The sequence below is a fragment of the Kitasatospora sp. NPDC098663 genome (assembly GCF_044760075.1).
Lineage (GTDB): Bacteria > Actinomycetota > Actinomycetes > Streptomycetales > Streptomycetaceae > Kitasatospora.
In genome coordinates this window covers 175,046-226,742 of the sequence record NZ_JBIWAP010000009.1, presented here as the reverse complement: position 1 = coordinate 226,742, position 51,697 = coordinate 175,046, and the positions used below count along the sequence as shown (strand labels likewise).

Genomic DNA, 51,697 nt, shown 5'->3' with positions numbered 1-51,697 from the left:
TGCTTGCCCCGCTTGGCCCCGGTGACCTTGACGCCCTTGCAGCGCACGGCGTCGCGGGAGACCTCTACCGGGTTGTGGGCCAGGGAGGGCTGGAGGTTGGTGCACCAGCCCTCGCGGGTGGCCGCGCCGACGACGGGTCGGCCGTCCTTGAGCGCGAGGTGGAGGCGGGCGGCGCGGGGGGTGGTGCCGAGTGCGGTGGTCTCCACGAGGTGGTCGGGGTCCTGTGAGGGCATGGCTTCGAGAGCGATCTCGGAGACGGTGGAGATGGGCAGGGGGCGGACGAACGCGGCGGCGACCAGTTCGGCCCGCTCGGGGGAGAAACGGCGGCTGGCGTCGGGGTGGTTGACCAGTTCGGTCTTGGCCTGCTCGAAGTCGCCTGCGGAGCGCTTGAGGGCGCCCATGAACGCTCCTGCGGCGTGACGGGGAGCTGCGGGGGCGATCTCGCGGGTGGCGGCCGAGCGGCCGTCCAGCTTGGCCTTCTCGAACGCGTAGCTCGTGAACTGCGCGGTGTTGTCGGCGTTCACGTCCCAGGCGTGGATGGCGCGCCAGAAGCTCAGCCGCATCTCCTGGGCGATGTCCTGGGCGGCCTGGTGGCCGTCGCCTTCCATCTGCGCCGCGCGCTTGCGGGAGACGGAGCGGGCGATGCCCTCCAGGTCGTTCAGGATCTCCTCCGTTGCGACGCGGCCCCGGTCGAGCTTGCCCAGGCCGGTCAGGGCGGGCAGCGGCTTGGGGGTCTGGGCCAGCGAGATCAGGGCGGGGGTGATGCAGGAGGAAGACATGGGGATTCCTTGGCATGTACAGAACAATGGGATGGGCGTGCGGTATCGCCGTGCGGCGGGCCGCGTCAGGGCATGGCGAAGCTCGGACCGGCGCAGGGCCGCGTCAGGGCATGGGAAAGGCCCCCGCCGGACTTCGGGATAACCGAAGGGCGAGGGCCTGGGGTGACCGGTCTCAGGTCACGGGGTCATCAGGCTCCGAATCCGCTCCGGGCGAATGCCGGAGCGGGAGCCAGTGAAAGGCGGCGGGCGAATAGCGCCATGCACCGCAGGAGGATCATGTGAAGGGCTCGGGCGAAGCGGGACCACGCCCGGCCGGATGGGGGACTTACGCCCCTGTGCACATGCAGGGCCGCTAAGGCCCGGGGGGCCAGCTGTGCGATCTCGCGCGGGTCCGTGAAGCAGATCATCGGCAGGTCGCGGAAGACCTCGCCGTCGGTGAGGCCGAGATAGCCCGCGAACCGGTCTGCGATACCCGGGTCGTAGTCCGCCGGATAGTGCTGGCGAGTCAGAAACAACTGGCAAATGAAGAACCGGAACCCGGCCGGACGCGCCCAGCTCCCGGTCTCCATTGATCACGCATCCTTCACGGAATCCACACATTCAGAAGTAACGAGTGCTGACCCTAGGTGGCGATCACTGGGCAGGCAACGCCGACCCGGGACCTTCGACGTACGCCGAAAGTCCCGGGCATGCCGATAACCTGCATCGTTTACGCAAAGTGAAGGTAAAGTGTGATCGAGGCCTCATTTGCCGTAGTTGCGTAGATAGCGACTGCCTTTATTCAGCCTCTCTGAAGAATCTTCGAAATGGCCGAGTGCGGAGTTCTCGCCCCGGCACAGGAGTTTCCTGACCGCTTGCCCCTTCGGCTTGTCGTGGTCGTGGTCGACTACCAGGCGATCCCCGACGGCGGCCTTGCGCCCGCAGATCGCGCACCGCCACCGCTGGCTGCGGCCCATCCGCTCGTACTCGGCCAGGGTGATGCCGTACAGCCTGCGCAGCCGGGCGTCCCGCCTTTTGCGGACCACCTGCGGGTCCTTGTTCGCCTTGTGGTTCGCGGCCTTCACACAGGCCCGGCACACGTTCGCCCGCCCGTTCGGCGCGCGCTTGCGCCGGCCGAACCGAGCAAGGGGCTGCTCGTCGTCGCAGACCGCGCAGAACTGCGTGAACTCGCTCTCCGGTTCACGCCGCATAGGCCCACTCCTCCGGGAGCTTGTAGCCGTCTGCCCAGCTCGGCCCGAAGACCTCGGCGTCGGTGTCCAGCGGCACCCCGAGCAGCGTCATCCTCATCGCCTCGGCACACGCCTGAGCGACCTCCGCGGCCTCCTTCTTCGGGGCGGTGCCAACCACCTCGTCGTGCACCCACATGGTCAGGTAGGAGGTGAGGCCCTGCTCGTCCATCCTGATCAGCGCCTGCCCCATCGTGTCGCGGGCGGTGGACTGGCAGGTGTAGGCCACGGACTTGTAGAGCTTGTCCCGGTCCAGGTGCAGCCGCCGGCCGACGACCGTGGTCATCGTGCACCGCTGCGCCAGCGCGGTGCGTTGCATCTTGCGCGCCCAGCGCTTGATCCCAGGGAATGCCCGGCCGTAGCGCTGGAGGGTGTCCCTCATGACGTCCACCTCCTGGCCGGTCTGCTTGGCCAGGGTCGCCGCACCGCCCTGGTACGCGGTGCCGAGACCGGCAATTTTGGCCAGGGTCCGCTGGGCCTTCGAGTAGTCCGCGCCGAACATCATCTCGGCCGCGTAGCCGTGCAGGTCGTGACCTTCGGCGATGGCCCGGATCATCCGGGACTCACCCGACAGCGCGGCCAGCACCCGCAGTTCGACAGCCTGCTGGTCCACCGAGAAGTAGACGTTGCCCGGCTCGGCGACCACGCACCGGCGGATCTCCCACCCGTGTGAGGGGAGCTGGGCCATCGCCGGGTCGGAGTGCGAGGCCCGGCCGGTCTGCGCCCCCAAGGGGTTGATCTTGGGGTGAATGCGGTCGAAGGCGTCGCGGTTGGCCAACATCGCCTCCGCGTACGACACCGACCACTTCCCCGCCCGCTTCGCTCGCAGCACGGCGTCCGCCAGCGCGTTGGGCTCGCGCATCCCCAGGCGCTTCCAGTCCTGGTCCAAGTCCGCCAGCGGCAGCAGGACTTCCTTCGCGACCGACAGTGCGCCGCTGTCGGTCCGCTCGGTGAGCCGTTCGCCCATCCCGGCCAGCGCGGCGGCCACCTGGTCCGGGGAGTTCACCGAGTCGACGCCGAAGCGCGCGGCCACCGCGGAGAACCGCTCCTTCTCGGCAGCGAGCCGGCCGATCAGGCCCTCGGTGTACTCGGGGTCGATCAGCATCCCGCGCCGCTGGAGCTTGGCGCACACCAGGGCGAGGCGGTGTTCGTAGGGCAGCAGAGCCGAGCGCAGGCCCTCGGCCCTGTACCGGTCCAGCAGCTTGGGCAGCAGCCGCGCCACCAGCAAGGCGTCGAGACCGGCGTACAGCTCGTAGACGGGGTGCGAGAGGCTGATGCCCGCCCACCCGGTGGCCTTGGTCAGCCCGAGCCCGTTGAATACGCGGGTCAGGTCGCCCTGGGTGTCGGGCGCGGTGGGGTCGACGTACCAGGCCGACAGCGGCTTGAGCGACAGGCCAACCCCGCCCTCGAAGTCGTGGCGGCTGTCCAGGAGATGGGCGGCGATGCGGGAGTCCCGGGCGCGCGGGTAGAGGTCTTCGAGCCGGATGCCCAGCTCGGTGTCGACCTTCAGCGCGTCGAAGGCGAGGTTGTGCGCCACCAGGTTCGGCAGCGTCGCCAGCGCCTCCCGGGCGGCTTCACGGAAGGGTCCGCCGAGTTCGACAGGGATCACCCACGCGGTGTGGGTGTCGCCGAGCTGGACGAGCCGTATTCGGTCCGTCCAGGCCAGGCCGGTGGTCTCGGTGTCGAAGCCGATCAGGGTGTCGGCCGCCGCGTGGGCGGTCCACCAGGTGCGGAACTCCCGCAGGTCGTCACCGTTCTCGGCGACCTTGATCTCGACCGGCTCTCCCGCCAGTCGGTACGGGTGTACCCGCATGGTCTCGCTTCCTAGTCGTTGGTGGTGTCGAACACGCCCGGCCCAGCCGGAACGGGCGAGGCGGCGAAGCGCACGCCCAGCAGGACACGGCCCTTGTTCATGCGGTGCTGGCGGATGCCGCGCTCGTCCAAGGCACTGACGAATCCGCGGCGGGTCCACGCCTTCTCGCCCTGCGCCTCGCACCAGTCCCGGTACGCGGTGTAGGCGTCCTGGGAGAGAACGTGGTCGCGGTCCTCGCCGGTCTTCACCAGGACGTCCGTCAGGAACTCCGCCAAGGCGTCGGAGTTCTCCTTGAACGCGCCGGTGGCGGCCTTGATGGAATCCGGCTCCTTCAGCCCCTCGCGGTACCACTCGACCGCGCCAGCCACCGCCCACGCGGCGATGCCCTCGGCCTCACCTCGCAGCTCGGCGAAGATCCCGTGGTCACGCTCCTCGGGCGCGAAGTACCTGTCGAACGTGATCAGCTTCACGCGCCTCCACAACCCGGCGTCCTGGGAACGGAATTGCGGGGAGTGGTTGGACGCCAGCCACAGCAGAAACGTCGGCTGATAGGTGAAGAAGTTCTCCCTCATGAAACGCGCCGTCAGCTTGTCGCTGCCGGTCGCCCGCTTCAGCACGGACTCCGACATCGCCTTGCCCGCCTCACCCTCCGAGGCCATCACCATCCGGGCCCCGCGCAGCGCGGCCAGGTCGGCGGGGATCGAGCTGCCCCGGTCCTCGAACGTCTCGAAGCGGGTCGTCTCGGACAGCGCGTCGAAGACGAAGCTCAAGCTGTCCAAGAACACCGACTTGCCGTTCGCACCGACACCGACCAGCACCGCGAACGCCTGCTCCGCCGTCGAGCCGGTGATGCCGTAGCCGCACAGACGGTGGATGTAGGCGGGCATCAGCGGCTCGTTGGGGAACACCTCGTCCAGGAACCGCAGCCAGCGCGGGGCCTCGGCCTTCGGGTTGTACTTCCACGGCAGCGACTTGGTCAGCATGTCCGCCGGGTCGTGCGGCTGGGCCGCGCCCGTGCGCAGGTCCACCGTGCAGTCGGCGAAGCTGAGCAGGTGCGGCTGGTTGTCGAAGTCGTCCACCGTGCAGTGGACTCCGCGCACCGACGCCAGCTCGCGCATCAGGTCGTCAATCCTGCGCGCCATCGTGAAGCCCTTCGACGCCTTCGCCAGCGGCAGCGCGGCGACCTGCTTCTCATACTCGCTTTCCAGCGCGTCACCGGCCAGCTTCAGCGCCAGCGCCTCGCGGATGATCGCCTTCTCCCTCGCCAGGGTCTCCACCAGCGCGGCCCCGAGGTCGTGGGCGGCCTGGCGCACCAGCACCTCGTTACGCACCCAGTGCGTCCCCGACCACACGTGGAACCCGACGCCGTCGGCGTACCGGATGCCGTTGCGGGTGTACCGCACCAGCGCGTGGGCGTTGACGATGTCGGACGCCCCGTACCGGGACGCCGCCTCACGGTAGGCAGCCACCGCCTCCGATGGAGGCAGCGTCAGCGACGGCCGGTCCGGCTCGTAGGGGGTGGTCAGGCTGTCGATGGCGTAAGCCGTCATCGGGTCTCTCTCCATACTGCGTAGTCCTTGAAGCCCTCGGGCAGCGTCAGCCGACGGGCGTGCACCTCCCGTTCGTGGAGGGCAGCGAGGATGGTCCGGGTGAACTCCCGCCCGGCGCGGTCGTTGTCCCCGCACACCCGCACGTCGCGGTCGGCCAGACCGGCGGCCAGCGCGTCCAGCGTCGACGGGTCGTTGTTGAGCAGCGCGGCCCCGCGCACCCCCACCGCGTTGAAGCCGTCGGCGACCACCGCCAGCGGGTCCGACAGACCCTCGGCGACGATCCACGGCGCATCCGGCTCCGGGCCGGGGAACACCCCGAAGCGCTGCCACTCGAAGCCGTCCGGGTTGGCGAGCGAGATCCACCGGCCGGGGCAGCGCCCCGACAGGTCCCGGCCCTGCGCGCCCCGGGCCACTCCCGCGAAGTCGTGCATCGGCACCACGAGGCGGGGATACCGGACGAACGAGGTCGGAACCCAGTCAGGACACGGCTGCGGACCCGGCCACCAGCGCAGGCCCAGCCGGCCCTGCTCGACTACCGACAAGCCGAAACGTTTCTGCGCGTAGCCCACGGCCGGGGCTGCCTCGGCCTCACCGGCCGGCAGGGCGTCCAGCCACACCCGCAGCCCCGCCGTCAGGAACGGGGAGACCGGCTCCGGCCGGGCCTCGGCGACCGCGACCAGGCCCTCGGCGTCGACGTTGAACAGGTGCCGGGGCAGCAGGCCCATCCCGGCCACGATGTCCTCGAAACGGCACCCGGCACGGCAGGCCAGGCCCACCATCCCGGACGTCTTCAAGTTGACCCACAACGACGGTTTCCCGTCGGCGTGGGCCGGGCAGCGCGCCACCCACTCACCGCTCTGGTAGTCCCGCCACTCTTCCAAGCGGTTCAGGATCGCCGACATGCGCAACTGCCCTCTCCTCTCTAGTAACCGGCCTCCCGCAGGGCCTTGACGATCGCCGCGTGCGTGCGGATCGACGTGACGGCGTATCCGTCCTCGGTCTTCGCCCGGGGCCGCTTCACGTACGCGACGCCGAACGGCAGCCCGGCGTTCTTCGCCTCGGCCTCGGCCTGGCGCACGTACGAGGCCAGGTCGAACGACTTCTCGGCCTTGCACTCCCCGGTGAAGGGCCGGACCGCGAGGTCGCCTATGTCGGCCGCGCCCTCCTGGACGTTGCGGCGGACGTTGTCGCGGTCGGTCGGGTCCTTCCAGCGGACGGCGCGGTCGCCGCCCTTCCACAACTCCCGGTACTGGCCGAGCTGTTCGTTCAGGTAGTCGGCGACCTCGCGCTCGAACGCGGTTCCTTTCGCCTTGTTGCGGTTGGTCACTAGGCGGTCACCACCGTCAGGCCCGCGCCACGGAACACGGCCACCGCGGCGGCCTGCCAGTAGCGGGCGAAGTCCGGCCGCTGCCGGGCGTCGTGCAGGAACAGCAAGGTGTCGCCGGGTCCGGCGAGCCGGACGTCGCCCAGCGCCGGGGCGGTCCCCAGCCCGATGCGGAAGGTCACGTCTCGCCCTCCCCCTGGCGCGGTTCGCGGAAGTCGACGGTGTGGGCGGAGTCGGAGGCCCGCAGCAGGCGGCGCGGGTTCGCACCATCGGCGGCCAGCGCCCGTGCACGGGCGTGCAGGAAAGCCCGTCGCTGCTCGGGCGGGACCTTCCACAGCGGGGTGAAGTGGTCGCTCAACGCGCCGGGACCTCCTCCGGCAGATGCGCCCAGGAGGTCCGCCGAGCGATGTGGCGACAGGCCCGCTCGGAGATGTCGAACGCCTCGGCGAGCGCGGAGAGGCTGGCGCCCAGATCGGCGGCGCGGCGGATCGCGTACACCTTGCGCTCGGTCAGCTTCGCCTGACTGTTGCGGGTGCCGGCCGACGGCGGGCGCGGCGACTCGCGGAAGGCCATGCGCATGATCTCCTGCGCGCGGTCGGTCGCGGGCAGGACGTTGACGAGGCGGGCCGGGATCGGCTCCGTTGAGGTCGTCATCGGGTCTCTCCGATCAGTGGTTCGGAAGGGCTTCGAGCAGTTCGGCGAGGGCATCCAGGGCCCGCAGGTAGGCGGCGCGAGTGCGATCCGGCTCGCGCATCTCGGCCAGTGAGTCCGCCATCTGTCCGAGGGCCTGCGCGACCGGCCCCGGGGTCCGCTCCTCGAAGCCGTCGACCGCGTCGAACATGCGGACCACGGCGGCCTCCACCTCGGGGGACGTCCGAGGCGTCACCATGGTCGGGACGCTCCGCGCGGGCGGGTGGGCCCTGCGGTAGAACTCCTTCCACGTCGCTGCGGTCGGAAGGTCCACGTCCACGCCCGGAACGAGCTGGTCCCGTGAGGGCACGTGGCCTGCCTCGGCCAGCAAGTCCCAGGTGGCGAGATAGTTGTTCACCGTGCCCCGGGCCTTGCCTGCGGCTGCGGCGAACGTGCCCGGACTCACCTTCCTCGATGTACTCGGCAGGCGGTGACCCGGTCCCGCCGAAGGGGCGACGCAGCGTGCGGCGAGCATCGCCAGGAACGCCTTGCTACTGGCCTTGCCGAACAGAACGGCATCGGCCTCCCACGCCGCGCTCACTGCTCGGCACCCAGCGCGAGGAGGAACGCACTGATCGCGGGGACCAGCTCGGCGGGGACCGTGACGGCGACATAGCGCTGTCCGGCCCCCTCACGCTGCTTCAGGTAGCGGCGCACGGCGCGCTCGGTGCGGCCGAGTAGCCGGGCGACCTCCGGGAGGCTGACTCCGTGATCGAGCAGGTCGGCGAGGTGCAGGTTGTCAGTGAGGTCCCACCGCTTGCCCGCGTTCACGCGGTCAGCGGGGTAGGTCCAGGTGACGCCGTTGTGGTTCATGGGTTTCTCTCTCCAGGGAAACGGGAGCGGGACCGGCCCCGAAGGACCGGTCCCGCTGGTTTGGTGGTGGGGAGCGCCGTTAGAACGGCGGCTCCTCCTCGACGGCCGAAGCCGGGGTGTCGGTGATGGCCTGCTCGTACGCCTTGATGACCTTGGCGGTGAGCTTCTGGTAGTCGACGTCTCGGCCGGCCTTGCTCGTGTAGTTCACGCGCTCGTTGATCAGGTGGACCAGCGCGGGGCCTCCGACCTTGGCCAGAGCGTTCTTCAGCGCGGGCAGCTCGCTGATCAGCGTCCAGCCCGAGGACTTGTAGCGGAAGACGCCCAGGTGCGGGTCGTGGGCGAGGTGGAAGTTGATGCGGATGTCCGGCTTGGGGCCCCGCTCGTCCTTCGCCCGCGCCTTCAGCTCCGCGATGGTGCGCGGGCAGCGGCACGGCACGCCCACGTCCTCCGGCGGGCTGAGGAACGCCCGGGTGTCGCAGTGGTGGGCGAGCTTGCCGTTGACCCAGTGCTTCATGTCGAACTGGATCGCGTCGGGGCCGTCGATGACGACCTCGACCCGGTCGGTGTCGGTGTCCACCGCGATGGCGTCCTCGGCCTCGGTGTCCAGCTCGTGCGGCGTGCCGCCCAGCAGCTCCGCCACCGCGTCGGCGGTGGCGGGTACCGCGCTGGTGACACGCCACGTGTGCAGGGCTCGGGGGAAGCCGCCGTTCGGGTCGGGCTCGTAGGCCCGGAAGGTGCCCGCGATGTCCGGCCGGGCGTTGGCCTCGGCGCGTTCGGCGCGCTCCGCCAGCTCCGGGTCGGAGTTGAAGATGTTGTCGAGTGCGTCGCTCAAGTGCTTCCGTTCTGTCGGGTGCGGGCCGCCGGTCGGTCGGCCCCGTGGATGTTCAGGTCGGGGCGGTTAACAGGCCGGGGTCAGGAGGAGCGGCGGGCGGTGCCGGTCTGGCGCCCGGCCTCGTTCTTCCAGGCGACGCGGCCGATGATCCCGGCGTCCGAGGCCCGGTCGTCGGCGAAGCGGCGGCGCAGGGTCAGGAAGCGGTCGAAGATCGGACGGTCGATCTTCACCGGGCGGAACTCGGCCTTGGCCGGGGTGATGTGGAGCACCGCCCCCGCGTCGATCTTCGGGAAGGGCTGGATCTTGCGGTCCACGGTGATCAGGTCGTCCGCGTGGGCGTAGGCGGCGAGCTGGGCCGCGACCGACAGGTACACGCTCTTGCTGGTCTTCAGGTCGCCCAGGATCGTCTTGCCGCCGATCTTCACCATGAAGTCGAAGCTGCCCGCGTACTCGTGCTCACGTGACCAGGCGACGTCTTCGGCGTGCAGCAGCTCAGGCTGGTAGCGGTCGAGCCACGCTTCGATGTGCGCGACGTACGGCTCGACGTCGTGGTGCGGGTAGGGCACCTCTTCGCCGCGCAGCCGCAGCTCGAAGTAGTCGTGGACCAGCGAGCCGACGTCGGCGCGGACCTTGGTGTACCTCTTCGCCGCGTACTTCAGGAAGTCCACGGCTGCCTGCCGGTCGCGGGCGGCGATGCGCTGGACCACCTCCAGGTCGGTCACCGCGGTCTCGGCCGCCATGCCGGCCGACCAGTCCTGAAGGAACGGCTTGGCCTCCATGTTCAGGATGGACGTCACCGAGGGGGCGAGGTCGCCCGTCTCGGGATGGATGTAGTAGCGCGAGCCCTTCTGGTGGATCGTGCGGACGCCTTCGGACATGCGGTCCTCTCTGTTTTGGGCATGCAAAAGCCCCGGCCGTCCAAAGGACAGCCGGGGCTGATGGTTACTTACTTACCTTACCGACCCCACAGGCTTCAACGGCGGCGCAGCAGCGCCCAGGTGACGGGACCGGTCAGGCCGACAGCTGCTGCGGTCGTCGTTGGCCAGCCGACCTGGTTGTGCAGGCTGAGTGTGGTGAACGCCCCGTGGACGTAGATGGCGGCTTCCCGCCAGGTGATCGGCCGATCAGCCGCCGAGGGCTTGGGATGCCTGGGCTGTGTCATGATGAGAAGGTTCCTCTCTGTGGCTACGAGACCGCATGACGGAACACGCGGGCCACCCCCGGCAAGGGGTGGCCCGCTCCGCGTGGTGAGATCCTACGTACCATCAGAGGACTCGCCAAATCTCATTTCTTCGCACACACATCGCTCCAGCTCAGCGCCTGCGTGGTGGTTTCGTCGCTGAATCCTCAACCCTCTGGAATGGTGTCAGCGCACAGTCCTGAATCGCCCCCGAGTAGTGCCCTCTAGCAGCTCGGCGCGCCACCACGGTATGCCAACTCAGTAGGCCAACCGCGTTGGCGTGCCGACATGGCCCGAGCTGTGTCGGCGCGGAGGTTAAAACGGGCGTTTTGGCACGCCAGGCAGCCCCGATGGCAGTTCGATACATAAATCGAACGACTCATGGACTTAGGTAGTCGAATGACCCGACCGGGCGACCCTTCTTGATGACTCAATTAAACCATTGAATGGCATTCAAAAATTGATTCGTCAGGCATGATTGAACGCTGCGTTCCGACATCCTTGGATTGAAAGCCCTGGAACCAATAGAGGCCGGGATGGGAGTATCTATCAGATTATTTCCATTAGGGTCGGGGTTGCGTTAGCGACGGAATGCTTTCCGAGAAGCCAGGAACCTCGGCCTCGACGCGGGCGTTCGCGGCCTGCTCGTCGGCCTCGCGCTCGTCCGCCGTCAGCAGCTCCGGCACGGGCGTGTAGACGAACAGCACGTTCTCGATCGCGGTCGCGGTGCGGTCGATCGCGTCGCAGCGGTCGCGCAGGGTCATACGGTGGCCTCCAGGGCATCGCGGATTCGGGTGTGAAAGGCGGCGAGAGAGCCGGTGTTGTCGATCACCAGGTCGGCATGCTCGGGACCGAGCTGTTCGCTCGGGTGGATGCCGTCGGCCCTACCCCGGTCGATGAACCAGACCGTGAAGCCGTTGGCGCGCAGCGCGGCCACCTCGTTGTCGAAGCGCACGTCGGTCACGACCACCGGGCCGTCCACGGCAGTGGCGGCCCGCAGGCACCGCATGATCCAGAAGTCCGGGTCGACGTGCCGCCGGACGCCCTCCGTGCCGAGCCGCTGCAAGAACCTGCGGGCCTCCGGGAACCGGTCCTTCACCGTCTCCCAGCCGTAGCGGTCCACCGCGTCGGTCAGGCGGATCAGGGCCGGGGCGTGGACGCCCAGCATCTCGGTGCCCACCACCGGGTCGATGTCGAAGGCCATGGCCTTCAGCGGGTCGGCCAGCGCGAGACGGACGTACCCGTACTCCCGCAGCACCGAGGCGGCCGTGTCCTTGCCGGACCGGGCGCGGCCGATCAAGGCGATGTTCTTCATGTCGTCACGCTCCTTCGCAAGCCGTTGAGCCAGACCGGTTAACAACCGGCCCGCCGCCCGCGCGCTGGCCAACCCGGTGCACGCCTCCGCAACCCTTGAGGTCACCCGGTTAACAACCCCTCCCGGGGAGGCCGGAACGCGAAAAGGCCCCGCCCTCCCCGAGACGGGGAAGACGGGGCCAGGGGGTGCGGGTGTCAGCTCAGCGAGTCCTCCAGCGCGAGCAGCGCCGCGCGGGTCTCGGCGAGTTCCCGGCGAAGCTGGGCCAGGACGGCGGGGTCGAGCCCTTCGAACGATGCCGGGGCCAGCGCCGCAACCGTGCGGTGCACGCTCTGCACCACCGCGACCGTGCGAGCCGGGGGGACCACGGCATCGTCACCGGCCTCCGGGTCCAGAACCGCGCCGATGCTCTGGAGGGCCGCCCGACGGTGGTAGTTCTCCGCCCGGATCGTGCTCTGGGCCTTGGGGATGATCTTGTAGTAGGCGAAGACTTCGGCGGCCGACGAGAAACCCGGGAAGCGCGCGGCCAGTTCCTCGGGACGCTCGTCCAGCGAAAAGACGTACGCCACTCGAACCGGCGAGAGCGCATCCCGAATGGCCTGAAGGATGCTCTGGCGGTCCTTCGCTACGGCGTCCCGGACCTCCTTGGGGGACATCGGCGGCGCCTTGATTCCCGCAGCGTCCAGAAGCGCTGACATCCACTGTCGCGCGGCGTAGCTCTCCCGACGGAGATCCGGGAGTCCCTTCGAGTTCGGAAAGATCAACGCAGTCTCGAACACCACCTCCGCGAGAGGGCCGAAGTCGCGGGTCTCCCTCGCGGGAGCTACCAGGGGCACGGCCTTGTCCATCACGGCCTGTGCGCCGGGGACGGCCTGCCAGCCGGGGGCGGCGGCCTTCTTGCGTGGGGGCATGGGTTCCTCTCAGATCAACCGGGATCGTTGTGCAACCAACGGTCCCGGTCATCCATTCCACCACGGCGGCCCGGGGACGAGAAAAGGCCCAGACCTGTCCGAGGGCAGGTCGGGGCGGGGGTTCATCGCTTCGGCTTCATCTCGTCTGTGCCGAGCACGGGGGCGGGGTGCGGGCAGGCGCAGCACTCGGTGAGGGCTTCGGCGCGGGCGGCCTCGCTGTTGGCGGCGTCGGTCTCGTGGGTGACGACGCGCTTACCCGCGGAGTGGCCGGCGGCCATTGTGGCCGCCATCAGCAGGAGGCCGATGACGGCTTCGTTGGTCTCGATCCCGGCGAGCTTGGGCGCGACGGTGCCCAGCGCGGTCAGCAGCGCGACGACGGCGGAGCGGGTCTTCACCGGGTTGGCGGTGATCCAGGTCTTCAGGTTGTCGATGGTGGTCAGCCCTTCAGGCGTGCGACGACGTCAGTGATCAGTGCGGTGCCTCCGGCGAGTCCGGAGGCGACGACGCCGTAGCGCCAGCGCTCCAGCGCGCGGACGCGGTCCTCGTGGTCGCGGAGCGTCTGGTCCACGGCGTCGCTGCTCTGGGCGAGCGAGCGGACGTCCTCCCGGACCTCGACCAGCGTGTCGTAGATTTCGCGGGGGCCGATGACCACGCCGCTCAGTCGCTCGTCCTCGGCCATCAGTACCCCCCTGAGTTCCAGGCGATCGACTCGAACGAGCCGTACGTCGCGTTCGCGTAGCGGACCCCGGCGATGATCGAGTCCACCGGGTTGAGGATGTCGCGGTGGCCGGGCAGCGAGTATGTGTCGAATGTGGGCCGGATGGTCTGGAGGAGGCCGTACGTCCCGCCGTACAGTGCCTCGTTCGAATCCCAGTGGTTCTCCGCCTTGGGGTTGCCCCCGGACTCGACCATCACGCGGTGCTCGATCGCCGCCGCGCTGGGGACGAGGTCGCCGTTGGCGCGCAGGATGTCCCGGGCCTGTTCGGTTCACCCGGCGAGGTCGTTGGAGTAGCTGGTGCTCGGGGTGGCCGGTACCACCTGCTCGACCGGCGGGGCCGGGGCGGGTTCGGCCGGTGCGGGCGCGGCAGGTTCCGGGGCCGGGGCCTTCGGGGTCGGGGCCTTCGGGGCGGCCGGGCGCGGGACGGGGGCGGAGCCGTCGGGGATCACGATCGACTGCTCGGGGAAGATCAGGTCCGGGTTCGCCACGGTCGCGGCGTTGGCGGCGACCAGGGCCTCCAGCGTGACGCGGTAGCAGGCGGCGATGCCCCACAGAGTGTCACCGGGCACGACGGTGTGGACCGGCGCGGCGGTGGCTCCGGCGGTGGCGGTTGGCAGGCTGACGACCTGGCCGACCTCGATCCGGTCCGGGTCGGCGATCTGGGGGTTGGCGTTGACCACGGCGTCCAGGCCGACGCCGTAGCGGGCGGCGATGGCGGAGAGGGTGTCGCCGGCTGTGACGGTGTGGGTGGCCGCGCCCGGGGCCGGAGACGGCAGCGGGTCCGGGCTGGGGACGGGCTGTTCGGGCTCGGCCGGAGCCGGGGCCGGAGTCGCCTCCGGGGCGGGTGCCTCGGTGGCCGGGGCTGCCGTGGGCGTCGCGGTGGCGGCGGGGACGGTGAGCTGCTGGCCCTCGGTGATCCGGTCCGGGTTGTCGATCTGCGGGTTCAGCGAGAGCAGCCCGGCAACGGTGGTGCCGAGCGCGACGGCGATCCCGCCGAGCGTCATGCCCCGGCGGACGGTGATCGTTCGGGTGGCGGGCTGCTGCGGTGCGGGAGCGTCGCCGTGCTCGGTGAGGAGTCGGGCGAGCTGGCGAGGGCCGGGGATGCCGTCGGCGCTGTCGGTGTCGCCGAGCTTGAGCTGCCAGGCCCGGAAGGACGCGGTGTCGGCGGTGCCCCACACCGGCCCGGGGCCCTCCTTGTAGCGGGAGCAGCCCGCGCGCACCAGGGCTCGGCCCACGGCGGTGATGTGCTCGCCGCGCGCACCCGGGCCGTACGGCAGACCGTTGATGGTGACGGGCTGACCGGTCGGCGTGCCTGTGCTGGTTTCAGTACCGCTGTTGGTGCCGCCGGAGGTGAAGGCGGGGCGGCCGACGCCGAGGACGACGGAGCGGGGACGGGTTTTGCGGGCGACGTAGCCGCCGGAGCCCTGGCCCGCGCCGTCGCCCTTCGCGGTGTTGCCCTCGACGGTCTTCACGCTCTGGCCGGGGTCGCAGTCCTCCAGGACGATGCCGACGTGGTCGGCGGTGGGGCCGCCGTCCCAGGTGAAGAAGATGATGTCGCCGCGCTTGAAGGCGGCGGAACTGCCGTACCACTGGCCCTTGTTACGGAATGCCTGGACGTGCGATGGGCAGTAGGCGAAACGGCCGACGGCTGCGGCTTCGCCGCCCTTGTCGGCACACCAGGAAGCGAACATGTCGCAGTACGGCTCGTGGTTGAAGCCCGGGGCGTACCACTTGCCGAAGGGGGTGTCGTAGTACTTGCCGTTCGGGGAGAGGCTGCCCCGGTAGTTCTGGTCGGCCCACCGCAGGGCCTCGGTGATCATTGCATCGCGGGAGATGGAGCAGGTCCTTTCAACAAAAAGGCCCCGCCCGGGATTTCGGGCAGGGACGATGGTATGTATATGACCGGTTTCTGTCTCTTGGCGTGGCCTATGAAGTCCTAGGCTCACTGTCAAGCGACGGGGAGCGGAGGGCTCTGCCGTCATGCTCTTAGAGCACCGGAAAGGGAGCACTCAATGCGCAATGGACGAAAGGCCCTCGTGGCAGCGCTCGTGGCGGGTATGGCCAGCATCAGCCTCGCCACTGCGACTTCAGCGTCCGCTCAGATCTACGGGCCTGGATCTTGCAGCAATGGAGCCATGGACATCGTTGGCCCCAGCGGGGCTTACCAGTGCTTCACGTGGGACGGCGTGCACGGCGGGTCGCGTAGTGGCAGCTATCTCCTCGTCAACGACTGGTACAAGCGCGTCGACTCGGGCATCTACCGCCTCACCGTGAGCTGGCATGACACCGTGTCTGGCCAGTGGTGGAGCGTACCGCTCGGATCCTTCCAAGCCTCCCAGCAGCCCTCCAGCAACAGCATCCTGTACAGCATCACATTCAACTAACCAAACTGGGCTGTCGTTTCGACCGTGGCGACCCACTTCCGGCCAACGCTGGTCAGGCGTAGCCGGGTGGGATCGGCACGGGGGTCCAGATGCCGGCCTCGGTCGCGCCGGGGGCCTGGTTGAACGGGAGGGCGATGGCCACGCCGGGGTCGACGGTGCCTCCGCCTTCGATGTCGGTGCGGGTCTGGAGGAGGAGGCGCTGCCACTCGCCGGGCTGGCCGCCTCCGGTGGGCAAGGCCCAGTCGAGCCTGACCCAGCCGTTGTTGAGTGCGTCGCCGGTGTACTGCCATTCCGCGGTGACGGGGCGGGCCTTGTCGACGTCGAAGAGACGGAGCCAGAGGCCTGCGCCCTGCTTGGTGGAGACGCGGCAGTCCAGGCGCAGGACGGGGTGGACGATGCCTGCGGTGGGGATGGTGGCGGCGGCGCGCCAGGTGGTGTCGACGTCCAGGCCGGGGCGGTAGGGGGTCATGGGGAGCACCGCGCCCAGGGCGCTTGCGGTGCGTTCCATGGCGGACAGGCGGGTGTCGATGCCCTGGAACTCGTCCGCCAGGGTGGGGCGGCCGTAGACGGTCATGCGGCCATCTCCAGCTCTCCGCGCACCCAGTCGTCCACGCGCTCGAAGATCGTGACGGGGACGAGGAAGAGGTTGGTCTCCTCGCCGGACTTTGCGACCTTGGTGTTGATCTCCTGGATCACGTACTCGGCGTCGATTCCGGGCCAGTTGGTGGTGCGGGCGCGGACGCGGATGCGGTGGCCGACGCGCAGTTCGGCGGCGGAGTACTCGCCGCCGGGGTGGAGGGTGATCTCGGGGACGATGAGGGGGAACGCGCCGACGGCGGTCATGCGCTCGGCCTGGGCGGTAAGTGTTTCGGTCCTGACCACCGAGTTGTTGGTGGCGATGGACGCGAGGCGGGGGATGCGGCGGCCGTCCTCGGTTTCGAGCGGGCCGTTGTACCACCAGCTCTTGAGCTGGCCCCATCCTTCTCCGGCCCCGTTGACGCCGGTCTCGGTGCACATCTGGTCGCCGTCGCTGGTGACGGAGGTGACGGTGCAGTTGGTGCCGTGCTCCAGGACGATGCCGGTGTCCACGCCTCCGGCCGGGTACAGCCACCTCATGCGGTTGCGGATCACGTGGGCGTCCACGTCCCAGTCGTGGTCGATGCGGAAGTCGAAGCCCTTGATCACCGCGCCCAACTGCTCGACCGCTTCGCCGACCGATTTCCACTCGAACCATGGGTAGGTGCGTTCCCGGGCCATGGTGGTCAGGTCGGGGTCGAAGGTGAGCGCGCCGGGGCCGTTGCTGCCCCAGTAGCCGGACCGGCCGGGGGCGACGGGCGAGGGGCTGTCGGCGAACTGCTGGATCAATTCGCGGGCGATGGTGGTCTGTTCGCGCGGAGTGGTGCCGGTGCTGTATCCGAGGTTGATCGTGTTTCTGCGGTAGTAGTCCCACAGGCCGACGCAGCCGAGCGTCATCTTCTCGGCGGCGAGGTCCACGGACCAGGTCAGCAGCGGGCCGCCCCACAGGACGCGGCTGCCGCGCTGGACGTGGGCGATGATGCGCCACGGCGAGATCAGCGACCAGTCCAGGCCCGCGAGCGGTTCGGCGGCCAGCGGCACGGTGAAGGACGCGGCCCCGGGGGCGTTGAGGATGGAGCGGTAGTTCAGGGCCGAGACGGGCAGCTCGGCCAGCAGTCGGCTGCCCTTAAACTCGGAGAGGATCACGCGGTAGTCGGTAGCCTCCGCCATCAGGCCGCCAGGGTGACGATGGCATCGGCGTAGGACGTCCAGGCGGCGGAGAGCTTGACGTTGTTGTTCAGCGTGTACTCCGGGGCACAGGTCGCCGAGACTTCCAGCGGCGTTCCGGCGGGCACCCGGATGGTGGCGCTTCCCCGGGCGTCGCGGGTGTCACCGGCCTTGGTGTACTGCGGGCGGCCCGCGCGGCGGCGTTCGCCGTGGCCTACGAGCGTCGGGATGATCCAGCCCTCGCCGAACTCTCCGCGATAGGTCGCCTCGAAGTTCACCGTGACCAGCCGGGGGTAGGGGGCCGCTGGAGCGGTGAAGACGTGCCAGCCGTCGTCGCCCCACGATCCGTCTCCCGCCTGGTAGACGGCGTCCAGCCGGACCGCGCCGGGGACGAGGGGGGCGGTGGTGCCGGGGCCGGTGACCTTGTGCAGGGCGGCGGTCGCCGAGTCGTAGACGAGACTGCCGGCCGGGGCTCCGGTGGCGGCCTGGGCGATGCCCTGGGCACCGGCGGTGCGCAGGTGGCGAAGGGGGGTGGTGTCGAGCTGTCCGGCGGGGACGAAGCGGATGTCCTCGATGCCGGTGATGCCGGTCCGGTTGATGGAGACCAGTGCCAGGCGCACCGTGTTGGAGGGCACTGGCCAGTCCCTGGCGCCCGGGGTGGACTCGGCGAGGACGGCGATCGACCAGCCGCGCGCGCCCTCCTTGGTGACCTGTGTGCCGGAGGCGGCGGTGGCGTACGGGGTGCCGTCGGCGGTGAAGGTGACGGGCTGCATGTACTGGTCCGCGGTGGTGCGGATATCCATCAGCAGGGGGCCGGCGGGCAGGCTGTCCGGGTCGGCGAAGGCGACGACGAGGTCCTGGCGGGCGGCCTCCCCGGCCTTCGGGGTGGAGCACTGGAGCTGGACGGAGGCTTCCAGGCTGGCGAAGTGCACCGCGCCCTTGTGGGACACGGCGATGTCGTCGGGCAGCCACACCGAGCCCGCACTGATGCTGACGCGGGGGGTGGGGTTGTCGACCTTCTCCACCAGGAGGGCGGTGGGTCCGGCGACGCCGACGTGGGCGCCCCGGGTTCCGCCGATCATCGTGCGCAGGTCGAGCGCGTCGTACCTGCCTTGCTGGATGAACAGGGGGGCGCGGAGTTCAACTGCCAAGAGTGGTGGGGTCCTTACATCCAGGCGGAGCGCCAGAGCACGTCCGCCGTGACCCCGTCGGGGCCTTCGAGTACGTCGAGTTGCACGGTGCTCGCGCCGGGCGGGACGGCGAACCAGGCGGAGCCCGGGTCGACCTGCCCGAAGCGCGAGGCCCCGTTGAGGGTGATGCGGCGGCGGCCCATGTCGATCACGAGGGCGTCACCGCGTCCGACCCGGAGCCCCCGGACGGCGAAGCGCTGGCGGACCCCTGCGTGGACGAGGGTCAGCGACGGGTCGCGGATCTCGCCGGTGGCCGGGGTGAGCCGGATGACGGGCCAGGTGTCGACCGAGCCCCGGTTGTCGATGTCCGGCGCGGCCCGGGTGGTGGGCCCGCTGCCCATGTCGAACGGGAACGTCAGCGGGAAGATCGGCCGGCCGCCCCGGGGGACGGCCACGGCCACGGTCGCCCGCGCCTCGTCGGCGGAGTACAGCCGGGGGTCGGTGGCGAGGAGTTCGACGGTGACGCGGCGGCGGCCCGCGTGGAAGTCGCGGTCCACGGTGACGGCGCGTTTGCGGACCCGGGCCGTGATGCGGGCCTTGCCGCCCGCGATGCCGGGGAACGCGAACGAGAACGGCCGCTCGGCTCCGCCGGGGGCGAAGGCGGCCAGCAGGTCCGGCAGCTCGTGGTCGTCCAGGGCCAGCATGGTCAGGGTGACGGTGCGGGCGCCCATGTAGTCGGTGCCCGGGGTGAGGCCGTCGCGCTGAAGCAGTTCGGCGTCCGAGGTGCGCACGTCGGGCGCGTCCAGGAGGCCGGCCACCTCCTCCAGCACGATGGAGGAGTTCTCACCGAGCAGCAGGCCGCCCCAACTGGCCGTCCATGGGGCGGCGGTGTAGGGGTTGCGGGCGCTGGGCTGGGGGCCGGTGTCCGGCATCGCCGGGGGCGGCAGGTCCGGCAGGGTGCGGAAGACGACCGGGTCCGACCAGGCGTCCAGGCCGGGGCCGGCGCAGTGGTAGCGCACCCGGTACTCGGTGTCCGGCTCCAGCGGCGGGTCGTCCGCGAGCGGGCCCCGGTCGCCGACCAGGGCGGTGCCCGGCCAGTCGGGGTCCTCGCCGTCGTAGTGGGCTTTGCCCGTTGCGGTGTTGGTGGTCTCGATGTCCGTCCACGCGCCCGGCGTCTTCGTGAAGAAGACGCGGGCGGTGTGGGCGGTGACGTCGCCGATGAAGGGTGGGGAGAGAGCCCCGATTGCTACCTCCCGGAGGTCTTCAGCTCCCACGCGATCTGCTTGCCGATCTCGTGGGGGTCCGCGTTGGTGCGGGCGTTGACGGTGATGGCCGGGCCGTAGCGCTCCCGGCCCGCCTTGGTCGCGGTGTCGGGGTGGCGCAGTCCGGCGGCGGCGCGCTGGCCGTAGCCGTAGGTGTCCAGCGAGCGCAGCCCCGAGGCGACCGGGCGAAGTGCCTGTTCCAGCGGGCTCGCGTAGGCGGCGGCCGGCATCGCGGCCAGCATCATCGGCGCGGCCATCAGCGAGCGCGGAGCTGCGGCCGAAGTGGCCGGTGCGGGCGCGGACTTGAACGGATTGAGCGAGCCGAAGATGCTGGAGACGACCCCCGTCACGGAGATCGACTTCATGCCGTTGACCAGGCCCTGGATCGCCGACTTGCCCTTGTCGAACAGCAGCGAGCCCAGGTCGCCGATCGCCGAGACGATCTTGCCCGGCAGCGAGGCCACGTACGAGACCACGGTCGAGATGCCGGACGACACTCCGCTCGCGATGTTCGACCATGCCGAACTGACCGTGCTGGTACAGGAGTTCCACGCCGACGACGTCCACGACTGGACGTTGTGCCAGGCCGTCGAGACGGCGGAGCCCACGGACGAGGCGGCCGACGAGACGGTGGAGGTCACGGACGACCAGGACGAGGCGGTCCACGAGGTCACGGACCCCCAGGCGGAGGCGGTCCACGAGGTCACGGAGCCCCAGGCCGACGCCACGGCCGAGCCCGCGGAGCGGGCCGCCGACGAGACGGCGGAGGTCACGGACGCCCAGGTGGAGGCCGTCCAGGAGGTCACCGCGGACCAGGCTGCGGAGGTGGCGGACGTCAGCCCGTCCCACGCCGCCTGGACGGCGTGCCAGGCAGCCACGGCCCCGGTCGCCAGGTCGTCCCAGGCTCGCATCGTGAAGGCGAAGGCGACCACCAGCGCGCGTAGCCCGAGGTCGACCAGCCGCATCAGGGCGGCGGTCGCCTGCGCGTTGTCCTTGAAGGCGTCGAAGAACTGGCGCAGCGTGTCCGCGAACCACGAGATCGACGCGGCGATCTCGGGCGCGAAGGCGACCGCCAGGGAGGCGATCCCCTGAAGGAAGGCGTCGAGCAGGCCGACCAGCGGGCCCAGGATGAGCTGGAGTTGGGCCCCGCCGTTGGACAGGGTGATGAAGAAGTCGCCGAAGGCGGCCCCGATGCCGACGAGCGCCACCGGCAGCTGGTCGGTGAACGCCTTCATCCCCGGCGAGGCCATCGCCTCGGTGAGCTTGGGGAACAGGACGTCCGTGAAGTCCAGGATCGACTTCACCATAGGGCGTACGAACTGCGCCCCGGAGTCGAAAAAGGCCTTGAGCTGCGGTTCGGCCTGCTTGAACCAGGCCGTGACGTCCTTGACCGCGCCACCGAACTGGTCGCGCATCAGCGCCGTTGCAGGCTTCAGCGCCTCGCTGGCGGCCTGCATCGCCTCCTCGGCCTTCTTGCCGAGGGCCTTCATGTCGCCTGCCGCCGCGACGGCCGCAAGGCCCAGCGGCAGGACCGGCAGCGCCGCCAGCGCCAGGACGCCGATCAGCCCGGAGGCGACCACCGTCACCCAGGAGGCGATGGCGGTGACCAGCACCAGCAGCGGCAGCGCGGCGGCGGCGGACTGGGCGAACCCGGCCGCCATGCCCAGGGTGCCCTGGGCGGCCGAAGCGATGCCCGACCCGATGCCCTGGAGGGCGGAGGCCGTCTGCTCGATCGAGAGGGTGAAGAGCCGGCCGAAGTTGCGGCCGATGTCGGCGACCCCCGAACCGAGGGTCGACAGGCCCGACTTGACCCGCTCGAAGCCGCCCCGGGCGAGGTGGACGTTGATCCCCAGCCGCCAGCGGCGGCCGGTGAACGCCCGGACCCGGGCCTCGGCCGGGCCGGTGTCGGCGTCGACACCGACCCGGGTTCGTCGCTCGCGGGTGAGAGCGGCGATCCGGGCGGCGGCCTCGCCGGTGTCGGCGACGATGTTGACCCGGACGTTGCGGTCGTGGGTCAGCTCGCGCAGCCGGGCGTTCACGCCCGTGGTGTCAAGATCGAGCTTGACGGAGAGCTTGGTGTACTTCTCCAGCATCTCCAGGTAGTCCTTGAGCTTTCTGCGAAAGTCCGAGGTGTCCGGCAGGACGCGCACGTGCACGCGTCCGGCCTCCTTGCCGCCGGGACCGGCCACAGGCTCACCTCCTACGTGAGTCGGACCGGCGCGGACCGGGCAGGCGCGGCGGAGCGCGCGAGCACGGACGCCGGAAGGCGGAACGTTTCTGCAAGGGGGGTTTGAGGCTCGGCGATGGCCGGACCCCCTCCCTCGCCGACCTCACGCTGGAGGGCCTGGGCGAAGGGGTTTCCGCCGGAAGGCCGGCGGGCGCGCTTGGCGTACGGGCGCGGGTAGGGCTTGGGGCGCTCGACGGTGCGCGGGTTCTTGGCGGCCTTGGCGACCTGGACGTGGGTGAGCGCCTGGACGGCGTCCACCAGGTCCGCCAGGACGTACGCCTTGGCGTCCCAGCCCAGGGCCTCACGGCCGCCGCGCATCGCGGCCAGCGTCGCCGAGTCGTCGGGGAGCGTCCCGATCAGGGCGAGGATCAAGCGGGCGGAGTGCCGTCCCCGGACGAAGTCCAGGACGTCCACCCCGCAGTAGCGGCGCAGGTCGGCGGTGACCTGCGCGCCGTGCTCGTCCAGCAGCCTGATCAGGCTGCGGCTTCCCCCGGCGCGGCCTCCGCCATCCAGCCCTCAAGGATCTTCATCTGCTCCGGCAGCGGCAGCGCGTCCACAGACTCGCGCATCGCCTTCTTGTCGGAGGCCACCGAGACCAGCAGCGCGGACATCGCCTCGATCCGGCGTTCGTTGGACACCTTCTGCGACTGCACGATGTCCAGCAGGGCGAGCGAGGCGGTCAGGTCCTTGCCGGGCAGGGCCTCGATCCGGCGAAGCCGCAGCTTCTTGCCGTTCTTGGCCGTGAACTTCAGGCCCTTGCCGGTGTGTGCGCGCTCGGCCTCGGCGGCGAGAACTGCGAAATCCAGGGTGGTGCTCAGGGGGAAATTCTCCTAGCTGGGTGGTGTGTTGAGATATACGTAGCTGCGCTTGGCGTACTGATGGTGATTGCCTGCCGAGTGACGCACAGTTCGCGCCGTGATCAGCAGCAAAGGTGCGGGAATATCAGATTGTCCTATCTGGTATGTGGCCGAATATTCGTCCCTCTCCCGGGTGATTGTCGCGAATGTGACACCACCCCTACGGTGTCCTCCAGGGGCAGGAACTCTGCCCATGAGGGAGGTCGAATATGTTGGCGAAAATGCTTGCCCGCAGGGTAGTTCCGATCGCGCTGGGGACGACACTCGCATTCGGTGCCGTGGCACCGAATGTCGGTGCGACGACCCTCGCCGAAGGAGGGTCCACGCCCGTCGGGTTCAGCGTGGACCGTGGCAGTTACGGCTCGGCGCAATTCAACGGCACGCTGACATGGGACGGCGAGGGCGGGTACACCGTTTCCGGCCAAGTGGGGGTCAATCTTCCCTCGCCCGGCCGGATGACCGCCTGGCTTGAATACGGCGGCGAGCGCGAAGGCTGGAAGCAGTCCAACGAAGCCGACACGGGAGCCGGAGGCCACATCTCGAAGGTCGACTACGCGAATGTCAACGTGTCGGGCAAGATCCCCAAGGGGGACAAGCTCGAACTGCGTGTCAGTTCTTGGATGGCCTCGATCAACGCGTACAAGGCAAGCCCCAAGCAGCAGTTCGTGATCTCGTAGCGAGACGTACGCCCCCGGGCGGGTCAGGCAGCCGGTGCCTGGAGGCCGGCGGCCAGGTCGAAGACTGGCGTCACGCTGCCGAGCGGGGTCGCCTGGTTGAGGGCGACGACGGTGGCCTTGACGGGCATTTCGCCGAGCGCGGAGGGGTCCATGGTCACCGCGTCCGCGCCGATGATGCTGGTCTTCGGGTAGTGCCACACGACGGCCTTGCCGCCGTCCACGGCCGCGATCATCAGCGCCCGGTTCTGCGCGCTCGGGGACGTCGGGATCGAGAAGAGGCCCTTGCTGTCCAGGCCCTTGTCGGTGCCGTAGTACAGCTTGTAGGACTCCGCGGTGAAGTCGGACAGGTTGATCGTCACCGCGTAGGTCTTGCCGGGGTCGGTGGTCTTGAGGCTCTTGTTCTGCCACGAGCCCAGCACCTCCGGCTCGTCGCCGTCGACGCTCATCTCGATGCCGTTGTCGAGCGAGGTGTTGCCGATGGACTTCCAGTTCAGCCCGGCCGGGCCCCACTTGGTCGAGTCCTTCGGGTCGAGCCCGGCCTTCAGGTCCGGCAGCGCGGTGCCCGGCGGGGCGACGTAGATGTATCCGGTGCCCGGTACCAGGACCGGGGCGTCGTCAGCAGCCAAGCTGACTCCTTTCCGGCCCTCAGCGGGGCCTTGTAGCGATCATGTAGTTGGCCGAGAAACGGAAGAAGCCGGTCTGGGCCTCGGTCATGGGGTCGGTGGTCATGAACGGGCCCGTGGCCTCCCTGAAGCGGGAGAGGTAGCCGTCCGCGTTGCCGAACTGCTCGAAGGTGAGGCGGACCAGACCGGCGCGGGCCCGGCGGGCGAGCAGGGAGGCGTCCGCGCGGCTGGTGGCGTAGGTCTGGACGGTGAACATGCCCTCGTCTATGAAGCGCTTGTCCTTCATCACCCCGCCGACGCGGCGGGCGATCACCAGGCCGCCCGACGTGCGCAGGGCGAGCTGCCAGTCGGTGGGCAGGTAGACCGCGCAGCGGTGCTCCGGCACGACGGTGCGCAGCGCGTCCATGACGATGCGCTCGGAGTCGGGCATCAGGTACGGCTCGCGGCTCACCACAGGGCGGCCTCCATCGCGTGGATGCCGTCCACGTGGCGCCCGGCGCGGTGGTTGAAGCCGCCCCAGTTCTTGTCGGCGGCCAGCGGGTCCAGGTTGACGATGGCGTAGCCCTTGGCGTGGCGGCGCACCTTGATCCCGGCGATGAACTCGCCGGTCTCGATGTGGAGGGCGGCTTTCGCGACGACGCGGGCCGCTCGTTCCTCGGCTTCCAGCTTGAGGGCGCCCATCACGCCGGGCAGGGCGGCGACCATGGAGTCAGCGTCAGGACGGATCTCCGCCACTTTGCCCGCCTCCTTCCACGATCACGGTCACGAACCTCATCCGGTCGGACGCGCCGTGGTGGGCGCGGGGGGCGTCGACCACGGCCCAGCGGGTGCCGGGGTCCCCGTCGTCGGCGAACTCCAGCGCGGACCACTTGTCGATCACGACGTTCGGCGGAAGGACCACCTTGCGGCGCACGGGCGGGGACCAGCCGACCTGAGCGCCGACCGGGGCGCGCCAACCGGCGGCGTCGCCGACGGGGGCGACCCACGCCCAGTAGGCACTGGACGGCCCGGGTGCCGGCCGGTGGTCGCCGTAGCCGTCATCGGCCATGACCACCGTGTGGACCGTCACGCGGGTGCGGCCCCGCTCCAGCAGGCTCACGCCAGCCCCCAACTGTCCTCGGGGTCCGGGTAGGGGTAGCCGGTGCGCAGGCCCCGCGAGAGCACGGAGCGTTGGCCCTGCACGGACTTGAGACCACCGCGGCCGGCCACCCGCTCGATCAGCGCGCTCTCGCCCCGGGTCAGGGCGAGGCCGATCGGCGTGCCGTCGGGCATCCGGTAGGACACCTCTCCGGCCTGCTCCTGCACGTACCCCTCGGGGTTGCGGAAGCGGCGGTCCGCGACGGCCAGGGCCAGGGTGCGGATCACCGGAGGGTGGCGCTGCGGGGTCCATGCCGGGTGGCCGGTGGCGGCGATCACCCAGAAGGCGTCTTCGAGCGCGGCGCACGCCCGCTCCCAGTCCGGCGTACCGGTGGCGGGAGCGGGCTTGCCGAGCCGGGCGAACAGCGCGTCGACCGTCAGAGCGCTCGTCACGCGGCCAGGGCGAACTGCTTCGGCTCGCCGGTGAACGTGACCTTGACACCCCGGACCTTGACGATGTTCGCGGGCTTCGACCAGTCGGTCTCACCCTTCTTCAGGTCGGTGACCAGGGTCGCGCCCCAGTACGAGGACAGGAAGGAACGCTCCATCGCCGCACCGGAGTTGTAGTCCTTGATCCAGCGCAGCGCGAAGCCGCTCGCGTCCTGCCGGCCGCCCTTCGCGGACTCCGGGACCGACGGCGAGCCGGAGACGAGCTGGACCGCGCTGCGGTGGAAGGCGTAGACGCCCAGCGGGCTGAGCTTGTCGTTGGTGGACTCCACCAGGGTGAAGCCGTGGATGCGGCCGACGGTCGACTCGCGCAGCGCAGCGCCGCCGTTGGCGGACTCGTTGGCCTTCAGGATGTTCGGGTCGTTGAGCAGGTAGAACGCGGCCTCGGAGCCGAGCACGGCCATGCGGCCCTCGGCCGGGATGTTCTCCCGGTTGAGCTGGACGCGCAGGCGCGCCAGGGCCTTGCGGATCATCTGGCCGGCCTGCTCGTCGCTGGTGGCCTTGGTGAGGTCGACGGGGATCTTCGCGGCGGTGGCGACCTCGGGGAACTCGGTCATCGCGGTGGCGACCTTGTTCTCCAGGCGCTCGGTGACGCTGTCCACCTGCGGGACCATGACCTGCTCGCCGAAGGACAGGAGGTCGAGCGAGAGTTCGGCGTCGGACAGGTCGACCGCGCTGTAGGCGTGGGTGTCGAGCTTGACGGTCAGCAGGCCCTCGTTCAGGTTCTCCGACTGAATCCAGGTGGAGGTGTCGTTGAACTTGCGCTTGGCGTCGATCGGCTCTTCCGCGCCCTTGAGGCGGGCGGGGCGGCGGATGTTGATGACCTGGCCGGTGGCGTTGACGAACTCGGACGCGGCGCGGCGGTCGAACATGCCCGCCAGGACCACGGAGTCCTTCAGGTTGGCCAGGGCCTGGCCGACGAGCTTGTCAGGGTTCTGGAAGGCGTTGGCACGGTTCGGATTGAGAGAGATGGCGCTGTTCCTCGGGAAGACGAAGAGCCGCCCCGGGCGTAGGGCGGCTCAGATGGCGGGTGGGGTCAGATGCCGTAGCGGCGCTGGCGCAGCTTCTCGGCCAGGCCCTTGTACGGGTCGGGCTCGGAGTGCGGGGTCAGCCCGCCCGCGCCCAGCAGCGGCTTGGGCGCGGCGACGGCGGCCAGCTGCTCGGCATGCGCGCGGATCGCGGCCTCGTCACCACCCTGTACAAGCTGGGCGAGGACGGGCGGCAGCGCGTACTCGGAGGCGATCCGGTCCCGGAGGGCCTGCTCCTGGAGCTGGGCGACCTGCGCGCGCAGCTCGTCCGCCTCGACACCGGCCTCGGTGGAACGCTCGCGGGTGGCGTCCAGGTCGGCGTTCAGCCGCTCGTACAGCGCCTTGTAGTCCGGCTCCACCGGAGCGGGGGCGGCCGGGCTCTGCTCGCCGCTCTCCACGGCGGGGGCCTCGGGCTCGGGGGTGGCGGGCGGGGTGTCCGGGTGGGCCACGCCGCCGGGGATCGCCTCGGCCGGGGTCGGGGTCTCGGGCGACGGGGTCTCGGACAAGCTCTCTCCTAGGTCTTCGTGGTCGTGCTGTAGTAGGTGCGCCAGTCGGCCAGCGAGCCCCCGCCGAAGTCCCGCCACATCCGGGAGAACTTGCCGTTCTCGGCGGGCAGTTGGTAGCGGCGGGAGAAGATGGGGACGGCCTGGCAGTGGCAGTGCGGGTGCGCGCCGAACGCGGCCGTGCGCTTGGACTTGTAGACCGCGCCACGGCCGGCCATCAGCGCGCAGAAGTAGCAGGGGCTCGCGTCGGTCTTGCGGTAGTAGCCGATCGCCCCCGGGTCGTCCTGGAGCGCGGCGTGGATCGCGTCGCGGCCGGCATCCTGGACGAGCATCCCGCCCGCCCCGGTGCTACCGGTCTTCAGCGACTCGGCGAACTCCTTTTCCCAGGCGACCAGGGCCGGGTCGTCCAGCGCGGACGAGCCGTGGCGGGCCGGGCGTTCGCGCTCGTGCGCGGCCACCCGGTCGGCGACCTGGTGGCGGAACGTTTCTTCAGCCCTGCGGGCCTCGCGGGCGAGGTCTTCGGCGGGGAAGGGATCGCGGGTGTCCATGGGCAGAGCCGTTGACGGGCCGGAGCCGGTCCGCTTGCCCGTGGCCCGGTTGAAGTCGGCCCACAGGGAGCCGAGTGAGGCACCCGGCCGGTAGCCGGGCCCGCCGATCACCCGGCCGGTCTCCAGCGCCCGCACCAGCCGGTAGAAGGCGATCGACAGGACGCGGGAAGCCGCCGCGGATTCGCGGACCGCCGCCGACCACTCGGCTTCCAGCTCGGTCAGCGAACCGGCGATCTCGCGGGCCTCGACGGCGGCCAGGGTCTCGGCCCAGCGGGCGGCGAACTCACCGGCCAGCGCTTGCTGCGCGAGCTGGTACGCGGCCACCGCCCGCAGCACCTCGGCCGTTCTTGGAGTCCACGCCACCGGCCGTCGCCTCCTTCTGCTGCTTCAGGGCCTCGGCCTCGGCGGCCTCCGCCTTGCGGGCGGCCTCCTCGGCGGCCTTCACCGCCTCGTCAATGTCGGCCTGGCTGAAGCCCGGCACCTTGCGCAGCGCGACCGCGAGCGGGACGCCCTGCTGCATCAGCTTGACCATCGCGTCGGCCGCCTGGGCCAGCGAGCGCGTCGCCTTCTCCGCCCACTCGACCTGGCTCTCGTCCTGCTCGATCTCGCCCCGGCCGGCCGCGAGCGCGCACAGCCGGAACACCGACTCCCACGACTCGCCCAGCGAGTCCTGGAGCGTGGACAGGAACCGCTTGAACGACGTCTCGGCAGCGGCCAGGGCGTCCGCACTCAGGTTCACCAGGTTCGACCCGGCGAGGTAGTGCGGCGGCACGTCCGCCAGGCCCATGATCTCCTCGACGGTCTGACGGCGGGAGGCCAGCAGGTCCCCCGTCGGCATCGTCGGGAGCTGCCCGAAGCGGGCGTCCGAGTTCGGGGCCATCAGCAGCGTGGACGGGTCCAGCGAGGGCACGTCGTAGACGGGTTCGCCGGTCTCCGGGTCGCGCAGCGGATCACCCGTCTCCGGGTCCAGGCGCTCGGAGGGGGCCAGGCCGGAGGCCCAGCGGATCGCGTGCGCGCCCCAGTGCTCCGTGAGCAGCAGGGACAGCGTCTGCTGGTTGAGGCGGTCCTGCGCGACGATCAGCGGCTCGACCAGGCTCCGGCTGCGGCCCCGCAGGTCCACCGCCGGGGAGAACCGCACCACCGGGCACAGGCCCATGCCGTGCGGCTCCGAGGAGAGCACCGCGGAATCCGGCTCGGCGTCCAGGTCGACGGTGTACTTCGCCACGTCGTCCCACAGGACGGCGACCGTGCGGTCCTCGTCCGGCTGCTGCTCGGGCACGTGCAGCGCGAACAGCGGGAACTCGTCCCACGCCGGGTCGGCGTAGACGGCCACCGTGCTGATCGCGTCGTAGGCGCGGATCAGCGGCTCGCGGCGGCCCTTGCGCGGGTCCGGGGTGACCACGGCGTACGCCGCGCCGGAGGTGAGGGCGGCGCGGTGGATCGCGTTCTGCCGCTCGTCCAGCCGGTTCTTCTGCCAGTACCGCCACTCGAAGGCGTTCTCACCGGAGCCCGGCTTGCGGAAGCCCTGGACGCGCAGGGCGTTCAGCGGGGCCTCCACCGCCAGGCTGCTGACGTTCACGATGGAGCGCTTCACCAGGTCCTTGAACTCGGCGTTGGCCTTGGCCGGCATCCACGGCGCGCGGTGTGCGCCGCGCGCGTAGCGGTCGACCAGGTTGAGCCGGTCGAAGTCGCGGTCGATCAGGCCCTTCGCGTGCCGGGCACGCTTGATCACGACGGGGAGGGACATCAGAACCCTCCTCGGGTCTGTAGCTGGCCGGGGGCCTTCGGGGGCTTGAGCTTGCCGCTCTCGGTGAGGCGGCGGTGGGCGATCCAGGCGAGGACCATGCACGCGTACAGGTCGACCTTCAGCTTCGACTCGCGCGACTCCTTGCCGAACGAAATGCCGTACTGGTTGGGCCTCTTGCGGGCGTTCAGGGTGTGCCGGGTGAGCGAGTAGTCGCGCACGTGCGGCAGGGCCACGGCCTCGATCGCTCCGACGAGCGCCATGTGCTCGGTCGTGATCTCGCGCTGGTTGGCGCGCATGTCGAAGCCGACCGTCGACTTCCCGGACGCCTTGATCAACAAGTGCTTGCCGTACTTCTCCGACCAGTCCGCGACGTAGGACTCCCACCCGGCGACGTCGGCGAAGAAGCCGACCACGGTGTACCGCTTGAAGACGTGGGCCACCATGTCGTTGACCTCGGTGCCGTCGACCTCCCAGGTCTTTCCGGCCGGGCCGTCGGGCTTCTCCCACAGGGCGAGCTTCTGGACGAGCTTGTCCCGAACTCTCATCGCCAGGAGGCCCGTTGAGTCGTCGGTCTTGCCGCCGTCGAAGGACAGCACGATCCGCTCGCCCGGCCGTATGCCGTCGGCGGGCTCGACCGTGGCCAGGTCCCAGGTATCGCGGTCCACCAGCGCGTCGTCATGGCTGGAGAGCTGGTTGAGGTACTTGCGACGGGACTCGTCCTCGGAGGTGGACGCGGACCAGATGTCGCGCATCACCCGCTCGGGGTTGATCCAGACCGAGTCGCCCCGGGCGCACAGGATCGCGGCGCGCAGTTGGTCCTCGTCGGCGAGATCGACCCCGGGCGGGGCCTCCACCGAGTCGTAGTAGATACCGGCGTCGCGGTTGACCCCGTCGCGCTGCTTCTCGAAGGCGTACCAGGTGCCCTCGGCCACCGACTCCTCGCCGATCACCGGGGCGTTGGTGATCTCCATCGTCCGCCCGCCCACCTTCGTGGCGTTCGGGCGGATCGTGGCGGCCAGGCGCGGGCCGTGGTTGCCCTCGACCCAGTGCCACGTCTCGTTCAGCAGGGCGAAGCTCGGCCGGCCGCCCTCGGCGGCGCGGAAGCTGCTGGCCTTGGCCTCCAGGCGGCACTGGCGGCCGTCGGTGTCGGTCTGCGAGGCATAGCAGACCTCTTGCCCCAGCTTGATCGCGTAGCGGTCGATCGCGGCCTGGCTGAAGATCGTGCTCAGCGCCGACATCGTGTTGACGTTCTGGCCGGCGGCCGTGGCGAAGATCTGCACCCACGCCTCTTGCGGCGGACCGCCGATCGGCGAACCGTCGGCGCGAAAGCCCACCAGGCGGCAGGGACCGACGAATTCCATCGCGGCCACCGACGCCATCTTCGGGTCCTTGCCCCAGCCCTTGAGGCGGCGAAGCGTGCCGGACTCGTACCGGAACGCCCGGCCCCAGGTCTCGGGGTCGTTCGGGTCCTCCGGTACGGCGTCGTCGCGCAGCTCGTACCAGCGAGCCAGGATTCTGACCTGCTCGGGGGTGTACTTCCAGTCCGGCCGGAACGCTCGGGCGCTCCAGCGCAGCAGCTCGCCTGCGAGCGTTCGGCGCGGGTGCGGGACGTCGTCCGGGATCGTACGGACCGGGAGGTAGGTGATGGTCAGGGTGCCACCTCCTAACGGGTCACGCCGCGACTAATCTCCGTTTTCGCCCGCTACCACAAGGCTCGTCTCCCTAGCCGCAGGGCCGAGCGGAAGTCACTCGATTGAGTGACTAAAAGAATGCCCAACTATCAAGGTGGGAACGGAGCTGATCAGCATCAACCTCAGGCTGAAGGGCACCCCAATATGGCAGACGAGAGCCACACCGACGAGATCTACACCGTCCTGGTCAACGAGGAGGAGCAGTACTGCACCTGGCTCGCAGGCAAGGAAATTCCTGCCAACTGGAAGGAGGTCGGCAAGACCGGCACCCAGGAGGAGTGCCTGGCATACATCAAGGAGGTATGGACCGACATGCGCCCGCTCTCGCTTCGCCGCCACATGGAGGCAGCTGCGCGAAAGGAATAGCAGATGATGGGCTCCTGACTCCGCCAGGCCACAGCCCCACGGCCCGCCCCGGCTGGACCTCGGAAGGTTCAGCCGGGGCGGACTGCTGCCCGGCCGTAGGACGGCCACCTCCTACGGCTGGACTGCCTCCCGGTGGGCGCGCTCCTCCAGCAGCCGGGCAGCGTCGACTGAGACGTGCTCACCGGCCGCGAACGGCGAGTTCATGTCGTGGGCCCACAGCTCCCGGGCCGTCTCGTGCGGCACGGCGGCGTCCAGGCAGGTCTGGTAGTAAGTGATCGTCCGCGCGATGCGCAGGGACTCGTCCGAGGGGCCGGCGGCTCGTGCTGCCTTGCGGCGTGCCACGGCGGGCTCCTCTCAGACTCGGTTGCCCCAGCGGGCGGCGATGGCGTCGCGGGCGTTGTGGCCGCGCTTGGGGCCCTCGCCCTCACCGCGGATTCGGGCGAGGTGGCCGGCGGCCTGCGTACGGCTGAGCTGGGCCTGAGCGATCCCGGGGTGCAGGACCATCATCCCGGCGCGGTTGCCGCCGGGGATCATCTGGCCCTCGCGCTTCACCACGGCGTCGAGCTGGGCGGCGCGGGCGAGCATCGGCGCGGCAACGTCGATCAGCGCGAGGTCGGTCGGCTCCAAGTCCAACTCGCTCTCGTACAGCTCGACCAGCGCGGCGCGGATCGACGCCGGGTTCTTCTCGGTCGGGTCGACGTTCAACGGACCTCCCCGGGGTGCGTACGGCGGTTTCGGGCGGGCTGCCAGCGGTCCGCGGCGGCTCTCTTGCGGGCCCGGCCGGCGTCGGCCGCGTCCTTGCGGAGCACGTGCCAGTCGCACAGGGCGCGGAGGTTGGCGGGGTCGTCGGAGCCGCCTTCGGAGGCGGGGACGAGGTGGTCGCAGTGGCGCGCTGGCTCGGCACACGGCTCGCCGGTGTCGTAGCGGATGTGCTGGCACATCCAGGCGTCGCGGTTCATCACCGCGCGGCGAAGGCGGGCCCAGTGTGGGGGAAGAGGGGTCGTGCGGCGCGAACTCGGGCCCACGGCAACCTCCTTGAGCGCAGGGCCCCGCCAGGTGCTCGACCACGACCGGGGAGAGAGGACCGGTCGGGGAGCGTTGCCCTGGCGGGGCTACGACGGAGGCCGGCCGGGTGCCGCTGCAACAGGTGCGCGCACGCGCGGTAGCTGCCTCCACATGTATTTAGGACGCCCGGTTAACACCGCCGACGCCTGCGGCCTCACCCTCCGCAGTCAGTGCGTGGCGCTGAGTGCATCACTGCTGGTCACGCTGTGTAGATGATCCAGAAGGAGGGGTCGGCCGGCGTCCGTATCGGATCTCGACTGCTATGACGCTCCGGGCAATGAAGGAACGCGCGCGGGAGGCACCCCCCGGGGTGCCCCGCAGCAGCCGCCGAACCGCCATGACGACCACGCCAAATCCCTTGTGGCGCATGGGAATTAACTTCGCTTCGCGTGAGCGCGCGTCTTCCGACTTGGCGAGATCGAGCGCTCAGTCATGTGTGACTCAGCTCACGCTAGATGCATTTGACGTGAAATGCATCCGTCCCGCAGTGTTGGCCCTGCAAGCGAACGACCGACCGAAACGAGATCACGATGCGTAACCACCGCACCGCCGCCGCCCTGGGCCTGGTCATGCTGCTGGCTTCCTCGCCGTGGCAGACGCACAACTGGGGCGGGGGGCTCGCTGCGGCCCTGCTGACGGGCCTGGTCGCCCACTGGGTGGGCAAGGTGCCCGGCCTGGTGCGGCGGGCCGTCCAGGGCTCGTCCGAGAGCGCCGCTGGGCCGGAGCCGGTGGCCGTCGCCCCGGTCAGCGCCTACGACCGCGACCGCAACGCCTGCTAACCCGCCCCCCTCACCCCCGGAGAACCCCCGTGAACGTGCGCCGCACCCTCGCAACCCTCACCCTCGCCACCGCAACCGCCATCGGCGGGTGGGCGGTTGGCCACCACCCGGCCCCCGCGCCCCCGTCCGTCACCGCCGACGACGTCTATGCCGTACTAGGCGAGGGGGAGACCGTGGCAGCGGCCTGCGGACGCGGTCACGAAGCCTGTGAAGCGGCCCTGACGGGGTCGCGGGGCATGGCGCTGGCCGGAAGGTCGGTGACGTTCTGGGAGGACGGCTCATGGTCGCTCACGGGCTCCGATCCGGCTAGTGAGGACGCCTACACCCGGGCCTTCAACGACGGGTGGTCCGAGGGCATGCAGGACGCCTGCGAGCAAGGGGCGGCCTACGCCTGCGACTGGCTCACCACCACCCGCTGACCACCACCCGCACCACCGCAAGGAACGCACCATGAACGCCACGCTCACCCCCGAACTCTGCGCCGCTGTCGACCGGTTCGGCGCGCGGTACGACACCGCACAGAACCTGATCAACGAGTGCGCCGCCCACGACTGGGCCCGGATAGCCATCGTGATGGACGTGACCGGCTTCCTGGAGGACGGAGACCACTGGTACGCCACGGAGGCGGAACAGGTGCTCGCCGCGTCCAACTACGAAGCGGCGGAGCGGATGTTCAGCGAGGAGTGCGGGCCGATCGGCGAAGCGTGGGACGACACGGGGTGGCTCATGTACGACGCGGACAACCCCACCGCCGTACAGCTCGCCGAGCGGATCACCGGAGCACTGCACGGCTACCCGATCTTGGACGAGACGGACCACAGCGAACGCGAGTGGGCGGCCATGGTCGAAGAGGTGGAGGGTTCACCCCTCACCCTGCCCGACGGGGTGGACGGCGCGGACGTCCTGAGCGAACTGCCCTGCCCCCAACTCGGCTGCATCACCATGGACATGGTGGAAGAGGCCCTGTCCGGCATGGGGTACACGCAGTGCTGCGACTGTGACGAGTGGCTGACCATGATGACCGCCCGCAGCGGTGAACCGCTGTGCCGTGACTGCGCACTCGAAGAGTCGCGCCCGGTGGAGACGTCGGTACACCCGATCCCCGGGGGCGAGCCGTGGCAGGCCCGCACCCTGTACGGGCAGGGTGCCCCGCTGGTCGACGTCCTCACCCCGTACCTGGACGGCTACGCCACCGAGCAGGGGGCCGCGTACCGCGAAGACGTGCGCGCCATCGTCCGGGGCTCCCGCGCTGGCTACCGCGCCGTGTACGGCCGCGCCGCGTAGGCACCAGGCCCCACCCCCTCCAACTCCCGCACCACAGAACGGAAGCACCGCCATGACCCGCACCGACATGATCCGCCTGTCCGGCTACTGGCCCAACCTGGCCAAGCTCGGCATGGACCACCCGGACAACGTGGGCGCACTGTTCGACGCGTTCCGCGACATGCGCGCCGAGGGTGAGCCGCTGGACCTGCTGATCAGCGAGCTGTTCGACGCCCCCGACAGCGTCTGACCGGCCCCAGTTCCCACCCCCGCACCGACCCGAGAGAGACCACCGTGAGCCGCACCGCCGAGTACCTGACCGAACTTGCCGAAGATGCCGGGCTGTTCGCAGAGTTGGAAGCCCTCACCGCCTACGCCGCGTACACCGGCAGCGCCGAGTACGCCGTGCGGACCTTCGAAGATGCCTACGAGGGCCAGTGGGACGACCTGGAGGACTTCGCCCGTGACCGGCTGATGGAGTCGGACGCCGAGTACCGCGCCGCGCTCGAAGGCTGCCGGGGGTGGCGTCCCGCACTGAACATGCGCGTGTGGGAGTGCGACTTCTTCCACGCCAGCAGCGGGCACGTCTTCCGGTCCGTCTGAGCTGTGCGCCCCTGGTGAGGGCCCAGCGCCCACCGCCGGGCCCCCGCCAAGGGTGCACAGACACCAGGCCCCACCCCCTCCCAACCCCTGGAGCACAGCCATGACCGCGCACACCCCGAACCCCACCCCGGACGAGACCGCTGAGCAGTTCGCCGCCCTCGTCGCCGACCTCCCCGATCACGAAGTGGCGGCCAGCGAAGACGAGTTCGGCTGTGAGTTCTGCGGTGGAGTACTGGAAGCCGCCGCGCCCCTGTGGTTCGAGGTCTACCGGCGCGCCGACGGAACCCCCGGCGTCTACGTCCACGGCATCGGCATCGAGTCGGCCACCGTCAGCTGCAAGGAATGCAACCAGGCCGCCGGGGACCACCTGGACCGGATGATCACGGACGCCATGTACCCGTGGGACAACGCGCTGTCCGGCATGGAGGTCTGAGCCGCTTCGGTGGCGGCCGGAATCCTCCGGCCCCCACCGTGGCCGCTCTGGCACCAGGCCCCACCCCGTCCGAACCACCGAAGGAACAGCGCCATGTCCACCGCACAGCTTCAAGCCCTCGTTGACCGCGTCCGCGAGAACGAAAGCTACTGGGAAGCCTCGTTCGTCGCCAACGTCCCCAGCTACGACCCCACCGGCCCCGACCAGCCCGCCGACGACGAGCACATGAACGACTGGGACGAGATAGACGACCGCCGCGCCTTCGACAGCCGGGAACTGCTGCTCGAACTCACCGCAGAACTCGAAGCGATCATCAGCGAGACGGAGGGCGGCCGGTGATCAGCGCCGAGGACTTCGCCCTCCTCTCGCACTGGTCGCACTGCGACCGGATCGGGGCCGACGTCGCCGACCCCGACGGCACAGCGGCGGCCCGGCTCGCCGAGTCCGGATACCTCACCCCCGGGGCCGTCGCCGGGTACTGGCGCGTCACCCGCGCCGGACAGGCCGCACGCACCGAGTACACCAGGGCCCACCCCGCCGGGCGCCTCGTCGGCCGCATCCGGCTCGACTGAGCCGCCCCGCCCGGGGTGACACCAGGCCCCACCCCGGGCCGCTGACACCAGGCCCCACCCCCGTCCCGTACCACCGAAGGACAGCGCCACCGTGACCAACCCCCGCGACACCTACGACGCTCTCGTGACCTACCTCAGTGACTACGCCGCCGAGTACGGCGCACGGGCCTACGCCACCGAAGACGGCACCCCGAGCACCAGCGTCCACGCCCTCGCTCAGCGCCTCGCCCGCCACGCCGCCCACCACGGCGCGGGCATCAGCCCCGAATCCGGCGGAGCCATCACCCTCGAATGGCCCCGGCCCGGCCGCACGGTGCGCGTGGTGTGGCGGCCCGTCCTGCGGTCCGAATGGGCCGACCTCTCGGAGGAACTGCCCGCATGTACCCCGGACAGCACCGCCTACAGCAAGGGGGCCGAGGACGCGAGCCGGATGCGCGGCTGGCGGCTCAGCCGGGCCGGATACCGGGCCTGGGCCGAAGCCGTCGGCCTGAGCGGCGACGACGGCGAGTGGTTCGCCTACGAGACCGGCCAGACCGACTGGTGGATCTCGTACGAGGGCCGCTGACACCAGGCCCCACCGCCTCACACCAGGCTCCACCCCCGCCCGTACCACCGAAGGAACAGCGCCACCGTGAACAGCACCGCCCTGACCACCGCTCTCCGCCTGCCCTACCAGCACGAGGAGAAGGGCCAGTTCACGACGAGGCACCGAGCCGTCGTCGTCACCACCCCAGCCGGACGCGGCGCACAGGCCAAGCACACCAAGGCCGTTCAGACCGCGCTCGACCTGCCCACGCTCAGCAGCCCCGGCAAGGCCGTGAAGATCGGGCCCGGCCCCCGCCCCGCCACCAAGCCGAGCAAGACCCGCGCGAAGGGGGCTGGCTGGCAGCGCTGGACCGAGCAGGACGGCACCGTTCGCTACGGCGTCGCCAGCGAAACGCACCCCAGCGTGCTCGGGCTCGAATGCCCGGCGGTGGCCAAGCCCCGCGCCCGGTACCGCGTCGTCGTCCCCGCCGACGGGGGCGAGCCGTTCGCCATCGTCACCGCCCCCGGCCACCCGTGGATGCGCGACAAGCACACCGCGATGACCCCCGCCCTCCTCCAGGACTGCCTGCCCGGCCTGCTCGTCAGCAGCACCGAACTGGCTGCCTGACCCGCCCCGGTGCGGTCCGGACACCCCTCCGGACCGCGCCGAGCCCGGTCAGACACCAGGCCCCACCCCCCGAGCAGCAGCGGAGAGCCGAGCATGCCCAAGTACATCGTCGCCGTGGACGTCATCGACGTGCACGTGGTGCCCGTCCTCGCCAACAGCCCCGAAGCCGCCCAGGCCGAAGCCGAGCGCATCATCACCACCGACCGGACGACGTGGTTCGACCACACCGAGCCCGTGGTCGTCGGCGACGCCCTCACCGAAGCCGAGTGGGATGCCGAACAGGAGTCGCTGGCCCGCACCGGCACCAGCGGCCAGCCCGGCCCCCTCCCGGCCCGCCGGCCGAAGGAGACCACCCCGGCCAAGTTCAAGGCGCCCCGCACCGACCACCACGCCGACGGCTCGACGTGCCCGCCCACCCACAAGCACACCAGCAGCGGCAAGCCCCTCACCGAGGGCTGCCCCGGCCGGGCGTACTCCACCGCCACCTGAACCTGCGGATGGACCACCCACAACACCGCCAAGGGCTACACCGACGAGACCCGCAAGCGCCACCTGTCCACCGAGCACCGCTGAGCCCGCTGGCACCAGGCCCCACCCCCCGGAGAACCCCGTGCACGCCACCCCCGAACCGCTGAAGGTCATGGACCTGCCCCGCCACCTGACCTTCGGCTACACCCGCCCCGGCACCCCGCCCCACGTCGCCCTGGTGGACGACCCCGACCGCCGCGCGCTGTGCTCCCCGGACACCCCGCTCACCCCCAACTGGGCACTCAACGGTGACCCGCTCTGCCCCGCCTGCGCCCCGCTCGTCCAGCCGTGACCCCAGACCCCGCCCCGGAGACACCAGTGCCCACCGCCACCGCCACCCGCTACACCCTCACCTACCCGCCGGCCGACGACCGGCCCCCGATGAGCGCCCGCTTCACCGTCGCCGCCGACGACAAGGGCACCTGGACCGTCGAACGCCAGGTGTTCGGGGCGGCCGGGCGGATGATCAGTGGCAGCCCGCCCCGCCACTACTACGGAGACGACGCCCAGGCACGAGCCGAAGCCGCCTACCGGGGACTCGTCGTTCGGGAAGTCCTCCACGTCGGGCAACTGCTCGACCTGGGGCTGGAGCCCCGGGACGTCCGCTTCCGGGACGGCTGCCCGACCCTGGACGGCCTGGACGCCGGCCAGTGGCTCGAAGCCGTCGGAGCGAGCTGACCCGGGCCCGGCTGGCACCAGGCCCCACCCCCTCCCCAGGGTGGGGCCTGTGTCGAAGTGCCGAGTGTCGGACCCCGGTTGGCATTGAGTCCCACCGTAAGAGTGCTGTGTATAGATTTTTTAAGAGTGTCAATAAAACGACACTAACGGCATGGCCCTTACGCCGTACTACCCCTTCCACGATCCGCCCCTGACCACAGGCCCCACCCCGAGGAGACCCAGTGCCCACCCCCCGAACCCCCTGGATACCCGGCGGCGGCACCGCCCTGGACTGGGGCCTGCGCAACCCCTGCCCGGTCGGCGTCGGCCCCGGTGGCTACCGGGGCGAAGGCGGGAAGGTGTGGTGCCTGGACTGCGGCGACCGCTACACCGGGCGCCCGGCCCAGGTCGGCGACGAACACGCCCACCGCGACGACGCCCACCACGCCGCCCGACTCCACGCGGACGAGCACGAGGGCGAGTTCCGCCGGTTCGTCGCCGCCCTGCGTACCCAGGAGGCCCGCGAGAAGTCCGGGTGGACCAGCCGCGTGTACGGCCTCGTCGCAGCGGCCACCCTGCCCGGCAGCGAAGGCGGGGTGTGGTGGGACGGCACCGGCTACCGCCTCGTCCCGGCCGGGGCCCGGATCGGGGCCAGGGGCCGCCGGGTGCGCCGCCGCGTGGTCGAGCTGGTCATCAAGGCCGGGTTCCTCCAGCAGGACGAGCGTGGCGACGTGGTGGCCACTCCGGACGGCCGGGCCATGCTCAGGATCTGGCAGCACCACCGCGCCGAGCTGGCCGAGCCCTGGGCCGCCCGCCACGAGCCCGAGGCCCTGCCCCCGCTCCCCGGCGGCCAGGAAGCTGTACGCCGCCGCGAGGCCGCCCGCCAGCGCGCCATCGAGAGGGAGCGCCAGACCGCCCAGAGCCGGGCCGAGTTCCTTCGGCGGCGTGAAGAGGCCGAGCAGCGGCACCAGGCAGAGCAGGCCGCCGAGCGTCAGCGCCGCGAGGACGAGCGGGCCGAGCGCGAGCGCGCCGAGCGGGCCCGCACCGGAGCGGACATCGACCTCACGTGGTCCGCGGTGAGTGCCGGCCGCTGGACCGTCACCGGCTCGGGCCACGACCGCCGCCTGGACGTCGTCCTCAACACCACCGACTTCGCGCAGGACCAGTTCGAGATCCGGGAGAACGGCCACTTCATCTCCCGCCACCCCTACCGCCACCAGACCGAGGCCGCCGTGCGGCAGCTGCTCGCAGACGGAGTCGAGATCGGGCAGCGGGCACCAGGCCCCACCCCCGCCCAGCCGGACCGACCGGCGGCCGGCACCCCCGCCCGCCGCTGGCACCAGGCCCCACCCCCGCCCACCGCACAGAAGGAGAACGACCCTGACCATCCACCCCGCCAACGTGCTGCCCGACGGCCGATGGGACGCCCGGCTCTTCGACCTCGAATACGAGGGCAGGAGAGGCCCCTACCGGGTCGTCCGCGGCCTCGGAGAACAGATCGGCACCGTGGAGAAGCACGGGGGTGTCTGGATGCCCAAGGACGCCGCCGGGGCGTGGGTGGGGGCCGCCGCAGGCCAACGGGGCTACCTCACCCGCCGGGTCGCTGCCATCGAGCTGTCGATGGCCGTCCCGCTACCTCCGCCGGAGGAAGAGGAGGAGTGCCGGGTGGCACCAGGGCTCACACTGGGCCCGTCCAACCAATTCAGGCATGGCCGCCAACGCTAGTAAGCCGTTGAAACCGACAGGCCCCCGGGAGAGCCGGGGGCCTTGCTGGCACTACTTCAGCGGCTCTTTCATCATCACAGAGAAGACGGGCGAGTCGGAGAACGGCTGCTGAGAACCAATCTGCTGATACCCCCACGACTCGTAGACGGCCTTCACCTTGCCGTCTCCGGCCTGTGGGTTGACCAGGAGCGTCACACGCCCCTCCGATCGTCCACCCAACACCTCGTCGTGAAGTTGCTTGGCAACGCCCTTACCTCGCCACGGGCCTCGAACGACGATCTCGTTGAACGCCAGTGTGCGTCGCCCGTCTTCGTCGACGTATCCCTCGGGCAGGGGCGTGATCATTGACGACCACCACTTGGTGTCCGGCCCAAGCGGGACGACGTAGCAGAACCCAATTGGCTCGTCGCCGTCGTACCCGATCACGGCCTCCCAGCCGGGGCGGGACGAGTGCCCAGTCAGCCGCTCACCAAAGCGTTCCGGCGAGTTGAATGGGCGATCCATCAGGCCGAAGTCGCCGCGGACCTCTACATGCAGGTTGACGATGATCTGATGGGCTTCCTCCACATCGGTGACGTGGCGGAAGATCAGGGTGGTCTCAAGCATGCGCTTCCCTCCGATGGTCATTCCAGTCCTGGGTGGGCGGACTGCCGGGAGCGACCTTAGCGAGGGTCGCCGTGAAGCGGCCAAGCATGTGCCCAGTCCGACCACGACTGGCAGAAGCCGGAACCATCTTCGCTGTTGCCACCGCTGCTTCGATCTCGTCCTGGCGAAGCTGCGCGTTAGCGAGGTAGGTCAGTGTGAGGCTATGGTTCCGCTGCATCGAAGGACGCAGGAGCGAGAGGTTCCGGTGAGCGTGGGCTTCGGCGTCAGCCCACAGGCCAGCTTCGAAGGCGGCGGTTGCGGACAGGAGTTCCAGCTCGGCCTCATCGAAGAAGGCGGTCCAGGCGGGCCGTGAGCGTGTCACGTCGATACGGCTAAACGCGTCCTGGGCGTACCCAAGGCACCGACGCATGGCAGTCGCATCGCTGCTTCGTGCGTGCTGGATAGCCATGCGGGCGTGCGTCAGCGAGGCATAGAACGGGTCGCGCCGCACGATCGACGTGGACCGCGCGACCTCCCTGGCTGCCATGGAGTCGGCGGTCCTGCCCATGTGACTGTACAAGACCCCAGCGAACCCCCAGCATCGCAGCTGGGTTGATGGGTCATTCGAGAGGCCGGCCAGCGTTACCGCCTGGTTCAGGTGACTCTCCGCACTTTCGAGCCTGCGCCCGTCGATGGCCGCCCACATCGCGCTGCTGGCGAACAGCGCGGCTGTCGTGTAAAGCCGTGACCGTGTGCGTTGGCTGACACTGCCGCGCTTCTGAAGGTCGAGTGTCTGTCGCGCGAGCTGAGAAGCCCATTGTTCCGTCTCCACAGTGCCACCAGCGCGATTGTCTGAGGCGATGAGCCTGGCAAGCTCCAGGTTGAGCTGATCTACGTCAGCGGCTCCTACCCGGTAACGGGTCGAGCCTGCGCCTTTGACTGCCGCCACGGCAGCAAGTGGGGCAGTGGAGAGGAAGGTTCGTCGCTGCACGCGGCCCTCCAGGTTCAACGCCGATCGGTACGTGGCCGGCGGGGTGAAACCGAGCTCTTCGGTCTGACATTCAAATACTGCCTCCAAAGCGAGGCATGTTCGACCGTGGGGCCTCGTGGTCTTGCCGTGGACTAGGTCGAACACCGTTCGATCGCTGAATGTGCCGCGCTTGCCGGTCAGCTCTTCAAGCTTCCCGTTCATCTCCTCGGCCAACTCGCTGTAGCTCAGGCCGGCCTGCTCAAGTCGCCTACCGAGCACCATGTCGGATGTGTGACCCACCATGCACTCACCGTACCGCCGCGACGGTAGCCGCCGTCTGGCTTTCGCCAAGGAATGGCAAAGTCTTCCGGCGGGCTGTGACCAGGAGGCGGTGTTTCTTCGTGAGCCTGCCGACTCGAAGGCTCGTTGAATGGTTGTCAGTCGCCCGGGACCGAGGGGCTGTCCTGGCGGCTAGTGACCGTTGCTGCGCGGCTCCGTACCGCAGAGCCCCGTGCAGCGACCTCAACCACCCAGCAGGAGGACCAGAATGTCCACCAGCACCATGCCGGCCGCCGACAAGGTCGGCGAGCGCGCCCGCGAGATCCTGACCGCCATCACCACGGACCCCGAGTTCCCGGCGTTCGAGGCGGCGACCCTGGAGTACAGCTCCGACTGGCAGTGCTTCACCGGGTTCCCGACCATCAGCGAGTGGAACCTCGACACCGACAAGGCCCCGTTGTTCGCCGAGGGCCTGCGCGCCATCGCCCTCAAGGCGGCGGCGTTCGAGCTGACCGGCAGCGAGACCGACGCCGAGCTGGCCCTGCCCGTCCCCGTGGACGAGATGACGCACGCGATGATCGCGCAGCCGCAGCTCCTCGCCCGCATCGCCGACCGGGCCGGCTTCGCGCTGATCCACCAGACGGACCAGGAACACACCGACTACACCGGTGGCGAGTACACCCACGCCGCGTACGTGGTCGCCTGGGGCACCGAGCCGCCCGCCCGCTACTGGCTCGACAAGGCCGAGGTCGACCGCCGTCTGGGCATCCTCGCCGAGAAGTACGACTCCATCGGCTTCGCCCGCAGCGGGCGCGAGCACGCCATCACCTTCTAGTCCTCGGGCAACGCCTCGCCGGCACTCGCGTACCGGCCGGGAGGCAGCCCGATGCGGTCTCCGTGCACACAGGCCGGGATTCCCTCCCGGTTGTACCGGAAGCCATCATCCGGGTTGAACGGGTAGTCCCTGCTGGGGCGTTCGAGTACATCGAATGCCCCAGCGGGGAGCCGGAGGCTCGGGCAGATCCAGCACGCGTCGTGATCGTCTTCGTCGTCGATGAACGGCTTGGCGGGCATGAACGCAGAGTAGCGATCGTGACACCGAACCGTGCAAGCCTCCCAGGTGTCGCGGGAGTTCCGAGGGCCGACCTCCCCACGGCAGCCCTCGGTGAAGGAGGACAGACCGATGGCGCGACGCACCCCCAAGCGTGAGTACCGGGAGGTCGTGACCGGACCCTCGAAGTCCGAATTGCAGCGGCCCCCCGCTGGCTGGAGCCCGCTGGACGACTACAGGGCGGCCAACGCCGTTGGCCGGCCGCTGTCCGGGGCCGGCGAGCTTCAGATCGACGCCGTGCGGTCCTGGTGTACCTGCCCCGACTGCGTCGTCCGCAGGAACGCCGCATGAGTATGGATGGAGAAGCACGACTGTGAACAGTGTGATCCAGGGCGACCCGGTCCGGCACCGCACGGACGGATGGACGGGCACCATCGCCGAGACCCCGAGCAGGCTCGCCAATCACGCCTGGGTGAACCGGGACAGCCCCTCGGACCCGTACCCGGAGTTCGTCCTCCTCAGCGAGTTGGAGGCTGCGGATTGAGCATCCCACTGCCCGGTCGGCCGGCGATCGAAGGGGCCGTCGTGGACCGGTCCGACGGCTACCGCGAGGGAACCTGCTGGGTCTGCCACCGGGAGACGCTGGTCTGCGCGGGCACCTCGCTCCAGGCCCCCGGTGACCCCCGGAGCACCTGCCACCCGATCTGCAACGACTGCATCATCCGCGCCCGGACGCCCCACCGTCGTGCCGCGCTGCGGGCCGCGCTCGACAAGCGCCCGGCGTAGGGACGCCGTGTCGAGCCGCCCGGAGGAGAACGCCGAGGACGACGGACAGGCGGTGGCCGGTCTGCCTGCCCTGCCCGAGGCAGCCGACGAGTCCGAAGAGCTGGCAGCCCTTGTGCCTGCCGAGTCGGACAGCATGCGCCTCCTTCGGGAGCGCACACGGGAGTTGCAGCACCGCCACGCCACGTGGCATTGGATTTTCGAGTGAGGAACACCATGGCTGACACCTCTGCGGGCCCGCCGCTCGCGCACACGTCCTGTCCCCCGGCGAGGCGGGACGCGGCCGACCTGCCCGCCCCGCGCGAGGCCGCCCCGGCCCCCCGCCTGCGCACGGTCTTCCGGTTCACGGGCTGGACGCTGAGCCAGGCGGCCGGCGAGCCCGACATGCCGCCGGTCCTGCACCAGTTCCGGTGCCGCGCGGAGGACGAGGACGGCACCGTGTGCGGGGCCGAGGGCCCCGAGTTGCAGTCGTTCAACCTCGCCCAGAGCTGGCCGTTCGTCCACGTCAAGGAGGCCCCGGAGCACCGGTCCTACGAACACCTGGCGCGGGTGCCGTGGACGATCTCCCCGAAAGTCGAGCCCGGCACGGTGATCTCGTGATGGGGCACGTCCTGATCCTCGCCGCCATGGTCCTGCTGGTCGTCGGCGGTCTCGATTTCGACAGGAAGGAACGGGAGCCGGGCTGCCTGTGGTGGGTGCGTGTGCTGCCCCACCGCACGATCGAGATCCGGCGACGCGGACGCTTCGGTCTGAACGTCGGGATCTACGACCAGCGCTAGCCACAAGCCCCCGCCAGAGGCCCTGGAAATGGGTCTTCGGCCTCTGACGGGCCGGTGGTCCTGCCTTTGGGGCTTGGCAGGACCACCGGGCGCCCCGGCCCCGGATCCGTCGGGGATCGGGCCGGGGCGACCCCTAAGACCCCCGGCGGGTGCCTGATCTGCCGCCGGGGAAGCACAACCCCCGCCCCGGTGACCGCCAGGGACGGACCGGGACGACCGGGGCGGGGCCTACCATCCACCCCCTACGGAGTACACATGTCTGATCCGCCGGTGCCACGTGAAGTCAACGTGAACGTCGTGCCGGCCGAGGGCTATCAGCTGGAAATCGCGGGGGCACTGTCCGACCCGCACGTCGCGGCGGACGACATCGACAGGCACTTCGAACAGGTCATCGCCGACGCGGTTCGCCGGGAACTGTTCATCCCCGACGACGTGCCGCTCGTCCTGATCATCACGGACTCCGACGGGGATATCACCCGGGCCGAACAGCCGTCGAACCCCAAGTAGCACCCACAGACCCCCGTCCCGGCCACCCTGGGGAAGAACGGCCGGGACGGGCCAGTAAGGCACGACGGGCCAAGGGGCATCAGCCCCCGGCCTGACCGACCGAGAAGGGAACACCTGTATGCCCAGCTTTGGCGACAGCGGCAAGCACGGCGGCGGCTCCGGCCCCGGCACCGGGGGCGGCCAGCAGGACGACAGCAACAGCGGCAACAAGCACGGCGGCGGCTCGGACGAGGGTGGCAACAGCAGCGACGGCCAGCGCCCGGCGGGCGGCAAGTAGCCAGTGAGCGCCAAGCACGAAGCGGAGGCCGGTCGGACCCGGCTGGCCTCCGCGCTCATCGACAACGGGTCTCTTACCTCGGACTGGCTGGGACCGTACAACGCGGTGCCCCGCCACCAGTTCATCCCCGACACTGTCTGGCCGGGCAAGGCCGACGGGGTCTGCCAGGGCCAGGCCGTCCACCGCTACGCCGACCCGGCGCGGTGGTGGCACGCGGTCTACTCCGACGTCCCGCTCACCACGCAGTGGGACGACGGAACCCACGAGGGCGACGAGCGGGGAACCATGCCCACGTCGTCCAACTCCATGCCCACGATGGTGTTCTCCATGCTCTCCGCGCTCAACGTGGAGGACGGGAACCGGGTGATGGAGATCGGCACCGGCACCGGATGGAACTCCGCCCTGCTGTCCCAGCGCCTCGGGTCCGGCAGCGTCGTCACCATCGAGGTGGACGAGGCCAGCGCCGCCGACGCCCAACGCCGCCTCGCGCGGGCCGGGTACTTCCCGACGTCCGTGGTCGGCGACGGAGCCGATGGCCATCCGGACGGCGCGCCGTTCGATCGCGTCATCGCCACCTGTTCCGTCGGACGGATCCCACACGCCTGGGTATCCCAGACCGGGCCGGGCGGGGTGATCGTTGCCCCGTGGGGGCCCCAGTACGGCGGGGAAGCCGTGGTACGGCTCACGGTCGGCGACGACGGGACGGCCAGCGGCCACTTCGTCGGGTCCTCGGCGTTCATGCGCCTGCGCCAGCAGCGCACGCCTCGCCCGAGCAGCCTGGAGTACCTGTCCGGGCCGTGGCCGGCCGACGGAGCGAAGTCCCAGACCGACCTGTCGCCGCAGGAGTTGGGCGACTGGCTGGCCATGTTCGCCGTCGGCGTGCAAGTGCCCGAAGCGTTCCCGCTCACCGAGCGGTACGACGACGGCACGTACACGCTGTGGCTGCACGACACGGCCGTGACCTCGTGGGCCACCGCCGACTGGGAAGCGGACCGTACCGGCTACGAGGTCGTCCAGTCCGGGCCTCGCAACCTCTGGGACGAGGTGGAGGCCGCCTACCACTGGTGGGACGACCAGGGCCGCCCCGGCTTCGACCGCTTCGGCCTCACCGTCACCCCCGACCGCCACACCGTGTGGTTGGACAGCCCCGACAACCCCGTCCCCACCCGGGACTGACACCCAGACCCCGCCACCTCTAACCCCCAGTGGCGGGCTCCGCCTCCGCCCTGCGGCTGCCCCCGCTGCCGCAGGGCGGAGGACTCTCCACCCTCCTCAGGAGTAGCTATGTGGGCCACCACCGAACAAGACCGGCAGGCCATGCTCAGGGCGCTCGTGATCGCCGCGCTGCCAGCCATCGCCCTCCGGTACGCCTCCGGCGTCGGCGTCAGAAGGCTCGCGACGGTTTACGGGTGCGATTCCAACTGGCTCCAGGCCCAGATGATCAAGGCCGGGTACCGGGTCCGGCCGCTTGAGGAAGCAACCGGTCTGCGCCCCGCACCCTGGCCGTGGATGCCTATCAGCATGCCGGGGCGGAAGACGATGCCCTGATTGGGCGCCTTCGGGGGCCAGGCCGCACTGGCCCCGGCAGGGACGTGGCACCCAACACCTCAGCGCATTTCCGCAGGTCGGGAACAAGGTGCAAGGGCGGTACGTTCTTCCAGGTGGTGGCCCACACGAGTTCGTAGGTGCCGGCCAGCTCGCGCAGCCAGGCGCCGTGCCGGGCGGAGAGGAGCACCGAGTAGCCGAACAGGGTGTGGGTGTCGAACCCGGCGTCCGGATGCGGGCAGACCGGGTTGAGCACCCCGTCGACGTCCAGGAACAACAGCGGCTTCGGCACCAGTGGCCCCCCAGAGACGGTGGTGTGACTTACCTGGTCGGACGAACCTGGCGTACCAGTGGTTGCGTACGGCCGGGCGCACGCGGGGCGCACGGGGCGCTCACGGCGCGGGCACCGGCTCGGCGGCGGCCACCGGTGCGTCGACGGTGCTCCTGCGGGCCAGCCGGCGGACCTGAGGCTCCAGCAGCACGACCGCGCTGAGTACCAGGCAGACGACGGCGCAGGCCCACAGCGCGCCCGAGAGTCCGAGCACCGTGGCCGCCGGGCCGGCCAGCGCGATGCCGATCGGGGACAGCGAGAAGGAGCCGAGCTCGTCGTACGCGGCGACCCGGGAGAACATCTCCTCCGGGATCTCCTGCTGGAGCGCGATCATCCAGTTGACGCCGAAGACGGTGACGCCGACCCCGGACAGGAACATCGCGAGGGCGAGCAGCGGCAGGGGCGCCTCCGCCGCCAGCGCCAGGGCGGGCACGCCGAACAGGAACACCCCCCAGTTGCCGACCAGCAGGATCCGCCGGGGCCGCCAGCGGGCCATCAGCACGCCGGTCACCACCAGCCCGACGCCGTAGGCGGCCATCGCCAGGCCCCAGTCGGACGCCCCGCCGAGGCGCTCCTTGGCGACCGTCGGCCCGTACACCGACTCGACCGCGCCGATGCAGGCGACCAGGACGGAGAACTGCGCCACGACCACCCAGAGCCAGCGGCGGGAGGTGAACTCCCGCCAGCCCTCCCGCAGATCGCGCAGCATGCTGTGGCCCTGCGGGGCGGGCGCCTGCTCGGCCTCCAGGAAGAACCGGAGCGAGGCGGCGACCAGGAAACAGGCGCCGTCCAGGGCGAGCACCCAGCCGGGGCCGACGGTGGCGGTGAGCGCGCCGCCGAGCGCGGCGCCGCCGATCTGGGAGGCGTTCTGGCCCATCCGGAACACCGAGAAGGCCCGGGCGGCGTGCTCCGGGGCGACGGCCTGCAGCATCATGCCGCCGGAGGCGGGGGAGTAGAGCGCGTACCCGGCGCCGCCGGCGGCGGAGAGCAGCATCAGCTGCCAGAGCCGGATGTCCCCGGACAGCACCAGCGCCGCCAGGACGACCTGGGACAGGCCGCTGAACACGTTGGCGGCGACCATGAGGTGGTGCCGGGGCATCCGGTCGGCGAGGGCGCCGCCGACCACCAGGAGCAGGACGGTGGGCAGCAGCCGGGCGGCGGTGACGTAGCCGACCTCGGACGTGGTGCCGCCGTGGCCGAGCACGGCGAAGGCCGTGGCGATGGGGGCGCCGGCGTTGCCGAGGCCGCTGACCACGGTGGCGGCGGTCTGGATGCGGAAGTTGCGGCTCGCCCAGGCGAGGCGGCGGGGGCGCGGGGGTCGGGTCGGCACCTGGAGACTATGGCCGCCGCTCGTACGGCTGTCCAACGGGTTTCCACGGCTGGGGCGGGCTCAGCCCAGGTGGCCCCAGAGGAAGGTGAGGGTGCGGCGCCAGGCGGTCGCGGCCTGGAGCGGGTCGTAGCTGCCGAGCGGGTTCTCGTCGTTCATGAAGGCGTGGCCGGCCGGGTAGAAGTGGATCTCGGGGCGGACGTCGGTGGCCTCGCCGATCCGGATCGCGGCCTCGTCGACGGCGGCCATCGGGATCGAGCCGTCCAGTTCGCCGTAGTGCCCCAGGACGTGGGCGGTCAGGCCCCGGTAGCCGAAGTCCGGGTCGGGCGGGAGGCCGTAGAAGGGCACCACCGCGGCGACCCGGTCGCCCTCCCGGGCGGCCAGCAGCAGGGCGAAGCCGCCGCCCATGCAGAAGCCGACCACGCCGACCGCGTCGCCGACCACGCCCTCCAGGGCGAGCAGGTGGTCGACCGCCCCGGAGAGGTCCTCGACGGCCCGCTCGACCGGGAGCTCGCGGGTGAGCCGGGCCGCCTCGGTGCGGTCGTGGGTGGTGGCGCCGCCGAACAGGTCGGGGGCCAGCACGGTGAAGCCCTCGGCGGCGAACCGGTCGGCCATCGTCGCGACGTGCGTGGTGAGGCCCCACCACTCCTGCACCACCACCAGGCCCGGCCCGACGCCCTGGGGCGGGCGGGCCAGGTACCCGTGCGCGGTGCGGCCGTTGCTCGGGAAGGCGACGTTCTGCCGGGAGCCGCCCTGGTCAGGCATGGGTTCCTCGCGGTGGGTCGGGCCGGATGCGGCGGGGACTCGACGGGGGCGGGCTCAGCCCATCTCCTCCAGGGCGCGGCCCTTGGTCTCCTTGATGCAGAAGGCCACGAACGGGATGGAGAGCAGCGCGAAGGCCGCGTAGATGACGTACGTCGCCGACAGGTTCCAGTCGGCGAGGTTGGGGAAGCTGACGGTGATCGCCCAGTTGGCGATCCACTGGGCCGAGGCGGCGACGGACAGCGCGAGCGCGCGGATCCGGTTGGGGAACATCTCGCCGAGCAGGACCCAGACCACCACGCCCCAGGAGAAGGCGAAGCAGAGCACGAAGACGTGCGCCGCGACCAGGGCGACGGTGGCGTGGGTGTTGTCGAGGGTGGCGGTGTCACCCGTGCCGTGCCGGTACGAGAACGCCCAGGCGGCGGTGCCCAGCGCGAGCGCCATGCCGATCGAGCCGGCCAGGGCGAGCGGCTTGCGGCCGATCCGGTCCACCAGCGCCATCGCGATCACCGTGCCGATCACGTTGATGATCGAGGTGGAGAGGCTGATCAGCAGCGAGTTGGACTCGTTGATGCCGACCGACTGCCAGAGGAACGAGGAGTAGTAGAAGATCACGTTGATGCCGACGAACTGCTGGAACACCGAGGCCCCGATGCCGACCCAGACGATCGGCAGCAGGCCGAACCGCCCGCCGAGCAGGTCCTTGAGCCGGGGCTTGTGCGAGGACTCCAGCACCGCGCGGATCTCCGCGACCCGGGCGTCCAGGTCGACGTCCTCGCCCTCCACCTCGCGCAGCACCTTGCGGGCCTGGTCCTCCCGGTGGTCGGCGATCAGGTAGCGCGGCGACTCCGGGATGGCGAGCGCCATCAGCCCGTACACCAGGGCCGGGATGGTCTCCACGCCGAGCATCCACTGCCAGGCCTGGATGCCGGCCAGGTGGCCGGTGGACTCGCCGCCGGCGGCCTGGTTGATCGCCCAGTTGGCGAGCTGGGAGACGGTGATGCCGAGCACGATCGCCATCTGCTGGAAGGAGGCGAGCCGGCCCCGGTAGGCGGTCGGCGCGACCTCGGCGATGTAGGTGGGCGCGATCACCGAGGCGATGCCGATCGCGATGCCGCCGACCACGCGCCAGGTGGCCAGCACCTGGATGCTCGGCGGGAACATCGAGCCGATGCCGCTGATCGCGAACAGGGTGGCGGCCAGCAGCATGGTGCGGACCCGGCCGAGGTGGTCGGCGAGCCGGCCGGCGGCCACCGCGCCGGCCGCCGAGCCGAGCAGCGCGATGGCCACCACGAAGGCCGTTTCGCCGTTGCCCACGGCGAAGTGCCGCTGGATGCCCGTCACCGCACCGTTGATCACCGCGCTGTCGTACCCGAACAGGAACCCGCCCATCGCGGCGGCGGCGGAGATGAAGATGACGTGCCCGAGGTGGGCCTCGCCCGCCTGATGGCTGTTGAGTGTGGACAAGCGCGCTCCCCGAGGTGGACGGGCCCGCTCTGACGGCCGAGTGGGCAGGGCTCGTCTCACATTCGAGCAGCGGCGGGGCCGCCCTGCTCGAATTGGGGGCCGATCGGGTGATTCGGGGTCAGTCACCCGGGGCGCGATGGGCCGTTCGCGCCGGGAGCGTGAACGGCCGGACGCGCCCCTCGGTCAGCCGGTGCGCCTGCCGGGCCAGTTGACGCGCTCCCCGGTCAGGCGGTGCGCCCCGGTCAGCTGACGCGCCGCTGGTGCCGGCGCAGCAGTTGGGCGCGGGCGGCGGCGTCCTGGTCGCGCCGGGGGTGCGGGGCGTTCGCGCGGTCGGCCTCGCGCTCGGCCAGCCGGTCGGCGATCGCGTGCTGGGCGTCGGCCGGCTTCTTGTCGTCGTACTTGAACTTGGCGCGCACCTCGCGGACCGTCAGGCGGAGCCCGCGTAGGCCGGGGAGCAGCCGGGAGAACTCGCCCTCACCGGGCACCACCCGGGTGTCCGGCGTCTCCGGCTGGAAGTGCGCCAGCTGGCGGTTGAGGATCTCCGCCTTGCCCGCCGCGGACTCGACGAGCTCGGCGGTGCAGTGGAAGTGGACGGAGGCGTAGTAGCTGGTGGGCGTGCCCGGCTCGCCGCGCCAGTGGCCGGGCGCGAAGGCGTAGCCGTCGGTGACCGCGAGGGTGACCTGCGGGTCGGCCCGGACAGCGGCCAGCAGCGGGTTGGGTGCGGCGAGGTGGAGCAGG

Annotated in this window: 77 protein-coding genes (2 of these 77 cut by a window edge); 27 read left to right on the top strand and 50 right to left on the bottom strand. The window is 70.5% G+C overall.

What is annotated here, in order from left to right:
• The 22 genes from ACIQVZ_RS12835 to ACIQVZ_RS12730 form a co-directional block, all read right to left on the bottom strand.
• Positions 1-779, bottom strand: the 5' portion of a protein-coding gene (locus ACIQVZ_RS12835) for a hypothetical protein (protein WP_402449418.1). Its footprint begins 277 nt before the window's first position; only the first 779 of its 1,056 coding nucleotides appear in the window; it begins with the start codon at positions 777-779; its stop codon lies beyond the left edge, outside the window.
• 188 nt (positions 780-967) lie between these two features.
• A complete protein-coding gene (locus ACIQVZ_RS12830) occupies positions 968-1,348 on the bottom strand; it encodes a hypothetical protein (RefSeq protein ID WP_402449416.1) in 381 nt (126 codons plus the stop codon).
• Positions 1,349-1,522: 174 nt separating this feature from the next.
• Positions 1,523-1,969: an endonuclease domain-containing protein gene (locus tag ACIQVZ_RS12825; RefSeq protein WP_402449414.1), complete on the bottom strand. Its 447-nt coding sequence runs from the start codon at positions 1,967-1,969 to the stop codon at positions 1,523-1,525.
• Positions 1,959-3,818, bottom strand: coding sequence for a DNA polymerase (locus ACIQVZ_RS12820; RefSeq protein ID WP_402449412.1), 1,860 nt, complete (start codon positions 3,816-3,818; stop codon positions 1,959-1,961). Before ACIQVZ_RS12820 ends, ACIQVZ_RS12825 begins: the two co-directional genes overlap by 11 nt.
• 11 nt (positions 3,819-3,829) lie before the next feature.
• On the bottom strand, positions 3,830-5,368 hold the full coding sequence (locus ACIQVZ_RS12815) for a phage/plasmid primase, P4 family (protein ID WP_402449409.1): 1,539 nt from the start codon (positions 5,366-5,368) through the stop codon (positions 3,830-3,832).
• Positions 5,365-6,270 carry a toprim domain-containing protein gene (locus tag ACIQVZ_RS12810; protein WP_402449406.1) on the bottom strand — a complete coding sequence of 302 codons (906 nt, stop codon included), beginning with the start codon at positions 6,268-6,270 and terminating at the stop codon, positions 5,365-5,367. Before ACIQVZ_RS12810 ends, ACIQVZ_RS12815 begins: the two co-directional genes overlap by 4 nt.
• Before the next feature lie 20 nt (positions 6,271-6,290).
• Positions 6,291-6,695: a hypothetical protein gene (locus ACIQVZ_RS12805; RefSeq protein WP_402449403.1), complete on the bottom strand. Its 405-nt coding sequence runs from the start codon at positions 6,693-6,695 to the stop codon at positions 6,291-6,293.
• Positions 6,695-6,874, bottom strand: coding sequence for a hypothetical protein (locus tag ACIQVZ_RS12800; RefSeq protein ID WP_402449401.1), 180 nt, complete (start codon positions 6,872-6,874; stop codon positions 6,695-6,697). Before ACIQVZ_RS12800 ends, ACIQVZ_RS12805 begins: the two co-directional genes overlap by 1 nt.
• Positions 6,871-7,050, bottom strand: coding sequence for a hypothetical protein (locus ACIQVZ_RS12795; protein WP_402449398.1), 180 nt, complete (start codon positions 7,048-7,050; stop codon positions 6,871-6,873). The genes ACIQVZ_RS12800 and ACIQVZ_RS12795 overlap by 4 nt, the downstream gene beginning before the upstream one ends.
• Positions 7,047-7,346: a hypothetical protein gene (locus ACIQVZ_RS12790; RefSeq protein ID WP_402449395.1), complete on the bottom strand. Its 300-nt coding sequence runs from the start codon at positions 7,344-7,346 to the stop codon at positions 7,047-7,049. The genes ACIQVZ_RS12795 and ACIQVZ_RS12790 overlap by 4 nt, the downstream gene beginning before the upstream one ends.
• 13 nt (positions 7,347-7,359) lie before the next feature.
• On the bottom strand, positions 7,360-7,788 hold the full coding sequence (locus ACIQVZ_RS12785; protein ID WP_402449393.1) for a hypothetical protein: 429 nt from the start codon (positions 7,786-7,788) through the stop codon (positions 7,360-7,362).
• A gap of 131 nt (positions 7,789-7,919) precedes the next feature.
• Complete coding sequence (locus ACIQVZ_RS12780; RefSeq protein WP_402449390.1) at positions 7,920-8,195, bottom strand: helix-turn-helix domain-containing protein; 276 nt, start codon at positions 8,193-8,195, stop codon at positions 7,920-7,922.
• Positions 8,196-8,274: 79 nt separating this feature from the next.
• Positions 8,275-9,027, bottom strand: a complete 753-nt coding sequence (locus tag ACIQVZ_RS12775) for a hypothetical protein (protein ID WP_402449387.1) — start codon at positions 9,025-9,027, stop codon at positions 8,275-8,277.
• Between the two features lie 80 nt (positions 9,028-9,107).
• On the bottom strand, positions 9,108-9,905 hold the full coding sequence (locus ACIQVZ_RS12770) for a hypothetical protein (protein WP_402449384.1): 798 nt from the start codon (positions 9,903-9,905) through the stop codon (positions 9,108-9,110).
• A gap of 95 nt (positions 9,906-10,000) precedes the next feature.
• Entirely contained in the window at positions 10,001-10,189 is a 189-nt protein-coding gene (locus ACIQVZ_RS12765) for a hypothetical protein (protein WP_402449381.1), read from the bottom strand.
• Between the two features lie 581 nt (positions 10,190-10,770).
• Complete coding sequence (locus ACIQVZ_RS12760; RefSeq protein WP_402449379.1) at positions 10,771-10,971, bottom strand: hypothetical protein; 201 nt, start codon at positions 10,969-10,971, stop codon at positions 10,771-10,773.
• Positions 10,968-11,522, bottom strand: a complete 555-nt coding sequence (locus tag ACIQVZ_RS12755) for a hypothetical protein (protein WP_402449377.1) — start codon at positions 11,520-11,522, stop codon at positions 10,968-10,970. Before ACIQVZ_RS12755 ends, ACIQVZ_RS12760 begins: the two co-directional genes overlap by 4 nt.
• A gap of 194 nt (positions 11,523-11,716) precedes the next feature.
• Positions 11,717-12,430: a hypothetical protein gene (locus ACIQVZ_RS12750; RefSeq protein ID WP_402449374.1), complete on the bottom strand. Its 714-nt coding sequence runs from the start codon at positions 12,428-12,430 to the stop codon at positions 11,717-11,719.
• A gap of 122 nt (positions 12,431-12,552) precedes the next feature.
• Positions 12,553-12,825, bottom strand: coding sequence for a hypothetical protein (locus tag ACIQVZ_RS12745; protein ID WP_402449371.1), 273 nt, complete (start codon positions 12,823-12,825; stop codon positions 12,553-12,555).
• 41 nt (positions 12,826-12,866) lie between these two features.
• Positions 12,867-13,109 carry a hypothetical protein gene (locus ACIQVZ_RS12740; RefSeq protein ID WP_402449369.1) on the bottom strand — a complete coding sequence of 81 codons (243 nt, stop codon included), beginning with the start codon at positions 13,107-13,109 and terminating at the stop codon, positions 12,867-12,869.
• Positions 13,109-13,342, bottom strand: coding sequence for a transglycosylase SLT domain-containing protein (locus tag ACIQVZ_RS12735; RefSeq protein ID WP_402449469.1), 234 nt, complete (start codon positions 13,340-13,342; stop codon positions 13,109-13,111). Before ACIQVZ_RS12735 ends, ACIQVZ_RS12740 begins: the two co-directional genes overlap by 1 nt.
• A gap of 75 nt (positions 13,343-13,417) precedes the next feature.
• The gene (locus ACIQVZ_RS12730) at positions 13,418-14,968 is read right to left on the bottom strand and encodes a LysM peptidoglycan-binding domain-containing protein (RefSeq protein WP_402449368.1); all 1,551 of its coding nucleotides are present in this window, start codon (positions 14,966-14,968) and stop codon (positions 13,418-13,420) included.
• Positions 14,969-15,283: 315 nt separating this feature from the next.
• Between ACIQVZ_RS12730 and ACIQVZ_RS12725 the strand changes: the two genes are divergently transcribed.
• Positions 15,284-15,532 carry a hypothetical protein gene (locus tag ACIQVZ_RS12725; RefSeq protein ID WP_402449365.1) on the top strand — a complete coding sequence of 83 codons (249 nt, stop codon included), beginning with the start codon at positions 15,284-15,286 and terminating at the stop codon, positions 15,530-15,532.
• Between the two features lie 52 nt (positions 15,533-15,584).
• Here the strand turns inward: ACIQVZ_RS12725 and ACIQVZ_RS12720 are convergent, their stop codons facing one another.
• The 7 genes from ACIQVZ_RS12720 to ACIQVZ_RS12690 are packed head-to-tail and all read right to left on the bottom strand — an operon-like array spanning position 15,585 to position 22,547.
• On the bottom strand, positions 15,585-16,106 hold the full coding sequence (locus ACIQVZ_RS12720; protein WP_402449363.1) for a hypothetical protein: 522 nt from the start codon (positions 16,104-16,106) through the stop codon (positions 15,585-15,587).
• Positions 16,103-17,278 carry a hypothetical protein gene (locus ACIQVZ_RS12715; RefSeq protein WP_402449361.1) on the bottom strand — a complete coding sequence of 392 codons (1,176 nt, stop codon included), beginning with the start codon at positions 17,276-17,278 and terminating at the stop codon, positions 16,103-16,105. The genes ACIQVZ_RS12720 and ACIQVZ_RS12715 overlap by 4 nt, the downstream gene beginning before the upstream one ends.
• Entirely contained in the window at positions 17,278-18,426 is a 1,149-nt protein-coding gene (locus ACIQVZ_RS12710; RefSeq protein ID WP_402449359.1) for a hypothetical protein, read from the bottom strand. The genes ACIQVZ_RS12715 and ACIQVZ_RS12710 overlap by 1 nt, the downstream gene beginning before the upstream one ends.
• A 14-nt stretch (positions 18,427-18,440) precedes the next feature.
• The gene (locus ACIQVZ_RS12705) at positions 18,441-19,679 is read right to left on the bottom strand and encodes a phage distal tail protein (RefSeq protein WP_402449357.1); all 1,239 of its coding nucleotides are present in this window, start codon (positions 19,677-19,679) and stop codon (positions 18,441-18,443) included.
• Complete coding sequence (locus tag ACIQVZ_RS12700; protein ID WP_402449355.1) at positions 19,652-21,823, bottom strand: hypothetical protein; 2,172 nt, start codon at positions 21,821-21,823, stop codon at positions 19,652-19,654. Before ACIQVZ_RS12700 ends, ACIQVZ_RS12705 begins: the two co-directional genes overlap by 28 nt.
• 44 nt (positions 21,824-21,867) lie before the next feature.
• A complete protein-coding gene (locus tag ACIQVZ_RS12695) occupies positions 21,868-22,308 on the bottom strand; it encodes a hypothetical protein (protein WP_402449353.1) in 441 nt (146 codons plus the stop codon).
• 59 nt (positions 22,309-22,367) lie between these two features.
• The gene (locus ACIQVZ_RS12690) at positions 22,368-22,547 is read right to left on the bottom strand and encodes a hypothetical protein (protein WP_402449351.1); all 180 of its coding nucleotides are present in this window, start codon (positions 22,545-22,547) and stop codon (positions 22,368-22,370) included.
• A gap of 413 nt (positions 22,548-22,960) precedes the next feature.
• Between ACIQVZ_RS12690 and ACIQVZ_RS12685 the strand changes: the two genes are divergently transcribed.
• The gene (locus ACIQVZ_RS12685) at positions 22,961-23,428 is read left to right on the top strand and encodes a hypothetical protein (RefSeq protein WP_402449349.1); all 468 of its coding nucleotides are present in this window, start codon (positions 22,961-22,963) and stop codon (positions 23,426-23,428) included.
• A 23-nt stretch (positions 23,429-23,451) separates the two neighbouring features.
• Here ACIQVZ_RS12685 and ACIQVZ_RS12680 read toward each other — a convergent pair whose 3' ends face one another.
• From ACIQVZ_RS12680 to ACIQVZ_RS12635, 10 genes are all read right to left on the bottom strand, one after another.
• Positions 23,452-24,054 carry a hypothetical protein gene (locus tag ACIQVZ_RS12680; RefSeq protein ID WP_402449346.1) on the bottom strand — a complete coding sequence of 201 codons (603 nt, stop codon included), beginning with the start codon at positions 24,052-24,054 and terminating at the stop codon, positions 23,452-23,454.
• 19 nt (positions 24,055-24,073) lie between these two features.
• The gene (locus ACIQVZ_RS12675; protein WP_402449344.1) at positions 24,074-24,502 is read right to left on the bottom strand and encodes a hypothetical protein; all 429 of its coding nucleotides are present in this window, start codon (positions 24,500-24,502) and stop codon (positions 24,074-24,076) included.
• Positions 24,499-24,786, bottom strand: a complete 288-nt coding sequence (locus tag ACIQVZ_RS12670; RefSeq protein ID WP_402449342.1) for a DUF5403 family protein — start codon at positions 24,784-24,786, stop codon at positions 24,499-24,501. Before ACIQVZ_RS12670 ends, ACIQVZ_RS12675 begins: the two co-directional genes overlap by 4 nt.
• A complete protein-coding gene (locus ACIQVZ_RS12665) occupies positions 24,767-25,150 on the bottom strand; it encodes a hypothetical protein (RefSeq protein ID WP_402449340.1) in 384 nt (127 codons plus the stop codon). Before ACIQVZ_RS12665 ends, ACIQVZ_RS12670 begins: the two co-directional genes overlap by 20 nt.
• Positions 25,147-25,581: a hypothetical protein gene (locus ACIQVZ_RS12660; RefSeq protein ID WP_402449337.1), complete on the bottom strand. Its 435-nt coding sequence runs from the start codon at positions 25,579-25,581 to the stop codon at positions 25,147-25,149. The genes ACIQVZ_RS12665 and ACIQVZ_RS12660 overlap by 4 nt, the downstream gene beginning before the upstream one ends.
• On the bottom strand, positions 25,578-26,606 hold the full coding sequence (locus ACIQVZ_RS12655) for a P22 phage major capsid protein family protein (protein WP_402449467.1): 1,029 nt from the start codon (positions 26,604-26,606) through the stop codon (positions 25,578-25,580). Before ACIQVZ_RS12655 ends, ACIQVZ_RS12660 begins: the two co-directional genes overlap by 4 nt.
• Positions 26,607-26,671: 65 nt before the next feature.
• A complete protein-coding gene (locus ACIQVZ_RS12650; RefSeq protein WP_402449335.1) occupies positions 26,672-27,169 on the bottom strand; it encodes a hypothetical protein in 498 nt (165 codons plus the stop codon).
• A gap of 8 nt (positions 27,170-27,177) precedes the next feature.
• Positions 27,178-28,038, bottom strand: coding sequence for a hypothetical protein (locus ACIQVZ_RS12645; RefSeq protein ID WP_402449333.1), 861 nt, complete (start codon positions 28,036-28,038; stop codon positions 27,178-27,180).
• Positions 27,998-29,461 carry a phage portal protein gene (locus tag ACIQVZ_RS12640; RefSeq protein ID WP_402449331.1) on the bottom strand — a complete coding sequence of 488 codons (1,464 nt, stop codon included), beginning with the start codon at positions 29,459-29,461 and terminating at the stop codon, positions 27,998-28,000. Before ACIQVZ_RS12640 ends, ACIQVZ_RS12645 begins: the two co-directional genes overlap by 41 nt.
• The gene (locus tag ACIQVZ_RS12635) at positions 29,461-30,840 is read right to left on the bottom strand and encodes a terminase (protein WP_402449329.1); all 1,380 of its coding nucleotides are present in this window, start codon (positions 30,838-30,840) and stop codon (positions 29,461-29,463) included. Before ACIQVZ_RS12635 ends, ACIQVZ_RS12640 begins: the two co-directional genes overlap by 1 nt.
• Before the next feature lie 456 nt (positions 30,841-31,296).
• Here ACIQVZ_RS12635 and ACIQVZ_RS12630 point away from each other — a divergent pair, with 456 nt between their 5' ends.
• Positions 31,297-31,518: an MbtH family protein gene (locus ACIQVZ_RS12630; RefSeq protein ID WP_402449326.1), complete on the top strand. Its 222-nt coding sequence runs from the start codon at positions 31,297-31,299 to the stop codon at positions 31,516-31,518.
• A 111-nt stretch (positions 31,519-31,629) separates the two neighbouring features.
• On the opposite strand, the gene ACIQVZ_RS12625 is transcribed toward ACIQVZ_RS12630, so the two are convergent.
• Genes ACIQVZ_RS12625 through ACIQVZ_RS12615 form a run of 3 tightly spaced genes read right to left on the bottom strand, consistent with a single transcriptional unit; the run spans position 31,630 to position 32,477 of the window.
• Positions 31,630-31,860 (bottom strand): hypothetical protein, encoded by a 231-nt coding sequence (locus ACIQVZ_RS12625; RefSeq protein WP_402449323.1) that lies wholly within the window; start codon positions 31,858-31,860, stop codon positions 31,630-31,632.
• 12 nt (positions 31,861-31,872) lie between these two features.
• Positions 31,873-32,223: a hypothetical protein gene (locus ACIQVZ_RS12620; RefSeq protein WP_402449321.1), complete on the bottom strand. Its 351-nt coding sequence runs from the start codon at positions 32,221-32,223 to the stop codon at positions 31,873-31,875.
• Positions 32,220-32,477, bottom strand: coding sequence for an HNH endonuclease (locus ACIQVZ_RS12615; RefSeq protein ID WP_402449320.1), 258 nt, complete (start codon positions 32,475-32,477; stop codon positions 32,220-32,222). Before ACIQVZ_RS12615 ends, ACIQVZ_RS12620 begins: the two co-directional genes overlap by 4 nt.
• Positions 32,478-33,113: 636 nt before the next feature.
• Between ACIQVZ_RS12615 and ACIQVZ_RS12610 the strand changes: the two genes are divergently transcribed.
• The 14 genes from ACIQVZ_RS12610 (at position 33,114) to ACIQVZ_RS12545 (ending at position 40,307) form a co-directional block, all read left to right on the top strand.
• Entirely contained in the window at positions 33,114-33,362 is a 249-nt protein-coding gene (locus ACIQVZ_RS12610) for a hypothetical protein (RefSeq protein ID WP_402449318.1), read from the top strand.
• Positions 33,363-33,391: 29 nt separating this feature from the next.
• Positions 33,392-33,781: a hypothetical protein gene (locus tag ACIQVZ_RS12605; protein WP_402449316.1), complete on the top strand. Its 390-nt coding sequence runs from the start codon at positions 33,392-33,394 to the stop codon at positions 33,779-33,781.
• Between the two features lie 31 nt (positions 33,782-33,812).
• Positions 33,813-34,646, top strand: coding sequence for a hypothetical protein (locus ACIQVZ_RS12600; RefSeq protein WP_402449314.1), 834 nt, complete (start codon positions 33,813-33,815; stop codon positions 34,644-34,646).
• Between the two features lie 52 nt (positions 34,647-34,698).
• A complete protein-coding gene (locus ACIQVZ_RS12595) occupies positions 34,699-34,875 on the top strand; it encodes a hypothetical protein (protein ID WP_402449312.1) in 177 nt (58 codons plus the stop codon).
• A 44-nt stretch (positions 34,876-34,919) separates the two neighbouring features.
• On the top strand, positions 34,920-35,228 hold the full coding sequence (locus tag ACIQVZ_RS12590; protein WP_402449310.1) for a hypothetical protein: 309 nt from the start codon (positions 34,920-34,922) through the stop codon (positions 35,226-35,228).
• Between the two features lie 100 nt (positions 35,229-35,328).
• Positions 35,329-35,661: a hypothetical protein gene (locus tag ACIQVZ_RS12585; RefSeq protein WP_402449308.1), complete on the top strand. Its 333-nt coding sequence runs from the start codon at positions 35,329-35,331 to the stop codon at positions 35,659-35,661.
• Between the two features lie 93 nt (positions 35,662-35,754).
• Complete coding sequence (locus ACIQVZ_RS12580; RefSeq protein WP_402449305.1) at positions 35,755-36,000, top strand: hypothetical protein; 246 nt, start codon at positions 35,755-35,757, stop codon at positions 35,998-36,000.
• The gene (locus ACIQVZ_RS12575) at positions 35,997-36,233 is read left to right on the top strand and encodes a hypothetical protein (RefSeq protein WP_402449302.1); all 237 of its coding nucleotides are present in this window, start codon (positions 35,997-35,999) and stop codon (positions 36,231-36,233) included. The genes ACIQVZ_RS12580 and ACIQVZ_RS12575 overlap by 4 nt, the downstream gene beginning before the upstream one ends.
• A gap of 91 nt (positions 36,234-36,324) precedes the next feature.
• Complete coding sequence (locus ACIQVZ_RS12570; protein ID WP_402449300.1) at positions 36,325-36,798, top strand: hypothetical protein; 474 nt, start codon at positions 36,325-36,327, stop codon at positions 36,796-36,798.
• Between the two features lie 66 nt (positions 36,799-36,864).
• Entirely contained in the window at positions 36,865-37,386 is a 522-nt protein-coding gene (locus tag ACIQVZ_RS12565; RefSeq protein ID WP_402449297.1) for a hypothetical protein, read from the top strand.
• A gap of 93 nt (positions 37,387-37,479) precedes the next feature.
• Positions 37,480-37,875: a hypothetical protein gene (locus tag ACIQVZ_RS12560; RefSeq protein WP_402449294.1), complete on the top strand. Its 396-nt coding sequence runs from the start codon at positions 37,480-37,482 to the stop codon at positions 37,873-37,875.
• A 121-nt stretch (positions 37,876-37,996) separates the two neighbouring features.
• Positions 37,997-38,206 (top strand): hypothetical protein, encoded by a 210-nt coding sequence (locus ACIQVZ_RS12555; RefSeq protein ID WP_402449292.1) that lies wholly within the window; start codon positions 37,997-37,999, stop codon positions 38,204-38,206.
• Between the two features lie 26 nt (positions 38,207-38,232).
• Entirely contained in the window at positions 38,233-38,592 is a 360-nt protein-coding gene (locus ACIQVZ_RS12550; RefSeq protein ID WP_402449290.1) for a hypothetical protein, read from the top strand.
• Positions 38,593-38,813: 221 nt separating this feature from the next.
• Positions 38,814-40,307 (top strand): hypothetical protein, encoded by a 1,494-nt coding sequence (locus ACIQVZ_RS12545; RefSeq protein WP_402449288.1) that lies wholly within the window; start codon positions 38,814-38,816, stop codon positions 40,305-40,307.
• A gap of 40 nt (positions 40,308-40,347) precedes the next feature.
• Here the strand turns inward: ACIQVZ_RS12545 and ACIQVZ_RS12540 are convergent, their stop codons facing one another.
• Complete coding sequence (locus ACIQVZ_RS12540; protein ID WP_402449286.1) at positions 40,348-40,902, bottom strand: GNAT family N-acetyltransferase; 555 nt, start codon at positions 40,900-40,902, stop codon at positions 40,348-40,350.
• A complete protein-coding gene (locus tag ACIQVZ_RS12535) occupies positions 40,895-42,154 on the bottom strand; it encodes a hypothetical protein (RefSeq protein ID WP_402449283.1) in 1,260 nt (419 codons plus the stop codon). Before ACIQVZ_RS12535 ends, ACIQVZ_RS12540 begins: the two co-directional genes overlap by 8 nt.
• A gap of 244 nt (positions 42,155-42,398) precedes the next feature.
• Here ACIQVZ_RS12535 and ACIQVZ_RS12530 point away from each other — a divergent pair, with 244 nt between their 5' ends.
• Positions 42,399-42,965 carry a hypothetical protein gene (locus ACIQVZ_RS12530; RefSeq protein ID WP_402449280.1) on the top strand — a complete coding sequence of 189 codons (567 nt, stop codon included), beginning with the start codon at positions 42,399-42,401 and terminating at the stop codon, positions 42,963-42,965.
• Here ACIQVZ_RS12530 and ACIQVZ_RS12525 read toward each other — a convergent pair.
• The gene (locus tag ACIQVZ_RS12525) at positions 42,962-43,204 is read right to left on the bottom strand and encodes a hypothetical protein (protein WP_402449277.1); all 243 of its coding nucleotides are present in this window, start codon (positions 43,202-43,204) and stop codon (positions 42,962-42,964) included. The two genes, ACIQVZ_RS12530 and ACIQVZ_RS12525, sit on opposite strands and share 4 nt — an antisense overlap.
• A 350-nt stretch (positions 43,205-43,554) precedes the next feature.
• Between ACIQVZ_RS12525 and ACIQVZ_RS12520 the strand changes: the two genes are divergently transcribed.
• The 9 genes from ACIQVZ_RS12520 to ACIQVZ_RS12480 all read left to right on the top strand — a co-directional run bounded on the left by ACIQVZ_RS12520 (position 43,555) and on the right by ACIQVZ_RS12480 (position 47,075).
• Entirely contained in the window at positions 43,555-43,725 is a 171-nt protein-coding gene (locus ACIQVZ_RS12520) for a hypothetical protein (protein ID WP_402449274.1), read from the top strand.
• 41 nt (positions 43,726-43,766) lie between these two features.
• On the top strand, positions 43,767-43,967 hold the full coding sequence (locus ACIQVZ_RS12515; protein ID WP_402449271.1) for a hypothetical protein: 201 nt from the start codon (positions 43,767-43,769) through the stop codon (positions 43,965-43,967).
• Positions 43,968-43,974: 7 nt separating this feature from the next.
• A complete protein-coding gene (locus ACIQVZ_RS12510; RefSeq protein WP_402449269.1) occupies positions 43,975-44,172 on the top strand; it encodes a hypothetical protein in 198 nt (65 codons plus the stop codon).
• Between the two features lie 8 nt (positions 44,173-44,180).
• On the top strand, positions 44,181-44,564 hold the full coding sequence (locus ACIQVZ_RS12505; RefSeq protein ID WP_402449267.1) for a hypothetical protein: 384 nt from the start codon (positions 44,181-44,183) through the stop codon (positions 44,562-44,564).
• The gene (locus tag ACIQVZ_RS12500) at positions 44,561-44,743 is read left to right on the top strand and encodes a hypothetical protein (RefSeq protein ID WP_402449265.1); all 183 of its coding nucleotides are present in this window, start codon (positions 44,561-44,563) and stop codon (positions 44,741-44,743) included. The genes ACIQVZ_RS12505 and ACIQVZ_RS12500 overlap by 4 nt, the downstream gene beginning before the upstream one ends.
• A 255-nt stretch (positions 44,744-44,998) precedes the next feature.
• Complete coding sequence (locus tag ACIQVZ_RS12495; RefSeq protein ID WP_402449263.1) at positions 44,999-45,250, top strand: hypothetical protein; 252 nt, start codon at positions 44,999-45,001, stop codon at positions 45,248-45,250.
• A 118-nt stretch (positions 45,251-45,368) separates the two neighbouring features.
• A complete protein-coding gene (locus ACIQVZ_RS12490; protein ID WP_363631293.1) occupies positions 45,369-45,527 on the top strand; it encodes a hypothetical protein in 159 nt (52 codons plus the stop codon).
• A gap of 3 nt (positions 45,528-45,530) precedes the next feature.
• On the top strand, positions 45,531-46,703 hold the full coding sequence (locus tag ACIQVZ_RS12485; protein WP_402449261.1) for a methyltransferase domain-containing protein: 1,173 nt from the start codon (positions 45,531-45,533) through the stop codon (positions 46,701-46,703).
• Between the two features lie 108 nt (positions 46,704-46,811).
• Positions 46,812-47,075, top strand: a complete 264-nt coding sequence (locus ACIQVZ_RS12480; protein WP_363582719.1) for a hypothetical protein — start codon at positions 46,812-46,814, stop codon at positions 47,073-47,075.
• Here ACIQVZ_RS12480 and ACIQVZ_RS12475 read toward each other — a convergent pair.
• The 5 genes from ACIQVZ_RS12475 to ACIQVZ_RS12455 form a co-directional block, all read right to left on the bottom strand.
• Positions 47,044-47,364, bottom strand: coding sequence for an HAD domain-containing protein (locus ACIQVZ_RS12475; protein ID WP_402449257.1), 321 nt, complete (start codon positions 47,362-47,364; stop codon positions 47,044-47,046). The two genes, ACIQVZ_RS12480 and ACIQVZ_RS12475, sit on opposite strands and share 32 nt — an antisense overlap.
• A 100-nt stretch (positions 47,365-47,464) precedes the next feature.
• A complete protein-coding gene (locus ACIQVZ_RS12470) occupies positions 47,465-48,733 on the bottom strand; it encodes an MFS transporter (RefSeq protein WP_402449255.1) in 1,269 nt (422 codons plus the stop codon).
• Between the two features lie 60 nt (positions 48,734-48,793).
• Entirely contained in the window at positions 48,794-49,495 is a 702-nt protein-coding gene (locus ACIQVZ_RS12465) for a dienelactone hydrolase family protein (RefSeq protein WP_402449253.1), read from the bottom strand.
• 54 nt (positions 49,496-49,549) lie between these two features.
• Positions 49,550-50,959, bottom strand: a complete 1,410-nt coding sequence (locus ACIQVZ_RS12460; RefSeq protein ID WP_350879035.1) for a sugar porter family MFS transporter — start codon at positions 50,957-50,959, stop codon at positions 49,550-49,552.
• Positions 50,960-51,201: 242 nt separating this feature from the next.
• Positions 51,202-51,697, bottom strand: the 3' portion of a protein-coding gene (locus ACIQVZ_RS12455; protein WP_402449250.1) for an FMN-binding negative transcriptional regulator. The gene runs 158 nt beyond the window's last position; 496 of the gene's 654 nt are visible here — the last part of the coding sequence; its start codon lies beyond the right edge, outside the window; its stop codon occupies positions 51,202-51,204.

Excerpts from the sequence above, each read along its gene's own strand:
- ACIQVZ_RS12755 (WP_402449377.1), bottom strand. The coding sequence starts at position 11,522 with ATGAAGAACATCGCCTTGATCGGCCGCGCCCGGTCCGGCAAGGACACG.
- ACIQVZ_RS12720 (WP_402449363.1), bottom strand. The coding sequence starts at position 16,106 with ATGACCGTCTACGGCCGCCCCACCCTGGCGGACGAGTTCCAGGGCATC.
- ACIQVZ_RS12540 (WP_402449286.1), bottom strand. The coding sequence starts at position 40,902 with ATGCTTGAGACCACCCTGATCTTCCGCCACGTCACCGATGTGGAGGAA.
- ACIQVZ_RS12765 (WP_402449381.1), bottom strand. The coding sequence starts at position 10,189 with ATGACACAGCCCAGGCATCCCAAGCCCTCGGCGGCTGATCGGCCGATC.
- ACIQVZ_RS12750 (WP_402449374.1), bottom strand. The coding sequence starts at position 12,430 with ATGCCCCCACGCAAGAAGGCCGCCGCCCCCGGCTGGCAGGCCGTCCCC.
- ACIQVZ_RS12535 (WP_402449283.1), bottom strand. The coding sequence starts at position 42,154 with ATGGTGGGTCACACATCCGACATGGTGCTCGGTAGGCGACTTGAGCAG.
- ACIQVZ_RS12600 (WP_402449314.1), top strand. The coding sequence starts at position 33,813 with ATGAACGCCACGCTCACCCCCGAACTCTGCGCCGCTGTCGACCGGTTC.
- ACIQVZ_RS12630 (WP_402449326.1), top strand. The coding sequence starts at position 31,297 with ATGGCAGACGAGAGCCACACCGACGAGATCTACACCGTCCTGGTCAAC.
- ACIQVZ_RS12560 (WP_402449294.1), top strand. The coding sequence starts at position 37,480 with ATGCCCAAGTACATCGTCGCCGTGGACGTCATCGACGTGCACGTGGTG.
- ACIQVZ_RS12580 (WP_402449305.1), top strand. The coding sequence starts at position 35,755 with ATGTCCACCGCACAGCTTCAAGCCCTCGTTGACCGCGTCCGCGAGAAC.
- ACIQVZ_RS12780 (WP_402449390.1), bottom strand. The coding sequence starts at position 8,195 with ATGAACCACAACGGCGTCACCTGGACCTACCCCGCTGACCGCGTGAAC.
- ACIQVZ_RS12610 (WP_402449318.1), top strand. The coding sequence starts at position 33,114 with ATGCGTAACCACCGCACCGCCGCCGCCCTGGGCCTGGTCATGCTGCTG.
- ACIQVZ_RS12465 (WP_402449253.1), bottom strand. The coding sequence starts at position 49,495 with ATGCCTGACCAGGGCGGCTCCCGGCAGAACGTCGCCTTCCCGAGCAAC.
- ACIQVZ_RS12735 (WP_402449469.1), bottom strand. The coding sequence starts at position 13,342 with ATGGTCGAGTCCGGGGGCAACCCCAAGGCGGAGAACCACTGGGATTCG.
- ACIQVZ_RS12820 (WP_402449412.1), bottom strand. The coding sequence starts at position 3,818 with ATGCGGGTACACCCGTACCGACTGGCGGGAGAGCCGGTCGAGATCAAG.
- ACIQVZ_RS12640 (WP_402449331.1), bottom strand. The coding sequence starts at position 29,461 with ATGTCCCTCCCCGTCGTGATCAAGCGTGCCCGGCACGCGAAGGGCCTG.
- ACIQVZ_RS12815 (WP_402449409.1), bottom strand. The coding sequence starts at position 5,368 with ATGACGGCTTACGCCATCGACAGCCTGACCACCCCCTACGAGCCGGAC.
- ACIQVZ_RS12585 (WP_402449308.1), top strand. The coding sequence starts at position 35,329 with ATGACCGCGCACACCCCGAACCCCACCCCGGACGAGACCGCTGAGCAG.
- ACIQVZ_RS12490 (WP_363631293.1), top strand. The coding sequence starts at position 45,369 with ATGCCCAGCTTTGGCGACAGCGGCAAGCACGGCGGCGGCTCCGGCCCC.
- ACIQVZ_RS12770 (WP_402449384.1), bottom strand. The coding sequence starts at position 9,905 with ATGTCCGAAGGCGTCCGCACGATCCACCAGAAGGGCTCGCGCTACTAC.
- ACIQVZ_RS12715 (WP_402449361.1), bottom strand. The coding sequence starts at position 17,278 with ATGGCGGAGGCTACCGACTACCGCGTGATCCTCTCCGAGTTTAAGGGC.
- ACIQVZ_RS12635 (WP_402449329.1), bottom strand. The coding sequence starts at position 30,840 with ATGGCGTCGGTGGCCGCGATGGAATTCGTCGGTCCCTGCCGCCTGGTG.
- ACIQVZ_RS12730 (WP_402449368.1), bottom strand. The coding sequence starts at position 14,968 with ATGATCACCGAGGCCCTGCGGTGGGCCGACCAGAACTACCGGGGCAGC.
- ACIQVZ_RS12685 (WP_402449349.1), top strand. The coding sequence starts at position 22,961 with ATGTTGGCGAAAATGCTTGCCCGCAGGGTAGTTCCGATCGCGCTGGGG.
- ACIQVZ_RS12505 (WP_402449267.1), top strand. The coding sequence starts at position 44,181 with ATGGCTGACACCTCTGCGGGCCCGCCGCTCGCGCACACGTCCTGTCCC.
- ACIQVZ_RS12595 (WP_402449312.1), top strand. The coding sequence starts at position 34,699 with ATGACCCGCACCGACATGATCCGCCTGTCCGGCTACTGGCCCAACCTG.
- ACIQVZ_RS12760 (WP_402449379.1), bottom strand. The coding sequence starts at position 10,971 with ATGACCCTGCGCGACCGCTGCGACGCGATCGACCGCACCGCGACCGCG.
- ACIQVZ_RS12725 (WP_402449365.1), top strand. The coding sequence starts at position 15,284 with ATGGACATCGTTGGCCCCAGCGGGGCTTACCAGTGCTTCACGTGGGAC.
- ACIQVZ_RS12810 (WP_402449406.1), bottom strand. The coding sequence starts at position 6,270 with ATGTCGGCGATCCTGAACCGCTTGGAAGAGTGGCGGGACTACCAGAGC.
- ACIQVZ_RS12480 (WP_363582719.1), top strand. The coding sequence starts at position 46,812 with ATGTGGGCCACCACCGAACAAGACCGGCAGGCCATGCTCAGGGCGCTC.
- ACIQVZ_RS12740 (WP_402449369.1), bottom strand. The coding sequence starts at position 13,109 with ATGGCCGAGGACGAGCGACTGAGCGGCGTGGTCATCGGCCCCCGCGAA.
- ACIQVZ_RS12790 (WP_402449395.1), bottom strand. The coding sequence starts at position 7,346 with ATGACGACCTCAACGGAGCCGATCCCGGCCCGCCTCGTCAACGTCCTG.
- ACIQVZ_RS12525 (WP_402449277.1), bottom strand. The coding sequence starts at position 43,204 with ATGCCCGCCAAGCCGTTCATCGACGACGAAGACGATCACGACGCGTGC.
- ACIQVZ_RS12615 (WP_402449320.1), bottom strand. The coding sequence starts at position 32,477 with ATGAACCGCGACGCCTGGATGTGCCAGCACATCCGCTACGACACCGGC.
- ACIQVZ_RS12530 (WP_402449280.1), top strand. The coding sequence starts at position 42,399 with ATGTCCACCAGCACCATGCCGGCCGCCGACAAGGTCGGCGAGCGCGCC.
- ACIQVZ_RS12495 (WP_402449263.1), top strand. The coding sequence starts at position 44,999 with ATGTCTGATCCGCCGGTGCCACGTGAAGTCAACGTGAACGTCGTGCCG.
- ACIQVZ_RS12830 (WP_402449416.1), bottom strand. The coding sequence starts at position 1,348 with ATGGAGACCGGGAGCTGGGCGCGTCCGGCCGGGTTCCGGTTCTTCATT.
- ACIQVZ_RS12825 (WP_402449414.1), bottom strand. The coding sequence starts at position 1,969 with ATGCGGCGTGAACCGGAGAGCGAGTTCACGCAGTTCTGCGCGGTCTGC.